General features: G+C 67.7%; 57 protein-coding genes and 1 pseudogene (1 of these 58 cut by a window edge). 44 read left to right on the top strand and 14 right to left on the bottom strand.

Translation table 11 applies throughout. The annotated features are described in order from the left end of the window. The 12 genes from WEB06_14120 to WEB06_14065 form a co-directional block, all read left to right on the top strand. Positions 1 to 271: the final stretch of a hypothetical protein gene (locus tag WEB06_14120; protein ID MEX2556748.1), read on the top strand. Its footprint begins 1649 nt before the window's first position; only the last 271 of its 1920 coding nucleotides appear in the window; its start codon lies off the left edge, out of view; the stop codon is at positions 269 to 271. An 8-nt stretch (positions 272 to 279) separates the two neighbouring features. Next, complete coding sequence (locus WEB06_14115; protein ID MEX2556747.1) at positions 280 to 648, top strand: hypothetical protein; 369 nt, start codon at positions 280 to 282, stop codon at positions 646 to 648. Between the two features lie 93 nt (positions 649 to 741). Continuing rightward, entirely contained in the window at positions 742 to 1887 is a 1146-nt protein-coding gene (locus tag WEB06_14110; protein MEX2556746.1) for an acyl-CoA dehydrogenase family protein, read from the top strand. 31 nt (positions 1888 to 1918) lie between these two features. Then, positions 1919 to 2791: an ABC transporter permease gene (locus WEB06_14105; GenBank protein MEX2556745.1), complete on the top strand. Its 873-nt coding sequence runs from the start codon at positions 1919 to 1921 to the stop codon at positions 2789 to 2791. Further along, complete coding sequence (locus tag WEB06_14100; GenBank protein ID MEX2556744.1) at positions 2781 to 4025, top strand: ABC transporter ATP-binding protein; 1245 nt, start codon at positions 2781 to 2783, stop codon at positions 4023 to 4025. Before WEB06_14105 ends, WEB06_14100 begins: the two co-directional genes overlap by 11 nt. Further along, positions 4022 to 4993 carry a glycosyltransferase gene (locus WEB06_14095; protein ID MEX2556743.1) on the top strand — a complete coding sequence of 324 codons (972 nt, stop codon included), beginning with the start codon at positions 4022 to 4024 and terminating at the stop codon, positions 4991 to 4993. The genes WEB06_14100 and WEB06_14095 overlap by 4 nt, the downstream gene beginning before the upstream one ends. A 51-nt stretch (positions 4994 to 5044) precedes the next feature. Next, positions 5045 to 5944, top strand: a complete 900-nt coding sequence (locus WEB06_14090) for an alpha/beta hydrolase (protein MEX2556742.1) — start codon at positions 5045 to 5047, stop codon at positions 5942 to 5944. Next, positions 5941 to 6870: an alpha/beta hydrolase gene (locus WEB06_14085; protein MEX2556741.1), complete on the top strand. Its 930-nt coding sequence runs from the start codon at positions 5941 to 5943 to the stop codon at positions 6868 to 6870. The genes WEB06_14090 and WEB06_14085 overlap by 4 nt, the downstream gene beginning before the upstream one ends. 19 nt (positions 6871 to 6889) lie before the next feature. Next, positions 6890 to 7771, top strand: a complete 882-nt coding sequence (locus WEB06_14080; protein ID MEX2556740.1) for a sulfotransferase domain-containing protein — start codon at positions 6890 to 6892, stop codon at positions 7769 to 7771. A 5-nt stretch (positions 7772 to 7776) separates the two neighbouring features. Next, positions 7777 to 8838 carry a hypothetical protein gene (locus tag WEB06_14075; protein MEX2556739.1) on the top strand — a complete coding sequence of 354 codons (1062 nt, stop codon included), beginning with the start codon at positions 7777 to 7779 and terminating at the stop codon, positions 8836 to 8838. A gap of 2 nt (positions 8839 to 8840) precedes the next feature. Next, positions 8841 to 10445 (top strand): GMC family oxidoreductase, encoded by a 1605-nt coding sequence (locus tag WEB06_14070; GenBank protein MEX2556738.1) that lies wholly within the window; start codon positions 8841 to 8843, stop codon positions 10443 to 10445. Continuing rightward, positions 10442 to 11449 (top strand): sulfotransferase, encoded by a 1008-nt coding sequence (locus tag WEB06_14065; GenBank protein MEX2556737.1) that lies wholly within the window; start codon positions 10442 to 10444, stop codon positions 11447 to 11449. The genes WEB06_14070 and WEB06_14065 overlap by 4 nt, the downstream gene beginning before the upstream one ends. Positions 11450 to 11457: 8 nt before the next feature. Here the strand turns inward: WEB06_14065 and WEB06_14060 are convergent, their stop codons facing one another. After that, complete coding sequence (locus WEB06_14060) at positions 11458 to 12789, bottom strand: hypothetical protein (GenBank protein ID MEX2556736.1); 1332 nt, start codon at positions 12787 to 12789, stop codon at positions 11458 to 11460. Positions 12790 to 12920: 131 nt separating this feature from the next. On the opposite strand from WEB06_14060, the gene WEB06_14055 reads away from it, so the two are divergent. From WEB06_14055 to WEB06_13985, 15 genes are all read left to right on the top strand, one after another. Then, positions 12921 to 13940 carry a class I SAM-dependent methyltransferase gene (locus WEB06_14055; protein ID MEX2556735.1) on the top strand — a complete coding sequence of 340 codons (1020 nt, stop codon included), beginning with the start codon at positions 12921 to 12923 and terminating at the stop codon, positions 13938 to 13940. Further along, on the top strand, positions 13940 to 14188 hold the full coding sequence (locus tag WEB06_14050; GenBank protein ID MEX2556734.1) for an acyl carrier protein: 249 nt from the start codon (positions 13940 to 13942) through the stop codon (positions 14186 to 14188). The genes WEB06_14055 and WEB06_14050 overlap by 1 nt, the downstream gene beginning before the upstream one ends. Next, positions 14185 to 15393: a glycosyltransferase gene (locus tag WEB06_14045; protein MEX2556733.1), complete on the top strand. Its 1209-nt coding sequence runs from the start codon at positions 14185 to 14187 to the stop codon at positions 15391 to 15393. Before WEB06_14050 ends, WEB06_14045 begins: the two co-directional genes overlap by 4 nt. 126 nt (positions 15394 to 15519) lie before the next feature. Next, the gene (locus WEB06_14040; GenBank protein MEX2556732.1) at positions 15520 to 17499 is read left to right on the top strand and encodes a hypothetical protein; all 1980 of its coding nucleotides are present in this window, start codon (positions 15520 to 15522) and stop codon (positions 17497 to 17499) included. Positions 17500 to 17545: 46 nt separating this feature from the next. Continuing rightward, positions 17546 to 19120, top strand: a complete 1575-nt coding sequence (locus WEB06_14035; protein MEX2556731.1) for an amino acid adenylation domain-containing protein — start codon at positions 17546 to 17548, stop codon at positions 19118 to 19120. A gap of 76 nt (positions 19121 to 19196) precedes the next feature. Continuing rightward, positions 19197 to 20255: a glycosyltransferase gene (locus WEB06_14030; GenBank protein ID MEX2556730.1), complete on the top strand. Its 1059-nt coding sequence runs from the start codon at positions 19197 to 19199 to the stop codon at positions 20253 to 20255. Further along, on the top strand, positions 20252 to 21496 hold the full coding sequence (locus tag WEB06_14025) for a glycosyltransferase family 4 protein (GenBank protein ID MEX2556729.1): 1245 nt from the start codon (positions 20252 to 20254) through the stop codon (positions 21494 to 21496). Before WEB06_14030 ends, WEB06_14025 begins: the two co-directional genes overlap by 4 nt. Beyond that, positions 21493 to 22509: a GNAT family N-acetyltransferase gene (locus tag WEB06_14020; GenBank protein ID MEX2556728.1), complete on the top strand. Its 1017-nt coding sequence runs from the start codon at positions 21493 to 21495 to the stop codon at positions 22507 to 22509. The genes WEB06_14025 and WEB06_14020 overlap by 4 nt, the downstream gene beginning before the upstream one ends. A 1-nt stretch (position 22510) precedes the next feature. Next, complete coding sequence (locus tag WEB06_14015) at positions 22511 to 23926, top strand: hypothetical protein (protein ID MEX2556727.1); 1416 nt, start codon at positions 22511 to 22513, stop codon at positions 23924 to 23926. 1 nt (position 23927) lies between these two features. After that, positions 23928 to 24695 (top strand): polysaccharide deacetylase family protein, encoded by a 768-nt coding sequence (locus WEB06_14010; GenBank protein MEX2556726.1) that lies wholly within the window; start codon positions 23928 to 23930, stop codon positions 24693 to 24695. After that, positions 24692 to 26485, top strand: coding sequence for a glycosyltransferase family 4 protein (locus WEB06_14005; protein MEX2556725.1), 1794 nt, complete (start codon positions 24692 to 24694; stop codon positions 26483 to 26485). The genes WEB06_14010 and WEB06_14005 overlap by 4 nt, the downstream gene beginning before the upstream one ends. Continuing rightward, positions 26473 to 27453: a hypothetical protein gene (locus tag WEB06_14000; protein ID MEX2556724.1), complete on the top strand. Its 981-nt coding sequence runs from the start codon at positions 26473 to 26475 to the stop codon at positions 27451 to 27453. The genes WEB06_14005 and WEB06_14000 overlap by 13 nt, the downstream gene beginning before the upstream one ends. Further along, complete coding sequence (locus tag WEB06_13995; GenBank protein MEX2556723.1) at positions 27450 to 28412, top strand: sulfotransferase; 963 nt, start codon at positions 27450 to 27452, stop codon at positions 28410 to 28412. Before WEB06_14000 ends, WEB06_13995 begins: the two co-directional genes overlap by 4 nt. Positions 28413 to 28423: 11 nt before the next feature. Then, positions 28424 to 29230, top strand: a complete 807-nt coding sequence (locus tag WEB06_13990; GenBank protein ID MEX2556722.1) for a glycosyltransferase family 2 protein — start codon at positions 28424 to 28426, stop codon at positions 29228 to 29230. 36 nt (positions 29231 to 29266) lie between these two features. Then, positions 29267 to 30271 (top strand): NAD-dependent epimerase/dehydratase family protein, encoded by a 1005-nt coding sequence (locus tag WEB06_13985; GenBank protein ID MEX2556721.1) that lies wholly within the window; start codon positions 29267 to 29269, stop codon positions 30269 to 30271. Here the strand turns inward: WEB06_13985 and WEB06_13980 are convergent. Next, on the bottom strand, positions 30199 to 31059 hold the full coding sequence (locus WEB06_13980; protein MEX2556720.1) for a hypothetical protein: 861 nt from the start codon (positions 31057 to 31059) through the stop codon (positions 30199 to 30201). The genes WEB06_13985 and WEB06_13980 overlap by 73 nt on opposite strands. Positions 31060 to 31207: 148 nt before the next feature. Further along, positions 31208 to 31915, bottom strand: coding sequence for a choice-of-anchor P family protein (locus WEB06_13975; protein MEX2556719.1), 708 nt, complete (start codon positions 31913 to 31915; stop codon positions 31208 to 31210). Between the two features lie 217 nt (positions 31916 to 32132). Here WEB06_13975 and WEB06_13970 point away from each other — a divergent pair, with 217 nt between their 5' ends. Genes WEB06_13970 through WEB06_13940 form a run of 7 tightly spaced genes read left to right on the top strand, consistent with a single transcriptional unit; the run spans position 32133 to position 38364 of the window. Then, the gene (locus WEB06_13970; GenBank protein ID MEX2556718.1) at positions 32133 to 33440 is read left to right on the top strand and encodes a nucleotide sugar dehydrogenase; all 1308 of its coding nucleotides are present in this window, start codon (positions 32133 to 32135) and stop codon (positions 33438 to 33440) included. After that, positions 33437 to 33727: a PqqD family protein gene (locus WEB06_13965; protein MEX2556717.1), complete on the top strand. Its 291-nt coding sequence runs from the start codon at positions 33437 to 33439 to the stop codon at positions 33725 to 33727. Before WEB06_13970 ends, WEB06_13965 begins: the two co-directional genes overlap by 4 nt. Continuing rightward, the gene (locus WEB06_13960; protein MEX2556716.1) at positions 33720 to 34832 is read left to right on the top strand and encodes a nucleotidyltransferase family protein; all 1113 of its coding nucleotides are present in this window, start codon (positions 33720 to 33722) and stop codon (positions 34830 to 34832) included. The genes WEB06_13965 and WEB06_13960 overlap by 8 nt, the downstream gene beginning before the upstream one ends. Next, positions 34811 to 35803: an O-antigen ligase family protein gene (locus tag WEB06_13955; GenBank protein MEX2556715.1), complete on the top strand. Its 993-nt coding sequence runs from the start codon at positions 34811 to 34813 to the stop codon at positions 35801 to 35803. The genes WEB06_13960 and WEB06_13955 overlap by 22 nt, the downstream gene beginning before the upstream one ends. Positions 35804 to 35816: 13 nt before the next feature. After that, positions 35817 to 37106, top strand: coding sequence for a DegT/DnrJ/EryC1/StrS family aminotransferase (locus WEB06_13950; protein MEX2556714.1), 1290 nt, complete (start codon positions 35817 to 35819; stop codon positions 37104 to 37106). Positions 37107 to 37141: 35 nt separating this feature from the next. Further along, positions 37142 to 37510 carry a hypothetical protein gene (locus tag WEB06_13945; GenBank protein ID MEX2556713.1) on the top strand — a complete coding sequence of 123 codons (369 nt, stop codon included), beginning with the start codon at positions 37142 to 37144 and terminating at the stop codon, positions 37508 to 37510. Beyond that, positions 37507 to 38364: a sulfotransferase gene (locus WEB06_13940; GenBank protein ID MEX2556712.1), complete on the top strand. Its 858-nt coding sequence runs from the start codon at positions 37507 to 37509 to the stop codon at positions 38362 to 38364. Before WEB06_13945 ends, WEB06_13940 begins: the two co-directional genes overlap by 4 nt. A gap of 50 nt (positions 38365 to 38414) precedes the next feature. On the opposite strand, the gene WEB06_13935 is transcribed toward WEB06_13940, so the two are convergent. From WEB06_13935 to WEB06_13920, 4 genes are all read right to left on the bottom strand, one after another. Continuing rightward, positions 38415 to 39113: a hypothetical protein gene (locus tag WEB06_13935; GenBank protein MEX2556711.1), complete on the bottom strand. Its 699-nt coding sequence runs from the start codon at positions 39111 to 39113 to the stop codon at positions 38415 to 38417. A gap of 44 nt (positions 39114 to 39157) precedes the next feature. Continuing rightward, on the bottom strand, positions 39158 to 40618 hold the full coding sequence (locus WEB06_13930) for a C39 family peptidase (protein ID MEX2556710.1): 1461 nt from the start codon (positions 40616 to 40618) through the stop codon (positions 39158 to 39160). A 259-nt stretch (positions 40619 to 40877) separates the two neighbouring features. Further along, positions 40878 to 41690, bottom strand: a complete 813-nt coding sequence (locus WEB06_13925) for an ABC transporter permease (GenBank protein ID MEX2556709.1) — start codon at positions 41688 to 41690, stop codon at positions 40878 to 40880. Beyond that, a complete protein-coding gene (locus WEB06_13920; protein MEX2556708.1) occupies positions 41687 to 42697 on the bottom strand; it encodes an ATP-binding cassette domain-containing protein in 1011 nt (336 codons plus the stop codon). The genes WEB06_13925 and WEB06_13920 overlap by 4 nt, the downstream gene beginning before the upstream one ends. A 232-nt stretch (positions 42698 to 42929) precedes the next feature. Here WEB06_13920 and WEB06_13915 point away from each other — a divergent pair, with 232 nt between their 5' ends. Continuing rightward, the gene (locus tag WEB06_13915; GenBank protein ID MEX2556707.1) at positions 42930 to 43187 is read left to right on the top strand and encodes a hypothetical protein; all 258 of its coding nucleotides are present in this window, start codon (positions 42930 to 42932) and stop codon (positions 43185 to 43187) included. Positions 43188 to 43205: 18 nt separating this feature from the next. Here WEB06_13915 and WEB06_13910 read toward each other — a convergent pair whose 3' ends face one another. Beyond that, on the bottom strand, positions 43206 to 44336 hold the full coding sequence (locus WEB06_13910; GenBank protein ID MEX2556706.1) for an RNA polymerase sigma factor: 1131 nt from the start codon (positions 44334 to 44336) through the stop codon (positions 43206 to 43208). A 511-nt stretch (positions 44337 to 44847) separates the two neighbouring features. On the opposite strand from WEB06_13910, the gene WEB06_13905 reads away from it, so the two are divergent. Beyond that, positions 44848 to 45324, top strand: a complete 477-nt coding sequence (locus tag WEB06_13905; GenBank protein ID MEX2556705.1) for a GNAT family N-acetyltransferase — start codon at positions 44848 to 44850, stop codon at positions 45322 to 45324. Between the two features lie 41 nt (positions 45325 to 45365). Here the strand turns inward: WEB06_13905 and WEB06_13900 are convergent. Then, positions 45366 to 45562 (bottom strand): annotated as a pseudogene (locus WEB06_13900) (DUF2461 family protein). Positions 45563 to 45579: 17 nt separating this feature from the next. Here WEB06_13900 and WEB06_13895 point away from each other — a divergent pair. From WEB06_13895 to WEB06_13875, 5 genes are all read left to right on the top strand, one after another. Beyond that, the gene (locus WEB06_13895; protein ID MEX2556704.1) at positions 45580 to 46014 is read left to right on the top strand and encodes an SRPBCC family protein; all 435 of its coding nucleotides are present in this window, start codon (positions 45580 to 45582) and stop codon (positions 46012 to 46014) included. A 289-nt stretch (positions 46015 to 46303) separates the two neighbouring features. Next, positions 46304 to 46948, top strand: coding sequence for a peptide-methionine (S)-S-oxide reductase MsrA (gene msrA, locus WEB06_13890; protein MEX2556703.1), 645 nt, complete (start codon positions 46304 to 46306; stop codon positions 46946 to 46948). 19 nt (positions 46949 to 46967) lie between these two features. Further along, the gene (locus WEB06_13885) at positions 46968 to 47837 is read left to right on the top strand and encodes a HemK/PrmC family methyltransferase (GenBank protein MEX2556702.1); all 870 of its coding nucleotides are present in this window, start codon (positions 46968 to 46970) and stop codon (positions 47835 to 47837) included. Positions 47838 to 47847: 10 nt separating this feature from the next. Further along, on the top strand, positions 47848 to 48792 hold the full coding sequence (locus WEB06_13880) for an FAD-dependent oxidoreductase (protein ID MEX2556701.1): 945 nt from the start codon (positions 47848 to 47850) through the stop codon (positions 48790 to 48792). A gap of 62 nt (positions 48793 to 48854) precedes the next feature. After that, positions 48855 to 49241, top strand: coding sequence for a VOC family protein (locus tag WEB06_13875; GenBank protein ID MEX2556700.1), 387 nt, complete (start codon positions 48855 to 48857; stop codon positions 49239 to 49241). An 18-nt stretch (positions 49242 to 49259) separates the two neighbouring features. Here the strand turns inward: WEB06_13875 and WEB06_13870 are convergent, their stop codons facing one another. The 5 genes from WEB06_13870 to WEB06_13850 all read right to left on the bottom strand — a co-directional run bounded on the left by WEB06_13870 (position 49260) and on the right by WEB06_13850 (position 52322). Beyond that, positions 49260 to 49742, bottom strand: coding sequence for a cupin domain-containing protein (locus WEB06_13870; GenBank protein MEX2556699.1), 483 nt, complete (start codon positions 49740 to 49742; stop codon positions 49260 to 49262). A gap of 50 nt (positions 49743 to 49792) precedes the next feature. After that, a complete protein-coding gene (locus WEB06_13865; GenBank protein ID MEX2556698.1) occupies positions 49793 to 50959 on the bottom strand; it encodes a YncE family protein in 1167 nt (388 codons plus the stop codon). A gap of 270 nt (positions 50960 to 51229) precedes the next feature. After that, positions 51230 to 51625, bottom strand: coding sequence for a pyridoxamine 5'-phosphate oxidase family protein (locus WEB06_13860; protein MEX2556697.1), 396 nt, complete (start codon positions 51623 to 51625; stop codon positions 51230 to 51232). Positions 51626 to 51639: 14 nt separating this feature from the next. Next, the gene (locus WEB06_13855) at positions 51640 to 51804 is read right to left on the bottom strand and encodes a hypothetical protein (protein MEX2556696.1); all 165 of its coding nucleotides are present in this window, start codon (positions 51802 to 51804) and stop codon (positions 51640 to 51642) included. 35 nt (positions 51805 to 51839) lie between these two features. After that, on the bottom strand, positions 51840 to 52322 hold the full coding sequence (locus tag WEB06_13850; protein ID MEX2556695.1) for a YbaK/EbsC family protein: 483 nt from the start codon (positions 52320 to 52322) through the stop codon (positions 51840 to 51842). A gap of 180 nt (positions 52323 to 52502) precedes the next feature. Between WEB06_13850 and WEB06_13845 the strand changes: the two genes are divergently transcribed. The 3 genes from WEB06_13845 to WEB06_13835 are packed head-to-tail and all read left to right on the top strand — an operon-like array spanning position 52503 to position 56286. Then, positions 52503 to 53948, top strand: coding sequence for a PQQ-binding-like beta-propeller repeat protein (locus WEB06_13845; protein MEX2556694.1), 1446 nt, complete (start codon positions 52503 to 52505; stop codon positions 53946 to 53948). 2 nt (positions 53949 to 53950) lie between these two features. Then, a complete protein-coding gene (locus tag WEB06_13840) occupies positions 53951 to 54904 on the top strand; it encodes a ThuA domain-containing protein (GenBank protein MEX2556693.1) in 954 nt (317 codons plus the stop codon). 2 nt (positions 54905 to 54906) lie between these two features. Beyond that, complete coding sequence (locus tag WEB06_13835; protein MEX2556692.1) at positions 54907 to 56286, top strand: twin-arginine translocation signal domain-containing protein; 1380 nt, start codon at positions 54907 to 54909, stop codon at positions 56284 to 56286. Positions 56287 to 56570 lie beyond the last annotated feature (284 nt).

Here is a 56570-nt window from a genome sequence, read left to right as displayed (position 1 = left end):
GCGCGGGTACTACCGGACGTGGAGTCCGCGCAAGGTCATCCTGGGCGCTCCCGTGGCGATCGTGCGGTTCGCGGGCTGGGCGATCAGAAGCGCGATCCGCATCGGCCGCAGAGGCAAGGGATCTGCTCCGGAGGCCGTCGTCGGGATGCCGCCGAAGACGATAACGCTCGATCCGTCCACGCCTGCATCCGCCGCCGGCGTGAAGAGCAGCGCTCAGCCAAACGGGGATAGGGGATTTCCCCGGCTGATGCGTCGCTCCGGGAACCGGTAGAACATAAGATGACCGCTGGTTCTATGCTCGCATCCCCTACCGACGTGATCCGCTGCATGGTCACGTATACGGACTGGTGGCAACCCGCGAGCGCTTCCGTGCTCCTGGTCGGCGGAGCCCGTCGGGGCACGACCATCGGCGACGGACTCCACCCCGGCGTGATCGAGACCCTCGACGAGCGGTCGGAACTCTGCCGGCGCGTCTTCCACCTCGAGGATCGAGACCGCAGGGTCCTGTTCCTTTGGTACGTCGCCCAGCTGGGCGTTTCGGACATCTCCCGCACGATCGGGGTGTCTCAGCGACAATGCCATCGGTTGAGGGCGCGTGCCGTCCAGAAGATCGTAGAACTGGGGCAAGAGGCCGAGGAAGTCGCCTAGGATTCTCCCGCCGGCGGTCCTCGATATGGGGCAGCGCCTCGGGCGCCGCCCCCTTCTTATTCGTCTCGGCCGCGTCGAGGAGTCTTGAAGACGATGGATTTCGAGCTCTCAGAGGAACAGGGAGTCTTCCGCGACGAGGTCATCCGCTTCGCTCAACGCGAGCTGGGTGAGGACCTCATCGACCGCGATACGGACGGCGCGTTCGACGCGAAGGCGTGGCAGCGGTGTGCCGAGTTCGGCATCCAGGGCTTGCCGATCCCGAAGGAATACGGCGGCCAAGGGGCGGACCCGCTCACGGTCATGCTGGCGATGGAAGCGCTCGGCTACGGCTGCTCGGACAACGGGCTGCTCTTCTCGCTCAACGCGCAGATGTGGGCCTGCGAGATCCCCATCTTGAGATTCGGCACCGAGGAACAGAAGCAGCGCTATCTTCCCGCGTTGTGCGACGGGTCGATGATCGCGGCGCACGGCATGAGCGAGCCGGGTTCCGGCTCGGATGCCTTCGCGCTCAGCACCAAGGCGGAGCTGCGCGGCGATCGCTACGTCCTCAACGGATCGAAGACCTTCGTGACCAACGCACCGGTCGCCGGCGTGTTCGTCGTGTTCGCAACCACCGACAAGAGCCTGGGCTTCGCGGGACTGTGCGCGTTCTTGCTGGAGCGCGGCGACCCGGGCCTCGAGGTCGGCGAGCCGATCAAGAAGATGGGCCTGCGTACCTCGCCGATGTCGGAACTGTTCTTCAACGACCTCGAGGTGCCCGAAAGCAGGCTCCTCGGTAAGCGCGGCGGCGGCATGGCTTTGTTCACCTCCGCGATGGAGTGGGAGCGGAGCTGCATCCTCGCGAGCACGGTCGGCTCGATGGAGCGCCAGCTCGAGCGTTCCATCGTCTACGCGCGGGAGCGGAAGCAGTACGGCCAGCCGATCGGAAAGTTCCAAGCGATCTCGCACCGGATCGTCGAGATGAAGTTGCGGCTCGACACGGCGCGTCTGCTGCTCTATCGGCTCGGCTGGTCGATGGGGCGAGGGAAGGCCTCGGCGCTCGATTCCGCTCTGGTCAAGCTCCATCTGAGCGAGTCTTTCCTGGCGTCCTCCATGGACGCGCTCCAGATCCACGGCGGGTACGGCTACATGACCGAGTACGAGCTGGAGCGTGAGGTGCGCGACGCGTTCGGCAGCAGGCTCTACTCGGGGACCTCGGACATCCAACGAAACATCGCGGCCCGGATGCTCGGGCTCTGATGAACCAACGTCTCGATCACAGGAGAAAACGTTGACGACGATCGCACCTCCGGTGCCGGAGGCGCCCCCGAGCGGAGCGCGCTACCGACATTACATCCGCTTCTTCTCCTCACTGAAGGCGCTGGTGAAACGGCGTGAGCTGATCCTTGCTCTCGCCGAGCGAGACCTGCGCGCCCGCTACAAGCAGGCCAACTTCGGCTTCGCGTGGTCGCTGATCACGCCGATCGCGCTGATGGTGGTTTTCTCGCTGTTCCTCAAGCGTGTCGCGAACATCGACACGGGCGTGGATGTGACCGGCCGTTCTATCCCCTACCCGCTCTTCACCTACATCGGCCTCCTCCCGTGGACGCTTTTCTCGGCCTCGGTCTCCAACGGGGGCCAGGCGCTGATCATGAACGTTCCGATCTTGAAGAAGGTGGCTTGCCCGCGGGAGGTGTTCCCGCTCGCGACCGTCGTGGTCGCCACCGTGGACATGATCCTGGCCACCGTCGCGCTGGCCGTGCTCTTCATCATCTACGGGTTCGTGCCTCATGGAACCTCCTACTGGGTTCCCATGATCCTGATGGTGCAATTCGCTTTCACGATCGGAATCGTGCTGATCGTGTCCTCGGCTATGGTCTACGTTCGCGATCTGCGGCACGCGCTTCCTCTTTTCCTGCAGCTCGGCCTCTTCGCGACCCCCGTCGCGTACGGCATGGAGACCGTGCCGCCCTCCATCCGAGAGATCTACGGCTACGTGAACCCGCTGGCGCCGGTCATCGACGGCTACCGGCGAACGGTCCTCTTGGGGCTGCCTCCTGACTGGCAGACGTTCCTTCCCGCCGCAGGAAGTTCGATCGCGGTGCTGGTGCTCGGATACCTCCTGTTCAAGAAGCTCGAGACGGGGATCGCCGATGTTGCCTGAGGGTTCGATCGAGGTTTCGGAGATCTGGAAGCGGTTCCGGGCCGACCGCAAGGGCGCCCTCATGAAGGATCAGATCCGCCGCCTGCGCGCGAAGATGAAAGGGCGCGATCCTGGGTGGACGTGGGCCCTTCGCGACATCAACTTTTCGCTCGCGCCGGGAAAGTCGCTCGGCATCGTGGGCGCGAACGGCTCGGGCAAGACGACGCTGCTGCGCGTGCTCTCCGGCGTGATGTACCCGTACTCGGGCAAGGTCGAGGTCTCGGGACGCGTCGGCGCGCTGATCGAGGTTCGTGCGGGCCTCCACCCCGATCTCACGGGTCGCGAGAACATCTTCGTCTACGGGACGCTGCTCGGCCTCACCCGCAAAGCGGTCGCCAAGCGGTTCGATGAGATCGTCGAGTTCGCCGAGATCGAGGCCGCCGTCGACCGGCAGATGAAGCACTTCTCGAGCGGGATGCAGATGCGGCTCGGGTTCGCGATCGCGGCCTTCCTCGACCCGGATCTGCTGATCGTGGACGAGATCCTCGCCGTCGGCGACGCCGCTTTCCAGCAGCGGTGTCTCGACCGGATGCGGGCCGTGCTGACCCAGGGCGCCACACTCTTGTTCGTCTCCCACGACCTCGCGACCGTCGAGGCGACCTGCGAACGGACCATCTGGCTCCACCGCGGCGCGATGCAGGCGGACGGCCCGACGCCGGAAGTGTTGGGAGCCTATCGCCGTCAGGTCGAGGAGTTCGCGGAGTTCACCTCTCCCCGAGGCGGCGACTTCCAGATCATCGAAGCCGGCGTCCGTACCGAGCAAGGCGGCTGGCCGCGGACGCAGGAGCCGATGGAGATCCGTGTCGTCGTGGGGAAGAACGTGTCCGGCGGCGACGGCCAGGCGCAGGTGGTCGTCGGCGTCACCGAGGGCACGGCGAACCCTATCTTCGCCCTCCGTCACGGCGTCGACCTCAGCTCCGGCACCGCAGAGGTACGCTGCCGCATCCCGAGGATCCCTTTGCCGCGCGGCCGCTACTTCGTCTGGGCCGCGGTGTGGCGTACGGGCCGCGATGTGCTCCCCTGGCATCCCGTCGCGAAATTCGAAGTCGAGGGCCAGGAGCTCGATCCGGTCTTCCATTCGATCGTCCGGCTCTCTCCCGTGCACGTCGACGCGGAATGGATCGTGGCGCCGATGAACGGGCACCGCGGCGATGCCGTCCGGCCGGTCGACACGGTTGATAGGAGCGGGGGTTGAACCAACCGCTCCTTCTCGGCGTCCTTGTCACCTACCGGCGGCCGAAGGATCTGGAGCGGAGCCTCGGCCTTTTGGCCGCTCAGGAACGGCCGCTCGACCGGCTCATCGTGGTCGACAACGGCCCGACACCCGAGACCGAGGCGATCGTCGCCGCGGCCCGAGGAGCGTCGCGGGAGCCGGCCGACTACCTCCCCATGCCGGAGAACGTCGGCTTCCCCGGCGGTCTCGCGGCAGGGATCGACCGCATGTTCGAAGGAGCGGGCGACGGCGACTGGGTCGTCGTGCTCGACGACGACGACCCTCCCGAAGAGCTCGACATCTTCGGAGATCTGCTCCGCTTCGCCGAGGAGATGGTCGCGCGGGACTCGCGCACGGCCGCCGTCGGGATGCGCGGGGCCCGTTTCGACACCCGTCGCGGACTGCTTGTCCGCGTACCGACCCGCGAGATCGAAGACGTCGTTCGCGTGGACTACATCGCCGGCAACGCGCTTCCGCTCTACCGGGTCGGGGCGCTTCGGGACGCCGGAACGTTCTCACCGCCGCTGTTCTTCAGCCACGAGGAACTCGATATCGGGCTCCGGCTCCAGCGCAAGGGGTACGCGCTCTACGCGCATGGGGCGCGGTGGCGCGCCCGTCGTGGCGCAACCGCGCGCCCGGACGTCATCCAAGAGGAGCACTGGCGCGTCCTAACGCCGAACTGGCGGAGCTATTACAGCCTCCGCAACGCGGTCTACATCATGCGGGCGAACGGGCGAAGGCGTGCCGCGATGCGCATCACGTTCTCGCGCGGGCTGGTCAAGCCGCTCGTGAACCTTCCGCTCGCACCGCGCGCGGCTTCGCGCGCGCTCGCGCTGAACGCGCGCGCCTGCGCCGACGCCTGGCGCGGAAAGCTCGGCCGCAGGGTGGAGCCGGACGTCGCTCAACCGCGGCCGAAGAAGACCACCGCGCGGTCGGCAACCCGGAGCTGAGCGCTCGAGCGAGACGTTGTGCCACGAGATCGTCGCAAGGAGGAACCAACGATGAGTGACGAGCAGGCCGTTGCACCTCCCCGGACCTCCCGGGTCGATGCGAAGGCCGGCGTCCGTGAGGACATCGAGTTCGTCGGGTCGGGCCCGGAACGGATCTTTTCGACGTTGCACGCCCCGACCGGTCAAGCGAAGGGGGCGGTTCTGCTCTGTTCCTCGATCCTCGCCGAGCTGCTTTCCGGCTACCAGGAGGAGGTCTGGCTCTGTCGGCTGCTCGCGGCGGAGGGTTTCGCGGTTCGCCGGTTCCATTACCGGGGGACGGGTCACAGCGACGGTGAAGCCGAGGACATCACCTACGAGGGCCTGGTCGACGACGCTCGGATGGTCGCCGACCATCTCCGAACGGAGACCGGCTTCGAACGGATCGGCGTGATCGGCACCCGCGTTGGCGCGGTGGTGGGCGCCTCGATCGTGTCGGGGCAGCCGGGGATGCCGCTCTCGGTCATCCAACCCGTGCTGGATCTCGAGAAGCTCTTCAAGGAGATGGGCCGGGCCCGGAAGATCAGTTTGATGAACGAGGAAGGCCGCTCGGCCGAGGATGGCCCCCCTGAGGACATGTTCGTCGTGCTCGAGCGGGAGCGTTCGGTGGACGTCCTTGGCTACACGCTCACCGAGCCGATCTACCAGAACCTGAGGACGCGCAAGCTGACCGATGAGCTCGGGCCCGCCCCGCGGCCCGTCCAGCTCGTCGAGGTCGCGAAGCGCAAGACGATCAGCCCCGAGTATCAGCGCTTCCTCGACGGACTCGCGGCCGTGGGCTGCGAGACCGACGGGAAGCTCGTTTCGGATGAGATCGCCTGGTGGTTCCACGACACCCGCCGCCACCTCATCCCCGAGATCGGCGATGCGATCGTTCCGTGGATATCCGAACGCTTGGCGCAGGAGGGGAGATGACGACGCAAGCCACGACCTACGACGAGATCCCCGTCTTCATCCCCGCCGAAGGAAACAGCATCTTCGGAATCATGACCCGCCCGAGCGTGAAGCCCAACGGGGTCTGTGTTGTCCTGCTGCTCGGCGGCGTCTTCAGCCTCTCGATCACGCGGAACCGTTTGTCTGTGAAGCTCGCGCGGCGGCTCGCGGCCCAGGGCTATCACGTGTTCCGCATGGACTTCCACGGCGTCGGAGAGAGCACCGGCGACTTCGAAGAGAGCAAGCTGGGCCGGCCCTGGGTGCAGGATCTCCGCGCGGCGATGGGCTGGCTTCGCGAGCAGGGACAAGACAAGTTCGTCCTGCTCGGGCACTGCTTCGGCGGCCGCACCTGCCTGGCTACGACCCCGGAGATCCCCGAACTCCTGGGCCTCGGGCTCATGGTGGTTCCGGTGATGGACTACAACCACTTCGAGCTCGCGGTAAAGAACCGCTCGGAGCTGACGGCGGGGAAGTTCGTGAAGCGCGCCGCACGGAAGACGGTCCTGCGGGGGATCTTCATCCCTCGGCACCGTCGGCGCTATCTGCACATCATCCGCGCCAAGCTCAAGCGCAAGACCGCCGGCGAAGCGGACCTGCCGTGGGGCCAGGCGAGCCCGTCCTACATGAAGTTCCTCTCGGGCGTCATCGATCGCCGCATCCCGATCTTGATCGCGTTCGGGACCGAGTGTCTCGCCAGTGACTTCGACCGAGCGCGCGCCGGGAAGCTCGGGAAGCTGCTGAAGCGTGGGGAGGAACAGATCCAACTCCATCGTTACGAGCGGATGGCGCACGGCTTCCCCAACATCCAGACGCAAGAAGAGACCATGGATCTCATCGAGAAGTGGCTCGACCGCGTCGTGGTCCCGGCATCGCCGAAGCTGGCCGCGGTTCAGCCGGCGACGGAGTAAGGGATCGGCGGGAGGCGTGATGGCAAGCGGGTCGGCGTCGAATTCGGGGCGGCTGCCCGACTTCGTCATCATCGGCGCGATGCGGGCCGGCTCCACGACGCTTGCGCGTGCCGTCGGCGCCCACCCCGGCGTGTTCATGCCCGCGAAGAAGGAGCTGCATTTCTTCGATTGGAAATTCGATCGTGGCACGGACTGGTACCGCGAGCAGTTCCGAAGTGCCGAACCCGGCGCGGTCTTGGGTGAGGCGACACCGATCTACATCGTCTACCGGGATGCGATGGAGCGACTCGCGGCAACCGTTCCCGGGACGAGGCTGATCGCCGTGCTGCGGGATCCCGCCTCTCGTGCGTACTCGCACTACTGGTACAACCGGATGCTCGGCTTCGAGCCGCTGCCGTTCCGCGAAGCGCTCGCCGCCGAGGCCGGCCGTCCTGCGAACACGCCCGACCGGCGGACATTCGACTACGTGGAGCGCGGACGCTACCTGTCGCAGCTGCTCCGGGTATGCGAGCTGTTCCCGCGCGACGCCTTGCACGTCCTGCTCCTCGAGGACCTGAACCGGACGCCGGCCGAGACGTATCGATCGCTCTTCCGCTTCCTCGGTATCGACGAGACGTTCGTGCCCACGAACGCGGAGCACGCGCTCAACAGCCACGCCGAGTATCGCTCGAAGGCTCTCGCGAAGGTTTCCCGCGCGCTGCCCGATCCGCTCCGCCGCGTGGCGCGCCGCTTCAATCGCAAGGACGTCCGTTATCCGCCCATGGATGAGGACGTCCGCCGCGAGCTCGACGAGCGGTTCGCCGAGGACAACCGCGCTCTGGCCGCCTGGCTTGGGCGTGAGCTCATCGGCTGGGGCCGCACCGGGACATCGCGCGCGGCGCGTCAAGCCGGGGCGGAGTGACCGTCGTGGGATCGCAGGCGGATCCTCGCCGTGTGCTGGTCGTCGGCGCCGGGAAGCGGGTCGAGGAAACGATCGTTCCGGCATTGCTCGGTCTCGGCGACTCCGCCGAGATCGCCGGGGTCTGGGCGCGCTCGAGCCGGAAGATCTCGTTCTACGGCGGGGAGTTCACCGTTCAGACCGAGACCGGGCCGGACGCCTACGATCTCTCTTCGATCGACACGGTGATGGTCGCCGTCACGCGCGCGTCGGTACCCTCGGTGCTCCGGAAACTCTCCCGCTTCGACACCGGCCACATGGCGCTGATGCTCGATACGCCGGTGCTCGACCCAGGCGATCTGGGTGCGACGCGGTGGTTCGAGCGCTTCCGCCGCGTGGTGTGTACGGAAGACTCGATCGCGCTTCCGCCGATCGCCGCCGCGAAGCGGCTGATCGACGAAGGGGCCGTCGGCAAGGTGCGGTCGGTGCAGCTGTTCCACAGCGGATGGCGCAACCACGCGCTGGCATCGATGCGATATCTCACCGGGATGCGGAAGCCGTCCCGGATCACGATGAGCCGCTGGAACCCGAGATGGAGCGAGACCCGCTTCCGCTTCGCCGGCGGGGTGCGGGCGAGCGTGGTGCAGCCCCACATCCACGGGAACGGCCGGGTGTTGGTGGTTGGGGAGCGAGGCGCGATCGTGGACTACCGGACCGAGCGTTCCGACGCCATCGAGATCGGCTATCTGGTGGAGGATGGGATCTATCGAGGTCTCACGGTGCGGGGAGAGCAGGTCGGCTCCGAGCTCGATCAGCGCTTCTTCGATAACGTTCCTCGAACGGGGATCCCCGAACCGACGCTCGACAACCAGTTCAAGATCCGCGCGGTCATGGAGCTTCTCGCGGGCGTGCACGACGAGCGCTCGGGAGTCTCCTACGATCCGTGGGACGCGATCTACGATCACCAGTGCATGCGGCTGGCGGAGCGACTTCCGGCGTTCTTCGACATCAGGCTTCCCGGGCGGCGCTCGCTGTTCGGCGGGGCTCTCCGCGCCGCCGCTCGGGTCCGCCGTCGCCGCGGGAGCGCGTAGCCGTGTTCCGCGACGCGCGCACGGTCGAGGACGGGGCGGTCCTCGAAACCGATGTCTGCATCGTCGGAACCGGAGCGGCCGGCGTGACCTGCGCGGCCGAGCTAAGAAGCACGGGCCGCCGAGTGCTCGTCGTCGAGGCGGGCGGGCTCAAGCCGGAGCCGGCCACCGAGGCGCTGAACGAGTTCGAGTCCACCGACATGGCGGTACCCGTCACATCTCGCGAGCGGCGCTTCGGCGGAACGACCAACTCGTGGTGGGGGAAGGTCGCGCTCCTCGACGAATCGGACTTCGTCGCCCGCGATTGGCTCCCGGGGTCCGGGTGGCCGGTGAGCCGCTCCGACCTGCTTCCCTTTTACCGACGCGCGTGCGATCTGCTGAGGATCCCGGATCTGACTCGGTTCGATGCCGCGACCGCGTTCGGCGGCAGGCGTCCGAGGCTCGTCGGCGACGGCCTCGAGCACAAGGCGTTCTTCTGGACGCGGGACGCGCTGAACTTCGGCGCGCACTATCGTCGCTCCATCGCCGGTGCGTCCAACGTCTCGACCTTGCTGCACGCGAACATCACCGAGGTTTGCCTGGACGAGAACGGTCGCGTGGACCGGCTCGCCGTGGCGACCGTGAACGGCCGGAGATTCTCGATCCGTCCGGCGATCGTGATCCTCGCGTGCGGTGGGATCGAGAACGCCCGGCTGCTCCTCGCCTCGAGGTCGCGAACCCCGGCGGGTGTCGGGAACGACGGGGGCCTCGTCGGCCGCTACTACATGGATCATCCCCGCGGCCCCTCGGGGATCGTCGAGGCGTCGCCGGCCCTGTCGGCTCTGTCGCCCGCGTACTGGTCCGGCAAGCGATCGGGCGCCGTCCGGTTCCGACTGGGCGTCGGCTTCTCGCCGGCGGAGCAGGCCGAGAGGCAGGTGCTGAACTCGTACGTGAACCTGAACCCGATCTACGGCGGGGCAGCGGTCGCGGCGATACGGAACCTCTACCGGCGGCGCGCTGCGGCGCTGCGCGACCGGTCGCTCCTTCGTTCGCTCGTCACCGGCGTCCCGGACGTGGCGCGTTACTTCGCGTTCAAGCGCTACGGGCGCGGCAGCGTCCAGACGCTCGCGATCGAGAACTTCATGGAGCAGGAGCCGCGCTACACGAACGCGGTGACCCTGTCGGAGCGACGAGACCAGTTCGGGAACCCCCTCGCCCGCGTTGCCTGGACGCTCTCGGAGCGCGACCGCCGGAGCCTTCGGGTCCTGCACGAGACGCTCGACGGGGCGCTTCGCCGGCGCGGCATGGGCCGCCTCCGCACGCCGCTGCTTTCCGATGCCGAGGACGGGTGGCCGGTGGCCAACGACGCGGCGCACCACATCGGCACGACGCGGATGGGGACGAACACCAAGACGTCGGTGGTGGACGGGTCGTGCCGCGTTCACGGCATCGAGAATCTGTACGTCGCCGGAAGCTCGGTCTTCCCAACCGGCGGCTCGGCGAACCCGACGCTGACGATCATGGCCCTCGCTTCACGTCTTTCGGATCACGTGCGCTCGAAGCTCGGCAGCACGATCACGGCGCGACCGGTGGACGGCGCGGTCGGCGCCTCACAGGAGAAAACGGCATGACCACCACCAGCCCATCCGTCGCCTCCGGCTCGGGGGTCGCGTTGCCGCCGTTCCCGTTCTTCGTCGGCTGCGGCCGGTCGGGCACGTCGTTGCTGCGCGCGATCTTCGATTCCCACCACGAGATGAACGTCCCCTACGACACGCACTTCATCCTGTACCTCGCCGACCGGCGACCCCGCTACGAGCAGCGGGATGGGTTCGCCGTCGACGCTTTCGTCGACGACCTGGCGAGCCAGTACGACTTCAAGCGCTGGGTGATCGGCATCGAGGACATCCGGAACGATCTGCGCGCCAGGCCCCCGGCGGACTATGCGGAAGCCATCCGTCGGATCTTCCAACTGAGCGCCACCCGCGAGGGGAAACCTCGCTACGGCAACAAGTCGCCGGTTCACGTCCGCGAGATCGGGACCCTCGGCAAACTATTCCCCGACGCGCGCTTCGTGCACATCCTTCGCGACGGGCGCGACGTCGCGCTCTCCTACCTGAACGTGACGTTCGGTCCGTCCACGGTCGAGGCCGCCGCATTGCGCTGGAAGCGTCACGTGCGCAGCGGAAGGGTCGAGGGCGCCCGTTTGGGACCGAGCCGGTACCGCGAGGTTCACTACGAGAGGCTGCTCGAGGACCCCGAGACCGTCACGCGGGATCTCTGTACGTTCCTCGAGGTGCCGTTCGAAGAGTCGATGCTCCGCTACTACGAGCGCACCGCCGAGCTCCACGCCGGCAAGGACACGCCGAACCATCATCGAAACCTCGCGCTGCCGCCGACGAAGGGGCTGCGCGACTGGCGACAGGAGATGGCACCCGGCGACGTGCGGATCTTCGAGACGATCGGGGGAGAGCTTCTCACCGAGCTCGGTTACGAGCGAGCCTTCCCCGAGATCACGCTCGACGCGAAGCTTCGAACCGGCGCGCGGATCGCGTCTGAGGGTTTCCGGCGCGGGTGGCGCATGGCTCGCGGCCGGAACCGGCTGACCGGACGAAAGCGCGTGAAGGGTCCTCGCTGAGCGAAGGCCTATGCGGGCTCGCCGGGATCCGGCGGCTGCCGGGTCCGACGTCGCAACAGCCAGTATGTGAGTCCGGCCGCGGCGGCTCCGCCGGCGACGGCGATCAGCCACGGAAACACCTCGGGCTGATCCGAGGGCGGGAGCGCAAGGCCCGAATCCGTCGGGCTGGCGGACGTGGTCGGGCTCGAGGTCACCGAGGGGATCGGGGTCGGGGTGGGCGTGGACGTGGAGCTCCCGCCGCGTCCCGGACGCCGGCCGCCACCGGAGCCGGTGGATCCCTGCGGCAGTGAGGGGACGGTTCCGGGGATGTTCGACTGTCCCATGATCGCAGCCTTCACCGCCGCGACCCCGACGGGCGCATCCCAGGCGGAGTGCGGCATGCCGTCGATGATGTTGACCTTGACGTTCGGCGTCCCGGAGTTCTCGAGCTTGTCGGCGTAGTCGAGGCCGTGTCTCGGAGCCGCGGTTCCGTCGGCGGTCCCCAACAGGAAGGTGACCCGCGTGGACGGATAGGAGTAGTCCGAGCCGCCCGTGTCCACGCCGTCGGCGGTCCACTTGCCGACGTAGCTCGCGTCGTGCTGCTCGCAGGGGCCACCTCCGCCGAAGTAGCCATAGGAGTTGTCCATGGTCTTGGCCGTGTGAGACGGCCAGGTGTACTCCCGGAACTCATCTGTGCACCCCTTCACCAACGCGGCGTGGGGCGGACCGGAAACCGGGATCGCGGCATCGATGATCCCGGACAGCCCGTAGTGCGACAGCGAGTACGAGATCTGCGAGGCGCCCCCGCTCTCGCCGGTGACGCAGAAGCCACAGTTGCCCGTCGGCTGCGACGAGCCGTTGTACAGATGGCCGTGCACCCACTTGATAACCGTGGCCGAGCGACAGGCGAGCTTCGCCGGTCCCGCCGCCGTCTCGCCGGGAGCGGCGTCGAGCCAGGCTTCGTCCCACTTGACCTGGACGATCTCGAACCCCGCGCTGCGCAGATCATCGAGGGCGGAATCGGCGGACGCTTTGACGGTGGTCCACGACGTTCCGCCGGTGACGGTGAAGAACATGACGAGCCCGCGCGGCGTGCCCGATGCCGCTCGCGTCGCCAGGCGTCCCTCGGCCGCCTGCTTGGTCTGCGAGCACGTGACCCGGAACGTGGTGCAGTTGTAACCGTCGGGGCAGCCGCCCCCACCCGTCGAAAGGATCGTGAAGGTTCCGGTTCCGTACGACGCAGCGCTTCCCGGTGAGGGGACGGAAGCCCATACGACGAGCGATGCGAGCAACGCAAGCACAAGGCGCAGGCGACGCCGGCGAGGCGCCGGACCCGGACCGCTCAGGTGGTTCGCGCGCAAAGCATCCCCTTCGTGTCTGGAACCGACGGACCGGGGTCCCGGCCGCTCGGAGCTCATATTGTAGGTCGCCAAGTCGCCGGCCGCCCGGGACGATGACCCCGCCGAAGATCAGGCTTTTTGAAGGAGGAACCGTGAGTAATCCACACTTCGTCGAGCGAAAGAGCTGCCCCGTGTGCGGCTCCGTCGACCATCGCGAGCTGTTCCACGGCAGCTACACCGAGCCTCCGATCAGGTCGTGGCTCGAGAAGCGTCAGGCGCCTCGCGGGATGGTCGAATTCGATCTGCTCGAGGGCGCCGAGTATGTCCTGCTCGAATGCCGATCGTGCGCCCTGATCTTCCAGCGCGACATCCCCGACGAGTACCTATCGGAGATCGCGTACGAGCGCTGGGTGGATCCGGACAAGGCTTGGGACCGTCGCTCGAAGGGCATCATCCGGGCCCGCGGCCGCTACGCGCTCGAGATCATGGGCGTGCTCGACTTCATGAAGCGCGAGCCCGAGAGCTTGCGCTTCCTCGACTACGGGATGGGCTGGGGATTCTGGGTCGAGATGGCTCGCGCCTTCGCGGTCGACGTGTACGGCCTGGAGCCCGCAGCCTCGCGGAACACCCGCGCATCGGAGCAAGGTCTACAGGTGATCGACGTCGAAAAGATGAATGAGCTCTCATTCGACTTCATCAACACCGAGCAGGTGTTCGAGCATCTCCCCGAGCCGTACGAAACCGCGGTGCAGCTCTCGCAGGTGCTTGCTCCGGGCGGGATCCTCAAGATCAGCGTGCCGAACTCGATGCGGGTCAAGCGTCACCTGAAGCGGGGGGACTGGCTCAAGAAGGGCAACCCGCTGAACGACGTGTTCCCGTTGCAGCACATCAACGCGTTCACGCACCGCTCGATCATCAAGCTCGGTGAGCGGGTCGGGCTCGAGCACGTGCCGATCCCGGCCCGTCTCCGCTACCGCTACATGCCGACCTGGGAGCGTCCGAGCCGCCTGCTCAAGCGGACGGTCGGGGCACACTACCGTACGCTACGCGATCAGACGACCGTGATCTGGTTCCGGCGCGGGGGCGCTCTGGCAACAGCGCCCACCGAGTCGGGACGCGTCCGGCGGCAGCATGCCGAGCCGGCCGCGAAGTCCTCAAGAAGGAGAGGTTGATGGACATCGAAGGGCAGTTGCGCACCTACCTCGTCGACGAGCTCCAGGCTCCGGCGGACGCCGTCGGAACTGATGCACCACTCATCTCGACGCATGTGATCGATTCGCTCGGGATGCTGTCGATCGTCACGTTCATCGAGAGCGAATTCGGTGTCGAGATCGTCGACGACGAGATCGTCCCGGACAATTTCGAGACGCTCTCGTCGATCGTGAAGCTCGTCGAGTCGAAGATGGCGCAATCGACATGACCCGTACGCATCCTGCCGGCGGGGGCGGTGAGCCCCTCCCTGCCGAGACGGACACTCGGGAGAGCGGAGGCTCGCGCATCCGAGTTCTCTGGCTCATCAAGGGGCTCGGGCGCGGCGGGGCCGAGATGCTGCTCTACCAAGCCGCGCGTCTCCGCGACCGTGATGCGTTCGAATGCGAGGTCGGGTTCCTCCTCGGATCGCGAGACTGGCTCGCGGACGACCTCCGAGCGGAAGGCGTACCCGTCCATCTCTTCTCGTCGGAGAAGCATGCCGACTTCCGCTGGGCCTTGAAGCTGCGCCGCTATCTGATCGCGAATCCGGTGGACGTGGTGCACGTCCACTCGCCGCTGGTCGCTGCCGCGGCGCGTTTGGTTGTTCGTTCGCTCCCGCGCCGCGTCCGGCCGCGGACGGTCTCGACCGAGCACTTGCCCTGGTCGGGACACAACCGGTTGACGCGCATGGCCAACGCCGCGACGTTCCGGCTCGACGCTGCGCACCTTGCGGTCTCGGATGCGGTGGCCGAGTCGATCCCTCGTCGCTCGCGCAGGCACGTGGAGGTGCTTGTTCACGGGATACCGGTGTCCCACGTGCGGGCAGAGCGCCGGTGGCGCGAAACGGTGCGCGAGGAGCTGGGGGTCGGCCCCGAGGAGATCCTCGTCGGCACGGTCGCCAACGTGACCGCACAGAAGGCGTACCCCGATCTGATCGAGGCCGCCAAGCAAGTTGCCTCCCGGATGGAGAACGTACGGTTCACCGTTGCGGGACGCGGGACGCTGGACGACGAGATGCTTGCTCTGGCGAAGAGCGCCGGTCTCGGGGGGCGTCTGGTCCTGCTCGGCGCCGTCGAGGACGCACCGCGCTTCATGTCGGCCTGCGATATCTTCGCGCTGGCCTCGCATTGGGAAGGCCTCCCGCTCGTCATCATGGAGGCCATGGCGCTCGGGCTCCCCGTCGTGGCCACCGAGGTCGGTGGGATCCCCGCACTCATCCGGAACGGCGACGAGGGCACCCTCGTTCCGAAGTCGAGGCCCGACCTCTTCGCACGGGCGCTCGAGGAGCTGGCCGCCGACCCGGAGCGACGGAAGCGAATGGGGCAGGCGGCGACCGAGGATGCGATCCGCTTTGACAACGAAGGGGCCGTTCGGACGATCGAGGCGCTCTATCGTGACGTGGTCGAGCGTGGACGCGGGAGACTCGGGCGATAAACGCAGATGGTCCGGGTCGTCTGGGTCGTATGCTCGTTGAAGGGGTCGAGGGCAGACCACGATCGAGCGACGGGTTCGCCCGAATTCAAGTAGCAAGGGATGCGCGACGATTCACGGAGTGTGGGGATGAACGAACCAGGGGGCACAAGCGATGACGGCGGCCTGAGCCGCCGGCGACTCCTTCTGCTCGGCGGTGCGAGCGCGGTCGGTGTCGTATTCGCACGTTTGCTTGATCCGGTCGTCTCCGACGAGTCTGCGGCGCCGGGGCCGGCCCACAGCCCGACCGCGGGCCACGACGGGCACTCTCCCTCGCCGGAACCCGTAGACACGACCGATGCGGTCGTTCAGGGCACGACGCTCGTTCGATGGAGCGACCCCGCGACCTGGAAGGGCAAGATCCCCGGGGCGGGAGACGTCGCGAAGATCGACGTGCCGGTGCTGTTGGACGTGAATCCAACCGTGGCCGGCGTCGTGATCGGCCCCGCCGGCTCGCTGGTTTTCGATCCGGCGAAGACCCGCACGCTGACGAGCAAAGGAAACGTGATCGTGCGCGGACGTCTCACGATGCGCCCGGCCGGGTCGTCGGTCGTCCACCGGATCGCGATAACCGGTGCGAAGGAATCGTCGTTCAGGGGCGGCGGAGCGCTCCCGCTGGACACCGATGTCGGTGTCTGGGTCGTGTCCAACGGTGTCCTCGACGCGGTCGGCAGCGCGAGGCGAGGCTGGGTACGCGCCTCGGGCAGCATCGCAAAAGGGGCCAGGAAGATCATCCTCGCCGACGTCCCCACGGGCTGGCGCGCCGGCGATGAAGTGGTGATCACCCCGACGAGATCGCCCGCGGTGAGTAGCAAGCAGTACGCGGAGTACGACACCGCGACGATCAGCTCGGTCAGCGGCAAGACCATCACGCTGTCCCGCTCGACCGCGTACGCGCACCCGAAGGTCGACGTCGGGTCCGGCAAGGCGTTCACCGCGGAGGTCCTGAACCTCACGCGGAACGTCCGTATCGAGGGGAAGCCCGGCGCGCGCATCCACGTGTTCATGAACTCGGGCAAGAAGCAGTCGATCCGATTCGTCAGCGTCCGGCACGTCGGGCCGCGCCAAGGGACGAATGGGGTCCTTGGCCGCTACGGCATCCATTTCCACATGGCCGGCAACGCCTCGCGGGGATCGATCGTCGAGGGCTGCGTCGTCCGGGAAGCGGGACACCACGCCTTCGTTCCGCACGCGAGCCACGGTGTCACGTTCCGAGACTGTGTCGCGCACGACACGATGTCGTCGGCGTACTGGTGGGATCCCGGCGCGGGGAACGCGACCCGCGATGCCGTATTCGATCGATGCGTCGCTTCGTACGTACACACCGACGGTCCGGCGTTCCGCCTCTCGGCGTTCTGGCTGGGTCACGGCGAAGGGAACGTGACGCGCGGATGCGTGGCGGTCGGCGTCCTCGGAGCCAAGACTGCCTCGGGATTCCAATGGCCGGAGGATCCGGGGCCGCGCGAAGACGGAACGGTCTGGGAGTTCAAAGATTGCGTCGCGCACAACAACAAGGTCAACGGGATCTTTACCTGGCAGAACAACCTCGGCAAGTCGGTCATCGATCGCTTCGTCGCCTACCACAACGGCAAGGCGGGCATCGAGCACGGCGCGTACAAGAACGTGTACCAGTACAAGAACTCCACGCTGTATGGGAACGGCATCGCCGGGGCGTTCGTTCACGCGGTTTCGGGCGACGTCGTTCCGCTCAGCTTCGTGAACGTGGTCTTCGACGGCGTCGGCAAGAACCAGTACGCGATCCTCTTCGAGCGCCACACCGCGGCGCCGAACCGGCCTACCAAGGTCACCGGATGCACGTTCAAGGGCTATAGCAAAGCCGCATTCGGTTTCGTCGACGACAAGACCAAGAGCGAAGACACCGTCGACGTCGTGGGGTGCTCCTTCGCGGCGAACGAGTTCTGGCTCTCCGATCAGATCAACGCGGCCTCGCTCATCCGGGTCCAGGACGCGAAGCTCGGCACGATCGCGCTGCGGCGCTTCGATCAGCTGCCGGGGACGTACAACGCGAAGTGGAACGCCCGCGTCACCCCGATCGGCAAGTTCGCTTAGCGAGCGCAGCCTTGCGCTGCTCTTCGCCTGCTGTTAAGGACCTGGCATGGACTACCTTCTCCATCATCTCCTTCGCTCGTCGGCCGAACGCTATCCCGACCGGATCGCGGTCGAGGATCGCGATCGATCGATCACGTATCGCGACCTCGCGGCTCGGTCGAATCAGCTCGCGAACCTGCTGATCGCACGCGGCGTTCGCCGTGGGGACCGCGTCGGGTTCTATCTCGACAAGTCGATGGAATCGGTGATCGCGATCTACGGGATCATGTCGACGGGAGCCGCGTACGTTCCGTTCGATCCACGCGCCCCGATCTCGCGGCTCGCCTACATCGCTCGGAACGCCGGCATGACCCACCTGGTGTCCGGGGTGGAGAAGGCCGGCCAGTGGGAAGCGCTGGTCGCGGAGGGCGCGCCGATCGAGCATCTGGTGGTGCTCAACGCGGATACCGTGCCCGAGGGGGCGCCGTCGTCGGTCGCCTCGTGGGCGGGATCCGACGTCGACGGGTTCCCGACCGTTGTGCCCGACGTCGCTCAGGTACATCACGACCTGGCGTACATCCTCTACACCTCCGGATCAACGGGGGATCCTAAGGGTGTGATGCTTTCCCACCTGAACGCGCTCACCTTCGTGGATTGGACGGTCGACGAGTTCGGCGTCACGACCGAGGACCGGCTTTCCGGCCACGCGCCCCTGCATTTCGATCTCTCCGTCTTCGACCTGTACGCCGCGGCCGCGGTCGGGGCGACCGTCGTGCTCGTCCCGCCGGAAACCTCGGTCTTCCCGCGTGAGGTCGTGCGCTTCATCGAATCCAAACGCATCAGCGTCTGGTACTCGGTGCCCTCGATCCTCAGCATGCTCACGATGCGCGGCGGCCTCAAGCCCGGCGATCTGCCGACGCTGCGCACCCTTCTCTTCGCCGGCGAGGTGTTCCCGACGAAGTACCTGCGCCAGCTGATGGGCCTGCTTCCTCGCGTGCGCTTCGCGAACCTGTACGGTCCGACGGAGACAAACGTGTGCACGTGGTACGAGGTTCCCCAACTCGAACCCGAACGTGACGAGCCGATCCCTATCGGTAAGGGGATCCCCAACGTCGAGTGCTACGTCGTCGGTGAGGACGGCACGCTCGTCCGGCCCGGCGAGGTCGGCGAGCTCTGGGTTCGCGGCTCGACCGTCATGCAAGGCTACTGGGGAGACGCGGAACGGACGGCGAAGGGTCTGATCGCCAACCCGTTCGGCGGCCCGCTCACGGACCGGATCTACAAGACGGGAGACCTCGTCCAAGAGGACGCCGACGGCAACTACCGGTTCCTCGGCCGGCGCGACAACCAGATCAAGAGCCGCGGGTACCGGATCGAGCTCGGCGACGTGGAGACGGCGATCTACGCGCACCCCGACGTCGTCGAGTGCGCCGTCGTCGCCGTCCCCGACGAGCTCGTGACGAACCGCCTCAAGGCGTTCGTCGTCGTTCGCAACGGTTTGAGCCGGTCCGACCTGATCCATTTCCTCGGCGAGCGGATCCCTCCCTATATGGTGCCGGACATGGTCGAGTTTCGTGACGCGCTCCCGAAGACCTCGACCGGCAAGATCGAGCGGCGGGCTCTGAGCGCGCTATCGGGGTAGCGCGGTCGTGGCGATGGCATCGGCCGAACGCTCGCGCGGAAGCAGGTCCTCGAGATCCACTTTCACCAGCACCGGCGTGTTGCATGTCATCACCGGAACGGCGCGACGCGGAGCCGAGACCTTCGCCGTCGACCTGGCAGAAGCACTTGCGGAACGAGGGAGGTCGGGACGGACGGTCGCGCTGACGGGCGACTCCGCGCCGGGCGGCCTTCCCGTCGACGTGCTGGGCGACCGGCCGCTCGGAACGCGGACGCTTCGCGCGCTTCGAAAGGAAGCGAGCCGCGCGAACGTAGTGGTCGCCCACGGCTCGAGTGCGGTCGTCGCCTGCGCGATCGCGACGCTGGGAACCCGGACGTCATTCGTGTACCGCAACATCGGGGACCCATCGTTCTGGCTGGACACGCCCCGCCGGCGGCGCCAGATGCGTTGGATCCTGTCACGCGCGTCTGCCACCGTCGCGCTTTGGGACTCCTCGGCGACGCAGCTCCGCGCGCTCGGCGGTCGCGCGATCGAGATCATCCCGACCGGAGTGCCGTCGCGTCTCTTCCCGCCCATCGAGCCCGAGGAGCGATGGCTGGCTCGTGAGCATCTCGGACTCGACCCGTCGGCTCCGGTTGCGGTCTACGTCGGGAGCCTCAGTGGAGAAAAGAACGTGGGTGTTGCGGTGTCGGCGATCGCGTCGATCGACGGCGCAACGCTTCTGCTGGTCGGCGATGGGCCCGACCGAGCTTCACTCGAGGAACTCGCGGCTCGAGCGGCACCCGGCCGGATCCGGTTCATCGGCACCCGCGGGCGGCCTCGCGAGGAGCTCGCCGCCGCAGACGTTCTGGTCCTCCCGAGCAAGACCGAAGGGATCCCCGCCGTGCTGATCGAAGCGGCCTTCTCGGAGCTGCCCGTCGTCGCGTCGGACGTCGGCGGTATCCCGCAGATCGTCGCCCACGGACGCACCGGCTATCTGGTTCCGCCGGGAGACTCGCCGGCGCTCGCCGGCGCCGTCCGGGAAGCGATGGCCGCCGGCCGTGCCATGGGTCGCGTCGCGCGCGAGCACTGCACCGAGCGGTTCGAGATCGCGCCGGTCGCCGATGCGTGGGAGTCGCTGCTGGCCGGGCTCGGCGCGTGGAGTGAGAGGCGATGACCGCCGGCGCGTCTGATCCGAGACGGATCAAGGTGCTCCTCCTTATCGACAGCTTGCAGGGGGGCGGTGCCGAGCGCTCGCTCGCCGAGATGCTTCCCGGCTTGCGGCGACGCGGCGTCGATCCGATCGTCGTCTGTTTGAGGCGCAGCGCTGAAGGCGTCGAGGATCAGGTTCGGGGCCGTTTCGATCTGCGGTACCTCGCGGCCGGACGCTTCCCCGGAAGAGTTCGAGCGGTGCGCCGGATCATCCGCACCGAACGACCGGACCTGGTCCACACGACGCTGCTTCAGAGCGACCTCGTCGGAAGGCTCGCGGCGATCGGTACGCCCGTCACGGTTCTGACCAGCCTCGTCAACACGTCATACGACCCGGTCCGTTTCGCCGATCCGCGGATCCGGCCGTGGGTGTTTCGCATCGTTCAGCGGATCGATGGCCTGACGGCGAGACGGCTGACCGCGCACTTCCACGCGATCACCGGCGCGGTCAAGGACCACAACGTCGAGGCGCTTCGCCTCCGAGCGGATCGCGTCACGGTCATCGAGCGGGGCCGGGACGACGCGCGGCTCGGTCGAGGCTCCGACGACCGCCGCAGGGCATCGCGCCGGGCGCTCGACCTCGCCGACGACGCCGAGGTCGTCGTCACGCTCGGGCGCCAGGAATACCAGAAGGGTCAGCGCTTCCTGCTCGAGGCGGTCGAACGGCTTGCACAGCAGCGGCCGCGGCTCGTCCTGCTCATGCTCGGGCGACGCGGCGCCGCCTCACCGGAACTGGACGGGCTTCTTCGCCGGCCGCTCCTCGCCGAGCGCGTCAAGGTGCTCGGTCACCGCGACGATGCGCCCGACGTGCTGGCCGCAGCCGACCTTTTCGCGTTCCCGTCCTTGTTCGAGGGGCTCGGTGGATCGCTGATCGAGGCGATGGCGCTCGGGCTGCCGATCGTCGCGTCCGACCTGCCGGCCATCCGTGAGGTGCTCGAGCGGGGGAACGACGGCAACGCTACGCTCGTCCCGCCGGGCACGTCGGAGCCGCTCGCCGCAGCGATCGACGATCTGCTGTCCGATCGCGGCAAGGCCGGGCGGTTCGGAGCTCGGAGCCGGCGGATCTTCGAGGAACGCTTCACGCTCGACCGGAGCATCGACCGGATGGCCGGCCTCTACCGTGCGCTGGTCGCCGACCGGGCGGGCGCGCGCTCCGTCGTGATGGCAGGCCGCACCCAAGGCACTCGAGAGGAATCCACGAGATGATGGCGCTCGATCTCGACCTTCGCTCCTATCGACCCGAGGACGAGCCGCGCGTGCTTGAGCTGCTGGGCGCGTCGCTCGGCGGCGGTCCGGCCGGCGAGCGTCCTCCCGAGTTCTTCCGGTGGAAGCACTTCGCCAATCCGTTCGGCAGCTCCTACATGCTCCTCGCCGAGTCCGACGGCCGCATCGCGGGCTTGCGAGCGTTCATGCGCTGGCGCTGGACCGCAGGCGATCGCACGTTCAGCGCGGTGCGTGCCGTGGACACGGCAACGCATCCGGATTTCCAAGGCAAGGGCATCTTCTCGAAGCTCACCCTGCGGGCCCTCGACGACCTGCGCGCCGAAGGTGTCGACTTCGTGTTCAACACTCCCAATCCCGCCAGCCTCGCCGGCTATCTCAAGATGGGATGGAGCATCGTGGGACAGGCGCCGATCCGGATCCGGGTCCGGCGGCCGATCCGGTTCGCCACCCGCTTCCGTGGAGTCGACAAGGAGCCGGGAACGCCGCCGGTCGTACACGCGGGCGCGTCTTCGGAGGTGCTCGGCCAGGTTCGGGGGCTCCCCGAGTTGCTCGCCGACGCGGCACCGCCGGACGCGCGCCTGCGGACGCCGCGCGACGCGACCTACCTCGGTTGGCGCTACGGCGACGCCCCGCTCCTCGACTATCGTGCGGTCGCCGAGACCGAGGGCGGAACCCTTCGAGGGCTCGCGATCTTCCGGGTTCGTCCCCGGGGTGGATTGTGGGAGACGACGCTTTCCGAGCTGATCGTCCGGCCGGGTGACCGATCCACGGCCCGCCGGCTGCTCCGGCGGGTCCGTCGCTCGGCTGCGGTGGATCACCTGGCCTGCCATTTCGCCCCGGGCACCGCCGCCGACGCAGCCGTGCGAGGCTCCGGTTACATGAAGGCGCCCCGCGGGATGACGTTCGTCGTTAACCCTTTGCAAGACGCGCTCGTCCCCGATCCGCACGACCTGGGGTCCTGGGCGCTGTCGATCGGCGATCTGGAGGTGTTCTAGGGTGCGTACGACGGAAGAGGTTCGCACCTCCGACACGATCCTGCAGGAACGCGAGACCCCTCCCACCGGGGGGGTTCTCCAGGCGTCGCTCGGTGCTGTGGGGCTCGCGGGATTCTTCTTCCTCCTCTCGTCGCTCTTCGGCGACGGTCCGGTTTGGCACGCGCTCGGCGCCGTCGTCGTGGCTCCTGCTCTCTTCGCCTTCACGCTCCCGATGCTCGCTCGTCAGGCCAAACGCGAAGGCGATCGTACGCTCTTCTACATTCTGGTCCTGGCGCTCGTCTTGAAGCTCGTCGGCGCGCTCGTCCGCTACTTCCTCGGGACCAACGTGTATGGGGGCGGCGTAGACGCGAGGGCGTATGACATCGCTGGAGCAGATCTGGCTGCGGACTTCAAGAACGGGGACTTCTCCGGGATCGAGCAAGCCACCGGTACCCACTTCATCGACGTTCTTACTGGGATCGTGTACACGGTCATCGGCAGAACGATGATCGGCGGTTTCGTCTTCTTCTCGTGGCTGGCCTTCATCGGACTGTTCCTCTTCTACCGAGCCTTCACCATCGCGGTCCCGGAGGGCCGGAACCGGACCTACGCGCGTTTCGTCTTCTTCCTGCCCTCCCTTTTGGTGTGGCCGTCGAGCATCGGCAAGGAATCATGGATGATGTTCTGTCTGGGCATCATCGCCTTCGGCGCCGCGAACATGCTCACCGGGAAGATGCTCAAGGGGATCGGCATCGCGGCGATCGGCCTGTGGTGGGCGGCGCTTCCGCGTGCGCACATCGCCGGGCTCGCGGGGGTGGCGATCGGCCTCGGGATCGTGCTGCGCCGCACTCGTCCAGAGCTCCGTCAGCTCGGGCCGATCATCAAGATCGCATCGCTGGCGCTCGTTGCCGTAGCGGCCATCTTCTTCGTCGGGCGTGCGAGCGAGTTCGTTCAGGAAGCCGGGATCAACACCGAAGGAGGACTCGCCAGCACGCTTGAGGAAGTGGCGGATCAGACGGGCGGAGGGAAATCGAACTTCGACGCACCCGTGATCACTTCGCCGGGACGGGCTCCGCTTGCGATCTTCACCGTGTTGTTCCGCCCGACCCTCGTCGATGCGCGGTCCCCCACGGCGCTCATCGCCGCTGCAGAGGGAACCTTCCTCGTCATCTTGACCCTCCTCCGGTTCCGATGGCTGTTCGCTGCTGCGCGACTCGCGCGCCGGCGCCCCTACGTGACATTCGCCATCGCGATGGTCGGGGCGCTCATCGTCGCGTTCTCCGCCGTCAGCAACCTCGGCATCCTCGCACGCGAGCGCGTGCAGCTCCTCCCCTTCTTCTTCGTGCTGTTGTCGATCCCCTCGAAGAAGTGGCTCGCGAAGCGTGAGGAACGCCACCGTCTCCGGCAGCCTGTTGCGTTCACCCAAGCCGGAGCCTGACGTGCTCGCCACTCTTGTTCGTCGTTCCGCGAAGGCGGCCGTCCTGCCGGCAGGATTGTTCACGCGCCGCCGGCCCGGCGATGTCGTCGTGTTGCTGTATCACCGACTGGGCGACGATGGGTCCGAGATCGAGCTGTCCGTCGCGGCTTTCGAGCGGCATCTGGCGAGGCTGACGGAGCGGGACCGTCCGCGTTCGCTCGAGCAGGCGCTCGGCGGCGACGGCGGGGTCGTCGTGACCTTCGACGACGGAACGCTCGACTTCCATTCCCACGCCCTGCCGCTCCTCGTGCGTTACAAGGTGCCGGCGCTGCTGTACCTCGCGACCGGAGGAGTGAACACGGCGGCGGCGGATTCGCTCACGTGGGAGCATCTCGCCGAAGCGGTCGCGACCGGTCTGGTGACCATCGGATCTCACACGCACGGTCACACCGATCTGTCGGTCGCCACCGAGGAGGTGGCGGACGACGAGATGCGGCGTTCGCAAGGGCTGATCGAGGACCGGCTGGGCGTCGGATGCCGCCACTTCGCGTACCCCTGGGGCATCGGATCTCCGGAAGCCGACCGTGCCGCTCGCCGCCTGTTCACGACCGCCGCTCTCGACGGCTGGCGCGTCAACCGTGCCGGCGCCGTCGATCCGTACCGGCTGGCGAGGATCCCGATCCTGCGGAGCGACGGCCAGATGTTCTTCCGGGCGAAGGTTCGCGGTCGGCTCAACGGCGAGGCGTTCCTCTATCGGGCTGCGCGTCGCGGTCCGTGGCGGCCGAAATGAAGCGCCGGCGCCGCTCCGGTGAGCGCCTGCGCGTCGTCCACATCACCACCATCGACCTGACCCTGTGGTACATGCTCCGCCCGCAGTTGCGCCGGCTGGCCGCGGAGGGGTACGAGGTGAGCGCGATCAGCGCACCCGGCGCCTGCGTTCCGTTGCTGGAAGCCGAGGGGATCCGCCACATCCCCTGGCACGCGGCGACCCGGGGGTGGAGCCTCGGCGCAGACCTGCGCGCCTTCTTCGAGCTCTACCGGATCCTGCGCCGAGAGCGCTTCGACATCGTGCACACGCACAACCCGAAGCCCGGGGTCCTCGGCCGGGTCGCGGCGCGCCTCGCCGGCGTGCCGTGCGTGGTCAACACACAGCATGGGCTCTACGCGATGCCGGAGGACCGGCCGGCGCGCAAAGGCGCCGTGCTCGGTATCGAGTGGATCGCGGCGCGCTTCTCCGATTCGGAGTTGTTCCAGAGCGCGGAGGACCGCGCGTGGGCGGCCCGCCTGCGGATCGCACGGCCGCCGAAGGGAAGGCTGCTCGGCAACGGGATCGATCTGACGCTCTTCGATCCGGAGGCGGTGCCCACGGAGCGGATCGAGCGGCTGCGGGAGGAGCTCGGCATCCCGGCGGGAAAGGTCGTCGTCGGTGCCGTCGGCCGGATGGTGGCCGAGAAGGGCTATCGGGAGCTGTTCGAGGCGGCGGCGGCGGTTCGGGCGGATCATCCGGAAGCGGTGTTCCTGGTCGTGGGCGGATCCGATCCCGAGAAGTGGGACTCGATACCGCCCGACGAGATGACGCGGGCGCGCGAGCACACCATCTTCGCCGGCCATCGTGATGACGTCCGGGACCTAATGGCGCTCATGGACGTCTTCGTGCTGGCGTCGTGGCGCGAGGGTCTGCCCCGGTCGGCGATCGAGGCCGCTGCAATGGCGAGGCCTCTCGTTCTCACCGACATACGAGGCTGCCGGGAGGTCGTGCGCGACGGGATCGAAGGGTTCCTGGTCCCGCCACGGAACGCGAAGCACCTCGCCGCAGCGATCGAGAAGCTGGTCGCCGACGAGGGGCTCCGAGCCAAGCTCGGTTCCGCCGCCCGCACCCGCGCCGTCGAATGGTTCGACGAGCGAAGAGTTGAGGAGATCATCGTGCGTGAGTACCGACGAGTGCTTTCCGAGAAAGGCATGGCCTCGGTTCCGCTCGAAGGGGGTTTCACCGTCCGCTTGGCCCGCCGGTCCGACATCCCGACGCTCGCTCGTCTCCACCGCGAAACGGTTCCGTCCGCCTTCCTCCCGAAGCTGGGGGACCGTTTCATGCGCCAGCTGTACCGGGCGCTCCTGAGCGACCCCAACGCCAGCGTTGCGGTCGTCGAGGACGAGGGAGGGCGCGTCGTCGCGATGGCCTCGGGAGCGGACTCCGTTCCGGCCTTCTACAAGCGGTTCTTCCGGCGGTACGGGATCCCGGCCGCGATCACGGCGGCTCCGAAGCTGATCCGGCCGGTGGCCCTCAAGCGCGCACTGGAGACGGCGCGCTTCCCGAAGAGCGCCCAGAAGTTCCCCGATGCCGAGATATTCGTCTGGGGCGTCGATCGGACCGTCCGGGCTCGTGGTTTGGGTGTGGCGGTGCTGGACGAGGCCACCCGCGACATGGGCCGCCGTGGCGTCCCCGAGGCGCGCGGGATCGTCTACGCCGAGAACGAACGCGCCCGTAAGGTGCTCGAGGACTCCGGCTGGCGCATCGTCGGCGAAATCAGCGTGCACGCCGGCCGGACGAGCGTGGTGGTTGTGCGGCCATGTCCTTCGTAGTCGCGCTCGGGATCGCCGTCGTCCTCGTCCCCGTCGCGCGGCGGGTGGGGCTCGCCACGGATCTCGTCGACCGGCCGAGCGACCCGGCGCTCGCCATCCATGCGCGGCCCGTGTCGGTCCTCGGTGGCGCTGCCGTGGTCGCGGCCACGCTGGTCGCTTCCGCGCTCGTCGGCGATGGGCTTCCCGGAAGCATCGTCGCCGCCACGACGATCGCGTTCGCCGCCGGGCTCGCAGACGACATCCGGCAGCTGACGCCGCTGGTCCGTCTCATCTTGTTGACGGGGGCGGGCGTGGTGCTCGCCGCCGGCGGTGTCGAGGTCGAGCCGCTCGGCGCGCTCGCCGGCGTCGCAACCGTTGCGCTGACGCTCGCCTGCGCGAACGCGACCAACTTGCTCGACGGACAGAACGGCCTGGCCGGCGGGCTGGCAGCGATCGGTGGAGCGGCGCTCGCCACGACCGCTCCCGGCGGTTCGGGTATCCGCTCGCTCGGGTTCGCGCTCGCCGGCGCCGGAGTGGGCTTCTTGATCTGGAACCTTCCGGGGAGGATCTTCCTCGGGAACGGGGGCGCGTACGCGGTCGGAACGCTCCTGGCCGCGCTCACCGCGAGTGTCTCGACCGTGAACGGTTGGCTCGGCCTGCTCGCCGCGGGAGCCTGCCTGGGCGTGCTCGCGTTCGAGATGCTGTTCACCGTCGCGCGGCGGCTCGGGTCGGGCGCCTCGCTCACGTCCGGGGACCGGCTGCACTCGTACGACATCGTGGCAACGCGAACGGGTTCCCGGCTCCGTTCGACCGGCATCCTTTGCGGAGCCGGCGCGATCGCCGGGGCGCTGGGCTACGCCGCGTCCCGGGTGTCGTTCACGAAGGCGGCCGTCCTCGCGGGCGTGCTTGCGCTCGGCGGCCTCGTAGCCGGCGTGCAGCTCTGGCCGGGGCGCGCCCGCGCGGACACGTTCGGAGGCGATCCGCGATGACGGGCTCTCCGGTGTTCGTGGTGGGATGCGCGCGGTCGGGGACGACCATGCTCCGCGCGATGCTCGACGCGCACCCGATGCTCGCCATCCCGCCTGAGTCGCATTTCATCACGTCGATGTGGGCGGTTCGCCGTCGGTACGGACGGGCGGGCGCGGTCGATGCGGAGCGCATGGCGGCCGACGTGATCCGCACGTACCGCTTCGGCGAATGGGGGATCGACGCCGAGACGGTTCTGCGCGGTGTGCGCGCCCTCGACCGGCCGTCCTTCGCTGCGGTGATCGACGCGGTTTTCATGGCGTACGCCGCCGAGAAGGGCAAGGAGCGCTGGGGGGACAAGACCCCGAACTACGCGCTCGACGTGGGGTTGCTGGCGGAGATCTTCCCGGGCGGACGGTTCGTGCACCTCGTGCGGGACGGCCGGGACGTCGCGCTCTCCTTGCTGCAGATGCCGTGGTGGCCGAATACGCTCGCCGAGGCGGCGCAGGTGTGGTCTCACTGGACGCTGGCCGCGCGGCGCGCCGGCCGCACGCTCGGGCCCGAGCGGTACCTCGAGGTCCACTACGAGGACCTGGTCGACGAGCCCGAGCGCGAGCTCCGGCGGATCTGCGACCTGGCAGGACTGCTCTACGCGCCGGAGATGCTCTCGTACCCGGATCGGGCTTCGGGCAACGGCGTTCCCGCCTACCATCGCAACGCGCAGGGGGCGCCGGTGAAAGGGCTTCGCGACTGGACGCGCGACATGACGAAGGAGGACGTCGCGCTGTTCGAAGCGCTCGCAGGCGCGCAGATCCGCGCGATGGGATACGAGCCCGCCTTCGAGCGGGTTCCGCGAGGCGCCCGGCTCCGCGCCGGCACGGCACGCGTGATCACCGCCGTCTCCCGTGAGATGCGCGAGGCCCGCGTTCGGACCGCGCTCGCGGTTCGCCGCGACGTGCTGCCTCCGCCGCGGAGATGGTGAGGACGCCTTCGATGGACCCGCTGTTCAGCGTCGTCATCACGACCTACAACCGGCAGGCGCTGCTCGACGAGGCGATCGCCTCCGTGCTCGCGCAGACCGTCGAGGACTTCGAGTGCATCGTCGTCGACGACGCGAGCCCGGTTCCAGCGACGGGGCCGGATGATCCGCGCGTGCGGGTCGTCCGGCGCCCGACCAACGGCGGCGAGCCGGCCGCACGGAACACCGGCCTCGACGCGGCGCGGGGCCGGTACGTTGCGTTCCTCGACGACGACGACCTGTACGTCCCCGAGCGGCTCGCGATGGGGCGCGAGGGCATGGAGCGGGCACCGGTGTCGGTCTGCTTCCGGCAAGGGAGCGACGGTTCGGCCGGCGACGATCGGCTCCTCGAGGGCAATGTGTACGACTCGATCCTGGACGCGATGACGCCCCAGCTCGGCCAGGTCACGGTGTCCCGCGATGCCGCCCCGCGCTTCGACGAGCGGTTCGCCGGATCGGTGGACATCGAATGGTGGCTGCGCGTTGCGCGCGATGCGATCGTCTCGACGGTTCCGCGCGTCGGGGTGATCTACCGGCTCCACGACGGACCGCGGAACCTCAACGGGACGGCGGAGCGTGTACGGTGCCAGAAGTTGCTGCTCGAGATGTACGAGGACTACTTCGAGACGCATCCCCGGGCGGCGGCATTCCGGTGGAAGCGGATCGGTCTTATGTCGGCAAGCATGGGCGAGACCGCGGAGGCGCGGGTCGCGTTCCGCCGGTCGCTTCGCCTGCGGCCGGAGCTCCGCACGGCCGTGCATCTGGTCCGCTCGTTCCGCTGATCGTTCGAGCGATAAGAGTTGGATAGGAAGGAACCGATGAAGAACGCACTGGTGACCGGAGGAGCCGGGTTCATCGGCTCGGCCATTTCTCGCGCGCTGCTCGCCGACGGATGGCGTGTCCGCGTACTCGACAACCTGCTCACCGGATTCGAGGAGAACATCCCCGACGGTGCAACCTTCGTGCGCGCCGACCTCAGGGACCCCGAGGGGCTCGCACCGTCCTGCGCGGGAGTCGACGTGATCTTCCATCAAGCCGCCCTGCGAAGCGTTCCGCGCTCGGTCGACGATCCGGTACTGAGCGAGTCTTGCAACATCACCGGGACGCTCAACCTGCTGGTCGCCGCGGAGGAGGCCGGCGTCCGTCGCGTGGTGTACGCCTCGAGCTCGAGCGTGTACGGCGACGTCGCCGAAGGACGCCAGCACGAGGCGATGACGCCGTCGCCCCTGTCGCCCTACGCCGTCAGCAAGCTCTCCGCCGAGCAGTACTGCCGGGTGTGGACGCACCTCAAGGGTCTCTCCACGGTTTCGCTCCGGTATTTCAACGTGTTCGGTCCCGGCCAGCGGCCCGAGTCGAAGTACGCAGCGGTCTTCCCCGCGTTCGTCGCGGCGCTCGTTGAAGGAAAGGCCCCGGAGGTTCACTGGGACGGCGAGCAGTCCCGCGACTTCTCCTATATCGACGACGTGGTACGAGCGAACATCGCCGCGGCGACTGCCGGACCGGAGGCCAACGGCGCCGTGATCAACGTGGCCGGGGGAGACCCGAAGACGATCAACGAGGTTCTGCGAGAGGTTTCGAACGCGGTCGGGCGCTGGGTGGATCCGATCCGCACGCCGAAGCGCGCCGGCGACATCCGTCGGACGCACGCCGACATCTCGGCCGCCAAGCGACTGCTCGGCTTCGAGCCGAAGGCGGTGTGGGAAGAGTCGGTTGCGCGAACGGTCGCCTGGTTCGAGGAGCGCCGCGCGGCTCAGGCAGGCGCGGCCGCCGCCTCGGACACGGCCGCGACGGCCTCGTCCAGCCGGCCGACGGCGAGCCGGTAGCACGACGCCGGGCGGACGACCTCGGCCAGGAGCTCGATCCCGGCCGCACCGCCGAACATCTCGAGGTTGAAGGCCTGGCCGGCCAGGTCGGACAAGCCGGCGGCGCGCGACACGCGCTCGATCCGGGTCTCGGAGCCCGGGCGGTAGGTGGGCGCGATGACCGTCCGGACCGGGGCGGGACCGCCGAGAGAGCCGGGACGTAGATCGTCCGGCGTCACCGGCCAGGTTCCGTCGAGGAGGAGGCGAGCCGCCTCTGAGACGTCGGGCGGCTGCACGCCGAGCGCCTCGAACGTGCCCGGTTTCATGAACAGTGAGCGCGGCACGGGGAGAACGCGCAGGGATACGGGATCGATCGCCATCATCTCGTCGGAGAGGAAGTCGAACCCGGCGCGGACGAGCCCGGCGGTGAGGGTGGTCTTGCCCCCGCCCGAGGTTGCCGGAAGCACGACGGCATTCCCGTCGGGAGCGACGACGACTCCGGCGTGAACCACGAGCACGTGTCGTGCCTCGGCGACGGCGTTGTTCATGATGTGCCAGACGAGTCGCGCGAAGGCGTTCCCGCGCTTCGCGTTCTTGAGGAGCAGCGCGTCGTCCAGGGTCAGGCGCGAGAGCTCGCCGCCGTCCTCGAGATGAAACGTGGGCGCGTCGTCGGGGACATCGGGGCTGCGGCAGGAGCCGACGGCCTGAAGCACGAGCTCGGCGCACGTAGGAGAGGTCGTCCGGATGCGGAACGCATACGCGAGCACACGGAAGCCTTCGTCGAGTGCCCACGCCTCGGATGGGTTCACGGCTGCGCTCCTTCCCGTTGTTCAGGGTAGGGGCGTGTGCGCGGTGATGCCACCCGCCGGGCCCGGCGGCCGTTTCACGCCGGATGTGGCAACGCCCGCCCGGCCGGCGCCTTCGGCGCCGTCCGGACGGGCGTCCGCCTGGATCGAGCTACGCGCAGGCCACGCAGGGACAGTCGCTGCCCCCGGCCGCACCGTCGCCTGCTCCGGCCACGGCGTGCGACACGATGACCTCGATGATGCCGGGCACCGTGATGTGGATCGCGTTGACGGTGAGGTTGCCCTCCGCGTCGCAGCTCTGCTGGTTGATCACGACGAGCCCGAGGTTCAGGACGTCGTTGTTGCAGGCGCTGGTCGCGTTGACGGTGATCCCGTTGACCACCAGGTTCGCGATGGACGATTGGCCGCTCGTCGCGCAGGGCGGGCACGAGGCCGACGCATCCGCCGTGATGATGGATGCGGCGACCGTCAGGATCGGCGCGAGCGCGGGTCCCACCTGCAAGTCGAGCGTCGCGACGGAAGCCCGGCCGAAGCAGGCGCCGTTGACGCTGCTGCCGTCGAGGCCGGTCACCGCCGTCGCGGCGACGCTGCCGCCCACGACGGGGATCGCGATCGGGGACACGTTGACGAGGCTACCGTCGACGCCGAGCGTCTGATCGAGCCCCAGGGCCGGGATGATCAGCCGGAGCCCGTACGCGTCGCCGTTACACGAGCACTCCCCGTACGTCTGCGCCCAGGCGCGGCCGCCCGGCAGCGAGGTTACCGCCGGAGCGCCCCAAACGACGGCGCCTGCAACGATCGACTTCTTGAGGAAATCTCTTCGGCCGGAATCGACCTTCTCGAGATCCTGGTCGCTCATGCGCTTCCCCCTTCAATTCGGCCCAGACCCAACCAGCACGCCGCGACTCGCGGCGGCTCCTAGCACGGTTGATGGTATTGGCCAGTCGTAACGGAGCCATCCGACGAATGTTGTAAAAAACCTGCGGCCTCTCGGTACTTCGTGCTGAGCTCGGCCGCCCAGGTACGTCGAACGGAGTAGAGAACCTACGTTACTCACCGATCGAGGAGTTCACCTCATGAAGAGCACCGCTCAGCTTCGGCGCAGGATCCTCTCCCGTCGCGCAACGATCGCGGTTGTCGGCCAGGGGTACGTCGGTCTTTCCGTGGCGTGCGCCGCCGCGGAGGTTGGATTCGCGGTCGCCGGTATCGACACCGACGCCGCACGGATCGAGGAGCTCCAGTCCGGCGTCCTGGCCGTTCCCGGCGTCAACGAGGAAGCGTTCCGCAAAGGCATAGACACGGGGCAATTGACGTTCACGACCGAAGCCGACGCGGTCGAAGCGAGCGACATCATCCTCATCTGCGTTCCGACGCCCGTGCGCGAAAACACGCCGGACCTGTCCCTCGTGGAGGGCGCGAGCAAGGACGTGGCTCGTCACTTGCGTGCCGGGAGCCTCGTCGTTCTCGAATCGACGACATATCCGGGGACGACGGAGGAGATCGTCGCTCCGTTGCTCGAGACGTCGGGTCTTCTTGCCGGACGCGACTTCCTGCTCGCGTACTCACCCGAGCGCATCGATCCCGGCAACGGCGAATTCGTCCTCCGTAACACGCCGCGCGTCGTCGGGGCGCTTACGCCAGAGTCGGCCGGCGTCACCGCGCTGTTCTATGCGCAGCTCGTGGATGAGGTGCGCGTCGTGTCCTCGTGCCGCGCGGCCGAGCTCGCGAAGCTGCTCGAGAACACGTTTCGCCACGTGAACATCGGCTTGGTCAACGAGATGGCGATGATCTGCCATGAGATGGGGATCGACGTTTGGGAGGTCGTGGACGCGGCTGCGAGCAAGCCGTTCGGATTCATGCCTTTCTATCCGGGTCCCGGCGTCGGCGGCCACTGCATCCCGGTCGATCCGGCGTACCTGGCCTGGCAGGTGCGACGAGACGCGGGCCGTCAGTTCCGCATCCTCGAAGGGGCTCAAGACGTCAACGCGCAGATGCCCGCGTACGTCGCCTCGCGGATCTCCGACGCGTTGAACGATCGCGGCGCAGCGGTGAAGGGCGCGAACATCCTTGTGCTCGGCGTCGCGTACAAACCCGATGTAGCCGACGTGCGGGAGTCGCCGGCGTTCCGCGTGCTGAGCGCGTTGGAGAAACGCGGCGCCAAGGTCTCGTTCCACGATCCGTACGTCGACGCCATCACGTACAACGGTACATCGCTCAAGCGATCGGAGCTCACCAGCCGAGCGCTGGCGCAGACCGACTGCGTCGCGCTCATCACGCCACATCGCGCCTACGACATCGATTGGATCGCTTCGCACGCCGGGCTGGTCTTCGATGTGCGTAACGCGTACGGGTCGAAGCGCCCGCCGAACGTGGTGCGGCTGTGATCGTCGAACGGGTCCGGTTCCGTCGAGCGATCGGCGTCCCTTCTCGAGCGCTTGACGACCGAGTGATCCTCGCGCGACCCGGACGGGAGGACTTCGACGCACTCACGGGTCCGGCGGTGGCGATCTGGAACCTTCTCCAAGAGCCCCGTACGTTGATCGAGCTCGTCGATACGCTCGCCTGGGCGTACAAAGCGCCACGCGCCGAGATCGAGCGGGACATCCGTACGCTCGTCGGCGATCTCCTGGAGCGCGGCATCGTCGTGGAGAGTCAGGATCCCGATGCCTGAGCTCGCCCGGGCTCGCGCGCTCGCGCTGCGTATCGCGGCGTACGGGCTCGACAGCGACGAGGAACCGATCGACGTCGGCGACAATGCATGGCGCCAGTTGATCGGGTACATCTCGACCCAGCGGCTCAGCGGCATCGCCTCGGCCGCGGCCGGCGCCGGGGTCCTGCAGCTCAACGACACGCAGGCAGAGGATCTGCGCGAGATCCACACCGCGGACATGATGTGGACCTTGGCGCTCGAGCGGTCTCTGCTGAGCATCGCGCGCGCTGCCGGTGAGGAAGGGGTCGACCTCATCGTCCTGAAGGGTCCCGCGCTCGCGCACGACTTCTACCCGGATGCGTCGTGGCGAGCCTTCGCCGACATGGATCTCCTGGTGCGTACGAGCGACTGGCGCCGGGCATGTGCGGTGCTCGACCGGCTGGGCTTCCACCGGCAACGCCCCGAGCCGCGAGCGGGGTTCGACGAGCGGTTCGGCAAGGCGGCGGTGCATGTCGATCACCAAGGATTGAACGTCGATCTCCATCGGACGCTGGTGCTCGGGTCCTTCGGGCTTTGGATGCATCCCGAGGAGCTCTTCGAGCGCACGATCAGGTTCACCCTCGCGGGCGTGCCGCTTCGCCGCCTGGACGACACCGCGATGCTGCTGCACGCCTGCGTGCACGCGGCGCTCGGCTTCCAGGAGCCTCTGCTCATGCCGCTACGCGACCTCGCGCAGGTCGCGAGGTTGGGGAAGCCGGATTGGGACGAGCTCGGGCGATGGGCCGCTCGCTGGAAGCTCAGCGGCGTCATCGGTCATGCCTTCGACGAAGCCGAGCGGTTGATCGGCTTCGAGCAACCTTCGGAGGTTGCCGGGGTGCGCGCGATCCCCGTCGGCCGGCGCGAGCGGCGAGCGTTGGACGCCTACACGACCGGATTGCGGGCGCGAGGCGGAACGGTGCGCTCGTCGGTGTGGGCGGTACCGGGCATCCGTCAGAAGGCCGAGCTCATCCGTGCGATGTTCTTCCCCGATCCGGCCTTCCTGGCGGCTCGGACCGAGGAGGGTGCGCGACCTTCATACGTGCGCCGGTGGACCGTGCCCATCCGATGGCTCCTCCGGCGACGCTGAACCGTTTCCGGGACGCCGGAACGGCCGCGGCCATCCTTGCGGGGGCTTGTGTCTGGACATTCGTCTCGGGGGCGGCGTCGGGGGGCGATCCGATACCCGTTGTCGCCGTCGTGTCGGCGGGAGCCGCGGCCCTCGTTGTGGCGGCCCTGGTCTCGCGCGGCCGCCCCTGGGTCGTCCCGGCGCTCGTCGTGGGCGGGGCCGCGATCGTGGCTGTAGCAGGCCGTGCGGAGATCCTCACGTCCCGTCCCGAACAAGGCCCGTTCGGCTACGCCAACGCAACGGGTGCCTTCTACCTTCAGGCGACGATCGCCGGACTGATGCTGGCCGTCTCCGCCCCCCGAGCGGAGGGGCGCTGGATCGGATGGCTCGGGGCGGCGGCGTTCGCCGGGATCACGCTCGCGACCGGTTCGGCGGCGGCCGCCGGTCTGCTTGCTCTGCCGGCGGCGGGCTTCGTTTTGTCGGTGTCGCGCCGCGGGCGGCCGGTGATGGTCGGGATGGCGGCATTGTTCGCTGTGGCCCTGTTCGGGACAATCGTCGTGGGTTCCTTAGCCGGGGAACCCGGGAACGGCACCCTTGGGGGACGTATCTTCGACGAACGGCGTGAGACGCTTTGGCACCAGGCCGTAACCACGATCGGTGAGCACCCGTTGACAGGCGTGGGACCTGGGGCGTTCGTGGAGGACGGCCCCCTCGTGCGGATCGACGCCGACGCGCGATGGGCTCACCATGGGTTCCTGCAGTTCGGCGCGGAAACGGGGATACCGGGGATGGGCTTGGTGACGCTGGCGTTCGTCTGGCTGCTCGTGTCCCTCGCCGGTCGCTCCGATCCGGCGGTCTTTACCGTACTCGGCTCGGCTGCGCTCGCGGTGTTCGGCATCGGAGCGTGCGTGGACTACTTGTTCCATTTTCCTGCCATAACCGTGACGGCGGCGGCACTCGCCGGCGCGGCGTCGACCCACAACGAAGCGTAGGAAGGAGAAAAGGATGGCGACCAACGTTCCTGTAACCCCGCTGTCGGGACCGCCTGCCGCGTTCGGAGGGACGCCCGCGTTCCCGGAGGGGCTCGCGTTCGTCCGTCCCACCGTGCCCGACGCCGAGGCCGTGGTCGATGACCTCCGGAAGATCCTCGGGAGCGGGATGCTCACGAACGCCTCCTACGTACGGGAGCTCGAGCGACGCTGCGCCGAGTACCTCGGCGTGCGGCACTGCGTGGCGGTCTCCTCCTGCACCTCCGGCTTGATGCTGGTGCTGAAGGCCTCCGAGCTGTCGGGCGACGTGGTGATGCCGTCGTTCACGTTCGTCGCGACCGCCCACGCCGCCGCCTGGAACGGGCTCCGTCCGGTCTTCGCCGACATCGACCCCCAGACGCTCACGCTCTCGGCCGCGCAGACGCTCCTCGGGATCGGCGTGCGCACGTCGGCCATCCTCGCGACGCACACGTACGGCACTCCGTGCGACATCGAGGGGCTCATGAAGGTGGCGCGCCGCGACGGGATCCGGCTGTTCTTCGACGCGGCTCATGCGTTCGGCTCGCGCTACCAGGGCACGCCGATCGGTGGTTTCGGCGATGCCGAGGTCTTCAGCCTCTCGCCGACCAAGGTGCTCGTCGCCGGCGAGGGCGGGATCATCGCCACGAACGACGACATCCTTGCGCAGCGGTGCCGGATCGGACGGGACTACGCGAACCCAGGCGACTACAACGCGCGCTTCGTCGGGCTGAACGCCCGCATGTCGGAGATCCACGCCGCGATCGCGCTCGCGTCCCTCGAGGGGCTCGAGGAGAGGATCGCACGACGGAACGAGATCGCGGCGCTGTACCGCGGCTCGCTCTCGGACGTGCCCGGCGTTTCGTTCCCACTGGTGCCGGCGGGCGATCGCAGCACGTACAAGGACCTGACGATCATCGTCGACGAGGACCGGTTCGGTTGCGACGCGGCGCAGCTTGCCCGCGCGCTCGCCGACGACGGGATCGACACCCGTCGCTACTACGCGCCCCCCGTCCACGAGATGCGACCGTACCGGCGGATGAAGGCCTCGAACGGATTCCTCGAGGCGACCATCCAGGCCGCCGGGAGCGTCCTCACGCTGCCGCTCTGGATCGAGATGAGCGACGCCACCGTCATGCGGGTGTCGGACAGCGTCCGGCGCATCCAGAGATGGCTGGAGTCGAGGAAGGCGGGTCGGGCGCATCGCGACTCGACGATCAACATCGACGAGCCGGCCGAAGCGAATGCCCGGGGCACCGCCGACCCAACGGAGCGCGCGCAGGGCTGAAACGGCTCTCCATCGATGCTTCACGAGGTACGAACATGAGCGAACAACGTCCGAACGCCGGGGCCACGCCCGACGCCGTGATCGACCGCGACCTCTTCGATCTCGGAGAGGTCGTTTCGCTGTCGGAATCTTTGGTGGTCTCGCCGTCGCAAGGGCGGTTCCATCGCGAATCGCTGGTCGAGGGCGCGGTCGTTCTCGCCGGCACGCTGATCGGCGTCGTCGCTTTCAACGGCGGCAAGGCGCTCCGCGTCACTGCTCCGGCCGACGGCGTGTTCCTCGGTTGGATGGCGTGGGAAGGTGAGAGCCTCCAGCGCGGAACGCCCCTCGCCCGCATCGGCGAGCCGGCGAATGGATCGACCGGGAACGGGCACATGCCGACCCACAACGGGAACGGCTCTCGATGAAGACGACCGAGGCTCCTCCTTCGACTCAGAAGAAAGGTCGGCGACGCGGGCCGCTGCCGAACTTCTTCATCATCGGAGCGATGCGCTCCGGGACGACCTCGCTTGCCCGCTACGTCGGCGCGCACCCCGGCGTCTTCATGGCGCCGGAGAAGGAGGTTCACTTCTTCGACCGCCATCACGACCGAGGGCTGGACTGGTATCGCTCGCGCTTCGCCGGGCACGCCGGCCAGCCGGCCGTCGGCGAGGCCACGCAGACCTACCTGTTCTTGCCGGACGTTCCCGCAAAGATCGCAGCGGTGGTCCCCGACGCGAAGCTGATCGCGATCCTGCGCAACCCGGTCGATCGCGCCTACTCGCACTTCTGGATGAACCGCAGCCTTCGGACCGAGTCGCGTGAAGCCGCGGCGGCGCTCACGGCAGATCCCGCGAAGGCGGGAGGCGGGCCGTCTTTCCCGTACCTTGACCGGGGCCGGTATCTGCCGCAGCTGCAACGGGTCTGCGAGCACTTCTCGCGTGACGCGCTGCAGGTCCTGCTGTTCGAAGACCTGCTCGCGCGTCCGGAGGAGACGTTCGGAGCCGTTTGCACGTTCCTCGGCGTCGACCCCGCAGTGCGACCGGACAACCTCGGCCGGCAGATCAACAAGAACGTTGCGTTCCGCTCCATCCGGGTCCGGGACTTCGCCAGGAAACTTCCGGCCCCGGTCGCAACGGTGATCGGTCGGCTCAACCGGAAGCCGTTCTCGTATCCGAGGATCGATCCGGCACTGCGCCGCGAGCTCTCGGCGCGGTTCACGGAAGACAACGCGCGGCTGGCCGCGTGGCTCGGGCGCGACCTATCGATCTGGGACCGATGAGCTAGCGACCGCACCGACAACTTCCATAGCAAGACCCACGGGCCTCGGGTTCATCCCGGGGCCCGTTTCGCTTTGTTCGGCGACGGCGACGAGCGATCTTCGATCTCCCAGGCGTGATCGAGCGCGTGCCACGCCGAGCGTCGCACCGCGTAGCGCGGCGTCCAGAACGGCTTCTTCTTCCGCGGGCCCGGCGTGGGCTCCTCGCCACCAGCCCGCGCAGCGACCGTCTCGAGGAACTGCTTCCTCAAAGCCTTGGTCTCGGCAGAGCCGGGCTTCCCGCCCATCGCCCGCAAGTACGCGCCGTCGGCGTCGTCGACGTGCTGCGTGATCGCGTCGAGCTTCCGGCCACCGCCTCGCGGCCCGACCGACAGCGTCTCCCTATTCGCTGCCGTCGCCGCCCGATCCACCGCCGCCCACGAAGCCTCGAGCAGTTCCTGCTGCCGCGATAGCTCCTTCCTGCCGAGGGCTCGCGAGTCCGCTTTCGGCGCGATGCCCGGCGCACCGAAATCGGTCGTCGCGTCGCCCTTCAACTTCTCGACGATCTTGAACGCGTCGATCGACTTCGGCGCGGTGAACGGGCCCCCGGCCTTGCCGACCGCGTTCGCGTATCGAGGTGCGCATTCGAGCAGCGCCTCGAGCGCATCCTCCGCCGTCTTGCCGCTCCGGCACCAGCCCGGCCACTCGATCGCGCCGGCGAATACGCGCTTCGCCCCGACCTCGAGGTAGACGTCGATCAGCTTCGCGGCCACGGCAGAGTTCTACCGCGCCCAGCGGGAACGAGCCGAACCGACCGTCAGCCGCGGACGACCACGGCGCGCTTGAAGTACTTGGTGAACGCGTCGTAGGCCTTCAGCGACACCTTCCGGTATCCGCCGCCGGAGGGGTCGTGGATGATGAACGACTGCGGCTTCCCGGCCTTGCCATGGAACCCCACGACCACCCACACGTGCTCGACCGAGTACGCGGTGATCCACTCGCCGTCCCACGCCTTCCACCGCTTCTTGTAGATCCCGGTCGCGCCGCGGTGTGCGCCCCACACGATCACAGGGAACCCCATCGCGACGTACTTCGAGATCGTCGAGCGTGACGGCTTCTTCAAGATCAACGCGGGCCGGCACGGATTGAACTTCGTCGCCGCGTACGCGATCGGCGCCCAGTGCACGCCGTAGCCGGTCGACATCATCTTGCCCTTGGGATTCCCGACGAAGTCCTTGTTCGGGTTGCCCCAACGGTTCCCCTTCTTCTTGCGCTTGTCGACGCCGGTGTGCTTGAGCACGTCCCAGTCGCTGTCGATGTGGCCCGCCTTGAAGTAGTTGTGCGCCATCCGAAGCGTCGCCGCCTCGCACGACAGGCGCATCTGCTGGCGATAGTAGGGGACCTTCAGCCGCACGCCGCCGTCCGTGTAGCGCTTCCACTTCGGCGTGACGTGCGCGACGTACAAGGTCCGCTCGGCGCCGAGACGCGTCGGCGTCTCCGCCAGTGTTGCGGTCATCCGGAACGAGCCGCTCGCGCCGGCCGTGAGCGCGAGCGTCGCGACCCCGGCGCTCAGCGGCCGGTTGTACGCGGCGTGGTCGACCCAGGAGCTCCCGGACTTGCGCTCCACCAGGAAGTGGATGTTCCCGGTCGAGGCCGACGGCGTCGCCGCGGTCATCGTGAAGACCTTGCCCACCACGACCTGCTTGTAGCCGGTGCAGACATCGGTCAGCCGGTGGCCGTGGATATTCGGAACCAGGCTCACCGGCAGCTTCACGCTCGCGTTGAAGGAGAACGCGGCGATCTCCTCGTCGGAGCCTTGCTCGGGCGGGACGGCCCACAGCACGATGTCGTACGTCTTGCCCGCTTCGAGCCAGAGGTCGATCGAGCAGGTGGACGCGGTCGCGCATCCGTCGGAGGTGTCGAGCGGCTCGCCGGTGAGGTCCGGCGACGATCCCTCGGCGGCGTGGATCCCGAGCGCGCACAGCGACAGCGTCCCGTCGAGGTCATCGGTCGCGGTCAGCCGGAGCAAGCTCGTTTGCTCGGCGACCGTGCGGTAGACGGCGGCGTGCTCGTAGCCGCCGGGGTGCGATTCCGAGGCGCACGGGCCGCCGACGCCCACCGGGTGGGTCACGCCGTTCACCCCGACGATCTCGCCGAGCGTCGCACCGCCGGACAGGAGGCTCGCGGGTGTGGCGGCGCCGGCGATCGTGGGCGCGGACAGCACGAAGACGCTCCCGACGAGCGAGGCAACCAAGCTTCGAATGACCCACCGGCGCATCCGGTCTCCCTCCTCGGTCGCAGAGCTGCGGCAGCTCGATCCCCCCGAGGATCGGACCCCGCCACCGAGATATCGGCGCCGATCGCCGATCCTTTGAATAGCGGGACATTTCGCGTTCCGGCCCGGGCTGTCGTCCTTTGCGACGTGTCGTCGCCTCTCTATCTCTGTGGGCGATTCCGTCCGACGGAATTACCCGGATCACCGCGACCGGAATCCTGTATCGGCTGTGAGATCCGACGGCGTTGAATGGGTCAACCGATCAGCGCGCGGCCGCCCGCTTGTACTGCCGCACCGACAGCGGAACGAAGATCGCCAGGATGACCCCGACCGAGAGCAGCACGTATACAACCGGATTCTGCATCGACCATGCGTTGGAGACCGACGTCTCCGGGATCGTATTCCCGAACGCGTTGCGCGCCGCCTGGGCTACCGCCGAGACGGGGTTCCATTCGGCGATCGTTCGGAGTCCGGTCGGGAGGTTCTGGCTCGGGACGAAGGTGTTGGCGATGAAAGTCATCGGGAAGATGACCATGAACGATGCGTTGTTCACCACCTCGACGCTCCGCACCAGCAGCCCCACATAGGACATAACCCACGAGATCGCATACGCGAAGAGCAGGATCAGCAAGAAGCCGCCGATCGCTTCCGGGATCGATGTGCGGATCCGCCACCCGACGAGCAACCCGGTCATCGACATCACCACGAGCGAGATCGAGTTGTTGACGATGTCGCTGGCGGTCCTGCCGATCAGCACGCCCGCTCGAGCCATGGGGAGCGAGCGGAAGCGGTCGATGATCCCCTTCTGCATGTCGTCGGCGATGCTGGCTCCTGAGAAGGTGGCTCCGAAAACCACCGTCTGCGCGAAGATCCCGGCGAGGAGGAACTCGCGATAATTGAAGTTACTGCTGCCCGCGATGTCGATCGACCCGCCGAATACATACGCGAACAGCAGTACGAACATGATCGGCGACATGGTGGTGAACACGAGCACGTCGGGCAGGCGCTTGAGCTTGATGACGTTGCGCTTCGCGATGATGGCGCCGTCGGCGAGTGCGTACGCGATACTTGTCATCGCACCGGCTCCTTCTCTCGTGCCTTGCTCGTCTCTGTTCTCTTTCCGTCTTCGCTCGGAGCTTCTTCGACCTCCGCGACGTGGCCGGTAAGCGTCAAGAAGACGTCGTCGAGCGTCGGTCGGCGCAGCCCGGCCTCCAGGATCGTCACGCCGTTCTTCCTGAGCTCACTCAGAACCTTCTCGAGTGAACCCGCCCCGCTCGACACGGCTGCAGTGAGGGTGCGGCTCTCCTCGTCGACCCCCACGTCCGAGCAGAGGCCGGCCATAACTGACCGCGCCTTCGCGAGGTCGTCTCGGGTCGCGACAACGACTTCCACTCGCTCGCCGCCGATCTTCATCTTGAGCTCGTCGGCCGTACCGTGCGCGATCATGCGCCCGTGGTCGATCACCACGATGTCGTCGGCGAGCCGGTCGGCCTCTTCCATGTACTGGGTGGTGAGCAGGAGCGTGCTCCCGCCGCGCACGAGCTCGCGGATGGTGTCCCACATGCTGATCCGGCTCCGCGGGTCGAGCCCGGTCGTCGGCTCGTCGAGGAACAGCACCTCCGGCGACGCAACAAGCGCCGCGGCGAGGTCGAGCCGACGCCGCATCCCGCCCGAGTACGTCTTCGCGGTCCGGTCGGCCGCATCGTTCAGGTCGAACCGCTCCAGCAACTCATGGGCGCGTGCCTGCGACTTCTTCTTGCCGAGGTGATAGAGGCGGCCGACCATCTCGAGGTTCTCGTAACCGGTGAGATGCTCGTCCACGGCGGCGTTCTGGCCGGACAGGCCGATGCGTTCGCGAACCTTGTGGGGTTCCCTGAGCAGGTCGATGCCCGCTACCTCGGCCGATCCGGCGTCCGGCTCGAGCAGCGTCGCGAGGATCCGCACGGCCGTGGTCTTGCCGGCGCCGTTCGGCCCGAGCAGTCCGAGCACGGTTCCCTTCGGCACCGCGAGGTCGAGCCCATCGAGCGCGGTGACGCTGCCGTAGCGCTTGACCAGCCCCGACGTTCGAATCATGTCGGTCATCAGAGCCCCCTAGTCGTGGGTGGGTCCTCGGTTCGGCTTCGAAGCATAAGACGGCACTCTGACAGAGAACTCATCGGTCCCCCAAGGTCTTCCCGGCGAGGTGGATCCGAGATGACCATTCACCTTGGCCGTCTCCTCCCGCGCGTCCGCGTTCCGGAGATCGGGCTGAGACACTTCGCCCCATCTGACGTACCTCGCCCCACTCGTTCCGCGACTTCTGAGTGGGGTGGACATGGAGCGCCTGGTCCTGCGCCTGCATCTGGGGGCGATGCTGCTCTTCGCACTTCTGTTCGTGACGCCGGCGAACGCCGATCCGTCGTGCGTGAGCTATTCGGTGACGGCGCCGGTGGTGGGGACGCTGCAGGACACCCGCTGTGTCCCGCTGCCCGGCCCGTTCAACGTCCCGTTCTCGGTGAGCAATTGCAGAGGTGTACCGCCGCTTGGAACAACGGTCTGTATCGGTGTCGATCTGAACCTTTGGCTCCCGTAGTAACCTGGAGCCCGAGCTCTAGCAGTAGGCCTGTATCGGGCTTGCAGGCGGGACGGGCGCGCTTTCCGCGCCGTCTCCGCACGTGATCGTCGTTTCTTCCCAGTAGAGAACCTTGCCGTCCGGTCCGTGAGCCTCGATCCGGTAGGCGGTGGCAGCGGGGACGGCCGCCTTGTCACGTGATCCGGTTGCGACCGTGGTGTCCACGGGACCCAGTCCGGTCTTGGTGAGCTTTGCCGCTTCAACCGCCTCGGGTTGCGCCGCGATCGGCGGCGTCCCAAGGCCATCGTTCAGGGACGCCTCGAGCGCCAACGGCCTCCGGTCGGGCCGTTGAGACGTTTGGCTTGAAGGGTCGTGAAGGAATGCGACCGAGAGAACGGTCAAGCCGACCAGCAGAGAAGTCCCCCGGTCGACGAGGATCCCGAAAGCGAAGCCGTAGTCATCGCCCACGCGAGAACGCCAGCGGTCACGCAGCCGGCGCCACCGGGAGGCCATGAAGGCCAGTGGGATCGCGACGCGCGAGCGAAGATCGCGCAATGTGTCGCCGAGGAGGACTCGGAGACGGTTCCGTGCTCGCCAGGCTGAGTTCCGGACGGAGTGAACCGTCGTGCCGTTCGCGCGAGCGATCTGCTCCCAGCTCTGCTCCTCGACGGCGCGGAACCAGAGCATCCGGCGATCGCGGTCGCTCACCCGTTCAAGTGCCGACGTCAGCACCGCCCGGATGTGCTCTCCGGTGTGTTGCGCGAGCGCCTCGTCCGCGGTCGCGTCCGTCGGCGTGTCCCGGGCCGGCGCCTCGGAAGGATCCGCGGCGGTTCCCTCTCTGGCCCTGCCGCGCTGGCGGAGCTCGTCGATGCAGAGATGCCGCGCGATGGTCGAGAGCCACGGCCAGAAGGGGTGCCCGGATCGGAACGAGCCGATGGACTCGTACGCCTTGAGGAAGGTCTCCTGAGCGAGGTCCTCGGCGCGGAAGGGATCGCTGATCCGGCGCGCGCAGAAGTCGCGGATGTCCCCTAAGAGCAGTCGGTAAAGCTCGCCGAACGCCGCCTCGTCCCCCAAGCGCGCGGCCTCGACAAGTTCCGTCCGCTCGAAGACTGTTGTTTCGCTGCTCGTCGCCAGACACCCTTTCCAAGGCCCGGTCTTGAGAGGGTACACCCCTCGTCCTATGCGAAGCCGTCTGAGACGGGATCGCGACCCGCGCGTACCTGGTGGTTGAGCCGATCAGGGGGCGGGCAACGTGAAGCGCGGAACCGGCACCAGTCGATTCGAGATCTACAATGACTACTCCGGCCGGTACCGCTGGCGCCTTCGAGGAAGGGAACGCCGGATCTCGGCGGACTCACCTCGAAGCTATTCGACCCACGAATCCGCTCGCGAGGCTGCACGCCAAGCCAAGACCGAGGCCCGCCGGGCGGACGTGGGCGGTCGCTCACCTAACGGCGGCGAGCGATGAGCGCGAGACAGCAACGATCGGAGATACGGCGCGGGACCATCTTCGACTCCGCGGAAGCGCTCTTCAATCGCGTGGGCTTCATAACGCGACGATCGCCCAGATAACGACGGCGGCCGGCGTGGCGCTCACGTCTCGGGCGAGCTTACCGTTACCATGCGCTTCTCGACCTGCGTGGATCGGGGCAACGTTCGAGCGAGCGATGGAGGCATCCGGATGACCGACGGCGTCTCATTGAGAGCGGTGATCGACGACGATCTTCCGATCTTCTTCGAGCAGCAGCAGGATCCGGTCGCGCGGCACATGGCGGGCTTCACATCGAAGGACGCCTCAGACCGTGACGCGTTCGACGCGCATTGGGCGAAGATCCGAATCGACGACACCGTCACTGCGATGACCATCGTTCTGGACGGTCGGGTTGCCGGGAACATCGGCAGCTTCGCGCTTGGTGGCAAGCCACACGTGACCTACTGGATCGGAAGGGAACACTGGGGCAAGGGCCTTGCAACGAAGGCCTTGTCGATGTTTCTCGGGATCATCACAGCCCGCCCGCTGCACGCGAGCGCCGCGGGAGACAACATCGCTTCCATCCGAGTGTTAGAGAGATGTGGGTTCGCGATCACCGGATCCGAGAAGGCCTTCGCCAACGCGCGCGGCGAGGAGATCGAAGAAGTGATGCTCACGCTGGAGTGAGGCTTTCCAGCGCGCGCCGACGGCCGACGCGAGGAACTTCATCAGGGGCGCTTTGGATCGGGCATCCACATGCCGCCGGCGACGAAGCACCGGCCGGGTTCCAGATGCAGGTAGTAGCCGGCCCGTGCGCGCCGCCCTTCCCGCCGAGCCGGAAATGAGCGCCGGCGTGAGTCTTGTACGGGCTCTTGTCCTTCGAGAAGCGCCCTCGGTCCCGTTGGCTGGAACTCTCACCCGCCACGTGAGAGACTCGCGTTTATGCGTGAAGTCGTCCGTGAGCAGGTCACCGTCGACCGGCCTGCCACGGTGGCCTGGAATCATCTCGCGGAGCTGGAACGGTGGCCCACGTGGGCGGGCCATATCCAGCGCATGGATCCGACGCCACCCGGCGCTTTGACGGCCTCGACGAGTGTCGTCCTCTCCATGCGCAAAGGTCCTCGGACCACCATGACGGTAACGGAGTACGAGCCGCCGCGGCGCTGGGTCTGGGAGGGTCGTTCACTCGGGACGGTGACTCGGTTCGAGCACAGGTTCGAATCGCTGGGAGACGCCAGTACCCGCATCTGGTTCCTGGCATGGATGGGAGGACCGTTGGCCCGGCCCGGGGGATGGTGGTTCGGCAGAATGATGCGGCGATACCTTTCACGCGCTTTGCCCAAGCTGAAGGCCGAGATCGAGGAAAGCACCGGCTGACGACGGCCTCGATGCCGCGACGGCGGCAGGGCGTTCCGGGTTCGGGACCAGCAGGTCAGTATGTCGCGTCCGGAGGAATGTCCTTCGAGAAGCGCACGTCGCGATAGCCGTTGAGGAAAGTGAACAGATCCTCGTCGAAGTAGCCCATCGCCGCCAACCGGCTCGCTGCAGGTGCCGTCTCCGAACGCCAGGATCACCCTCGGCGAAATAGATGGTCAAGGCGGCGGCGTTCTGATCGACGCAAGGGCGGCTAGGATTCGCCCGGACGACGCGACGCGAGGAGTGCTCGATGTTCCATCGCAAACCGACCACCATGCCGGAGCCCGACGAGGCGCTGCCCGGACGCGCCGACGCCATGCCCGTTCCCGCGACCCACGACGTGCTGGGGACCTCACTTCAGCCGCCTTTCCCGGAGGGCACCGAGCGAGCCATGTTCGGGATGGGATGCTTCTGGGGCGCCGAGCGGATCTTCTGGCGACTGCCCGGCGTCTACACGACGTTCGTCGGGTACGCCGGCGGGTTCACGCCGAACGCGAGCTACGAGGAGGTTTGCAGCGGCCGCACCGGCCACAACGAGGTGGCCGTCGTGGTCTTCGATCCGGCACAGATCACGTACGAGCGCCTTCTCAAGGAGTTCTGGGAGAACCACGACCCGACCCAAGGGATGCGGCAAGGCAACGACGTCGGAACGCAGTACCGCTCCGGGATCTACACGTTCTCCGACGAGCAGCGAGCCGTCGCCGAACGCTCGCGCGACGCCTATCAGCGGGCGCTCTCGGATAAGGGATACGGCACGATCACGACCGAGATAGAGCCCGCCGGCGGGTTCTTCTACGCCGAGCCCTATCACCAGCAGTATCTGTCGAAGAACCCGAGCGGCTACTGCAACCACGGCTTCTGTCAGGTCGAGTACGCCGAGCAGCCGGCCGGCTAGCGGCTTGGGCGACGATCGGGTGGCCTGGACGCAACGCACCACGGCAGACGAGCTGATCGAGGCGGGGCGCAAGCGCCTGCTCGGCGAAGTCGAACGCTTCAGCCGATACGGCGACGAGCGCCTTCAGGCGCGGGAGCTGCTCGAGCACGCCGCCGGCGGCGACATCGACGAGCGCGACGAGATCGACGCGCCGACCCAGCAGAAGTATGCGGTTCTGCTCGAGCGGCGGGCGAAGGGCGAGCCGATCGGCTACATCCGCGGCTTCGAGGAGTTCCGTGGCATCCGTCTCGCCGTCGGGCCCGGCGCGTTCATCCCACGCGACACGACCCAGTTCCTGGCCGAGCAGGCGATCCGGCGGCTCCGTGGGCGCAAGAGGCCGGTCGCCGTCGACATCGCCACCGGGATCGGCGCCGTAGCGCTCGCGATCGCACAAGAGGTGCCGAGCGCAAGCGTGTACGGCACCGACATCTCTCCCGTGGCGTTGGGTCTCGCGCGGATAAACGCCCGTCGGCATCGCCTTTCGAACGCGAGGTTCCTTGCAGGGAGCGGGTTCGATCCGCTCCCACGGAAGCTGCGGGGCTCGATCGACGTGCTCGTGAGCCATCCGCCCTATATCCCGACGCACGAGGTCGGCGAGCTGCCGATCGAGCTGCTCCACTACGAGCCCATCGAGTCGCTCACCGACTCGTCACACGACGGCCTCGGGTTCGTCCGCATGCTCGTCCTCGAGGCTCGGGACTGGCTGAAGCCGGATGGATGGTTGTGCATCGAGATCGAGCCCGAAGTCGCGCGTACCGTCCGTTCGATGCTGGTGCGAGCGGGCTACCGCTCGGTCCGAAGCACCCACGGCCGCTCTCCCTACACTCGCGTTCTGGTCGCGAAGGGCTGAGAGCTGCGGCATGCGCGTCGTGGTGCTGGGCGCCGGCGTGTCGGGGCTCAGTTGCGCGGTGCGGCTTCTCGAAGCCGGTCACGAGGTCGACGTCTGGACCCGCGACGCGCCTTCGGACACCACGTCCGCGGTGGCTGCGGCCGTCTGGTACCCGTACCGCGCGGGGCCGCAGGAAAAGATCGCCGCCTGGGCGCTTTCATCGCTCGAGGCGTTCCGGGGGCTGTCGGAGGCGGGTGCCGGCGGCGTGTTCCTTTCGGAGGTGCTCGAGCTGTTCCGCGAGCCGACGCCCGACCCCTGGTATCGAGAGCTCCTTCCCGGCTTCCGGCGCGCACGTCCCGCGGATCTTCCGCCGCACTGCCGGGACGGGTGGACCGCCTCGAGCGTCCCCGTGATCGAGATGCCTCCGTACCTCGCATGGCTGGTCGCGCGGATCGAGGAGGCCGGCGGGCGTGTCGTGCGACGCGAAGCGCGCTCGATCGAGGAAGCAGCAACGGCGGCCGATGTCGTCGTCAACTGCGCCGGGATGGGTGCCCGCGAGTTGTGCGACGACCGTGCGCTCGTTCCCGTACGCGGTCAGGTCGTGGTGGTGTCGCAGGTCGGACTGGAGCGCGTGGTTCTCGACGAGCACGGACCGGGCGGACTCACGTACATCGTTCCGCGGCGGTCCGACGTCGTGCTCGGAGGGACCGCGGACGAGGGCGATGAGTCGCTCGAGCCCATGGATGCGACGGCGAGGGACATCTTCGAGCGCTGCGCCGCGTTGGAGCCGCGGCTGCGTGCGGCGCGGATCCTCGGCCACAAGGTCGGGCTCCGCCCCGGCCGCCCTGCCGTCCGCTTGGAGGCCGAGCGGGCAGGCGACGCTATCGTCGTGCACAACTACGGGCACGGCGGCTCGGGCGTGACGCTGTCGTGGGGCTGCGCCGACGACGTCGTCGGTCTCGTGTCCTCGGCCTAGCCGGCGCTCCGGAACAGTCGCGCGCCGCTCCCAAGCACGATGGGATACTAGACTCTCTCCTGATGGACATCAGAGTGCAGAACGTGGGCTTCGACTCCAACGACCCGGACGCGACCGGCCGCTTCTGGGAGCAGGCGCTCGGATGGCGTCGCACCTATTCCGATCCGAACGAGGTCGTGATCGAACCGCCGAAGGGAAGCCCGGAAGCTGGCATAGTGCCGGACATCCTGTTCGTGCGCGTCCCCGAAAGGAAGAGCGTCAAGAACCGGTTGCACCTGGACCTGCGTCCCGTGGATCAAGCCGCGGAGGTTGCGCGGCTGGAGGGTCTCGGCGCGAAACGCATCTCAGTGGGGCAAGGCGAGGACGTGACCTGGATCGTGATGGCCGACCCCGAAGGCAACGAGTTCTGCGTCCTCCGCGCGCTTACTCCCGAAGAACTGGAGTCCTGAGGTCACACCTCGATCTGCTCACTCGACGTACAAGTTGTCGTGTGCCATGAAGAAGGCGGTCCGCTCGAAGCTCGACATGTCTTCCAGCCGGTCGAGGCCTTCGAAGTATTCCTCACGCGGTGCCCCCGGCGCGAAATGGATGAGCATGGAGGCTTCGGCCCCGGACTCGTTGCTGAATGCGTGGATCCCGCCGGGAGGGACGTGCATGAAATCCCCGGCCCGGGCATCGCTCCAGGTGGTCCCGTCGAATATCCGAACGGTCCCCGACAGGATGTAGAACGACTCCGCCATCGTGCGGTGGAAATGCGGCTCGGCGCCGCCTTTGCCGGGCCCCATCGACCATCGGTAGAGACCGAACAGTCCGCCGGTCGAGTCGCCGGTCGCCAGATGATGAACCTTCGTGCCGCTGCTTCGCACCAGGTCCGGCTCACCGTCGGCACGTCGAATCCTCGCGCTGACTTCGCCGTCGTCAGCGGAGTAGAGCGCCTTTGGGTACGTCATCTCCACCTCCTAGGCCTGAGTATCTCACCGCGCGATGGAGTTGGCCTCGCTCAGTCGAGCACGGACGCCGGCACGTGGGCGCCGGCGAGGTACTTCGGCCCGGCGTCCGTCGGGATCTCGGCGATCAGGGAGAAACTCTCGTACGAGATGACGGAGACGGTGTTCGCGCGCGTCGATGCGACGTAGCAGCTCGACCCGTCGGGCCCGGTCTCGGCCCAGCCCGGCGCGTCGTCGACCGGGATGATGCTCACGGGCGTCATCGTCTCTACCGAGACGATGGCCACGTAGTCGGAGGCGCGACCGGCGACGCAGAGGAATCGACCGTCGCCCGACATCGCGAGCCCGTGATGCGGTGCTTCGAAGTCGTAATCTTCCGACGTCACGCCCTCCGCGATGGGCAGCTCGAGCGTGCGCAGGGCGCTGCCATCCGCCAGGTCGAACTCGATCAAGCCGTGGAACTCGGAGAGCTGCGCGTACATGCGGGTCTCGTCGGCACTCAGGATTAACGGGCGGATGCCGCGGTTGAAGGTGATAGTTCGGAGGACCTCGAGCGTTTCCGGGTCGGCGACGGTAAGGGCGTACGGCGGAGGCAGGACGGGGGCGATGCTGGGGCGGACGTCGCGGACCTCGGGCGGTACAAGGACGTTGCCGATGCTGCCGTTGTAGATGCGCGAGCCGTCCGATGAGAAGACGCTGTCGTGCGGCCACTCGCCGGTGGGGAACGAACCGACGACGGTGCCGCTCGCGGTATCGAGGACCTGCACGATGTTCTGGGTGAGCGCCGACACGTACAGACGCGAGCCGTCCGGGGAGATCGTCATGTGGTCCGCGCGCAACCCACCGATCGGCGTGCGCCAGATCATCTCTCCGGACGCTATTTCGAAAGCGGCGGCGTCGGCGCGGTGTCCGCGCGAGACGTAGAGCACGGTCCCGTCGGGCGAGACGTCGAGGTCCTGAGCCCAGTTCTCCCCAACGCCCGCGACGACGAGCGGGTACGCGGCCGCGCTCACAGGGTCCTGTTGGAAGGTCGGGGCCGGGCCGTCCGGGATGACGTCGATCGTGCGCAACGTCTGGTGGGTTTCCGCGTCGATGATCGCGACCGTGCCTGCCTCGGCGTTGGCGGCGAACACGACGGCGCGCGTCGTCTCGCCCCGCGCCGGCACGGTGACGAGGGCGAGGAGGAGGAGCACAGATGTTGCCGGGCGTCGTAGCGTCATCCCGCCCTACGTTCGGCGCTCGTGCGCTTTGCTCCTGCCGGTAGACGTCTGGGTCGAACCTCGGCGTAGTCGTCGCCCGGCTTCAGACTCGGTCGAGGGTGGTCATCCTCCACGTGCCGACGAGGCGATCGAGGAACCTGAGTCCGGCGGGGCGCTCACCGCTGCCATTCACCATGACGTCCCTCCGCTACTCGAACCTGAACCGCGTTGCGTTCTCGGTGAAGCTCGTCCACGCCAGGACGCGGCGCGGTCGCAGGAAGGACACGCCGCTCATGTCATCTCGGGGTCCATTCGGCCGTACTGGGGATACTTGGCGAACGAGGCGTCGGAGAGCCGCTGGGCTTTCTCCACGTCGGGCTTCTCGATCTCGACCGCACCCTCCACGATGATCGCTTCTTGCCCGTCGCCGACATGAACGACGATCTCGGGATTGGCCGTGATGTTACGGAAGTGGACGGTCTCCGGGCTGCCGCCGTAGTAGAGGCCTCCTTCGATCCACGTGCCGTCGCGGGGGACGACGTGCGGGCGCCCGTCGGGCCGGGTGCTCGCGATCCAGTAAACGGCCGCGCTCAGGAGCTTGTCTTCGACGTCGTTCCACTCGAGTCGTTGCTTCGGGTCCCCGTACTCCGACGGGAACTCGGGTCTGTCGACGATGGGTCTGGTCATAAGATCCAACCCCTTCAGAACCGATAGCGAGTCGCGCTGCCACGCTCGCCGCGCATGTAGCCGAACCAGTAGACCCCGGCGGCGTCGAGGTGATGACGTGCAGCGTCCCACGGCGTCGGCTTCGCGTTGGGACTCGAGTACGGGGCGCCCAGCTCTACGACGGGTTGCATCTCGTTCATGAGGGCTCCTTCCGCTCGGATCCTTGAACCATCCGTCACTCCTGAGAGCGTTCCCCTTCGGCGAGGTCGACGACCATCGCCCCGGTGGCTTTCAGGAGATCGCCCGGCGCGACGGCGAAGACGACCGAGGGCGTCCCGCCGGCGCACCAGACGACCTCGTGGGCCAGAAGCGACGGGTCTAGGAACGCACGAAGCGGCCGATCGTGGCCGATCGGCGGAGTCCCACCGATCGCGTACCCGGTCGCCTCCCTCGCCTCGTCGGCGGTAGCGCGCCTGGCGTTGCGCACGCCGGCGGCACGCGCGAGCTTTTCGGGATCCAGCCGGTGACGCCCGCTGACGAAGGCTATAACCGGTTCCCCGTCGCAGACGAACACCAGCGACTTCACGATCTGCGCGACATCGCTTCCAACGGCCCGGGCGGCGTCCTCGGCCGTCCGCGTCCCTTCGGGAAACTCGACGGGGTCGATCGACAGCCCCGCATCGGCCGCCGCCGCTAAGACGCGCTCGGTTGCTTTCATCGTTCGTCTCGTACGCCTCATGAAGTCGGAGAGCCGAGGATGTTAGCAACGGTGTCGGGAGGACCACCGATCGAAGCAACTTCGCTCGTTCTCGCCGCTCATGGAGGATTCGCGGCGGTCGCGCGGAAGAGACAAAGCAGTACGAGGGCTCGCCCGCTGACCCCAGGGGGAAACTGGTCGATGTCGTGGACATGGAAACGCGGCCTCGGGGCCGCCGTCGCTTGCGCGGTGCTGGCGTCGTCTGCCCTGGTCGTGCGCGCCGTCGACCCGCCGCCGTGTACCGGGACCATGGCCGGGGGCGAGTGGGCGACCTACGGCGCCGACCTGCACGGCAGTCAGCGCCAGGACCTCGAGGATGTCATCGGGGTCGGCAACGTCGGGACCCTCGAGCGAGCCTGGATGACGGGCGATACCGGCTACCAGTCGCCGGCCCCGATCGTGTCCGGCGGGTGCGTGTTCATCAACACCGGCGGCCACATCGAGGCGTTCGATCTCGAGACCGGGGAGACGGTCTGGAAGTCGACGGGCGCCGACACCAGCGGCACCTTCGCAGTCACGGTCGTCGCCGGCCGCGTCCATGTCGGCCTGCACAACGGCGGGAGGCCGAAGGCGGCCGCGTTCGACGTCACCGACGGACACCTGCTGTGGGAGAGCGAGGAGATCTGGTTCGGCTACACAACCACCCAACAGGCGAGCGCGATCGTCCACGACGGCATCCAGGTGCTGTTCACCACCGGACCGGACTTCGACCCGCAGGCGAGGCAGGGCTATGGGCTGATCGACGCGGCCACCGGGCAGGTCCTCTACAAAGCCACGACCATCCCGGCTGAGGACCTCGAAGCCGGGTACGCGGGAGGAGGCGTTTGGGGCACGCCCACCGTCGATCCCGAGACCGGATATCTGTACGTCGGCACGTCCAACCCCGAATCGAAGACCAAGGAACACGCGCGTGACAACGCGATCATCAAGCTCGACCTCGACCGCAACCGGCCGACCTTCGGCACGATCGTCGATTCGTTCAAAGGCACGCCCGACAGCATCACCGGGTACGACAACCCGGTCTGCCAGAGTATCGGTGAAACGGCGTGGGTCAACCTCGGCACGTACGGCTCGTCGCCCACGTGTGGTCAGCTCGACGTCGACTTCGGAGTCGGGCCGACGTTGTGGCGCAACGCCGAAGGGCGGTTGTTCGGAGCAGCGACGCAGAAGTCCGGATGGCTGCACGTCTTCGACGCCGAGACGATGGAGCCGGCGTGGGCCAAGCAAGTGTTCGTATCGCTGTCGTTCCTCGGGGGAAACATCGCGCGGATCGCGACCGATGGTGAGACGCTCTACGTCGTCGCCAACCCCGGGATCCTCTACGCGCTCGACGCCGACGACGGCACGGAGCGGTGGCGCGTGCTCCTCACCGGGCTCCCGATGAAGGGCGGCAACGTCGCGCTTGCGAACGGCGTCGTGTACTACGTCGATGAGCCGGCGGTGAAGGCCTGGGACGTGCTGACGGGGCGACAGCTCTGGCTGGCCCCGTTCCCGGCAGGGAGCATCGGCAGCGGGGTCGCCGTCGCCGGTCACCACGTCGTCGTCAATCACTACGGCAGGATCGCCGCCTACCGACTCGGGAGCTGATCATGAAGCGCTCGCCCCTCTACCTTCTGCTCGCCGCGGTTCTCCTCGGCGCGGTCGCCTTCTCGCCTGCGGGCGCCGAGGATCCGCCACCGCACTTCCTCGTATTCACGGGCACGTACGGTTTCCGGCACGACGGCATCCAGGAGGCCGTGGCCGTGATCCAGCGCATGGCCGCGGAGACGGAGGCGTTCACCGTCGAGGTGACGGACGACCCCGCCGCCTTCGCCCCTGAGACGTACCAGCGCGTCGACGGCGTCATCCTCGTGAACACCACAGGCCTAGGCGGCGGCTCGTCGCCTTTGACGGCCGATCAGAAGGCCGATTTCCTCGGCTTCTTCGCCTGCGGCGCCGGTCTGGTCGGCATGCACGCGGCGGCCGACTCCGGCGGGGACTGGCCCGAGTTCGACGCGTTGCTCGGGTCGTACGGGTTCGACTTCCATCCGCATCTCTCGCTCGAGGCACGCGACAACCCGCTCGGTCGCGAGGCGTTCAACCCGGCGGTCATCACCGACGTGACCATCCAGGTCGAGGATCCCGACCACCCGACGACGAAGCCGTGGCAGGGGTTCGACTCGTTCCGGCTGACCGACGAGATCTATCGGTACAAGGGCGACCCGCGCGCCGACCCGCTCCTCCACGTCGTGCTCTCTCTCGACGAGGAATCGCACTACTGGCGGCGTGAGATCGGCCTCGGGCCGGCCGCGGGGGGTCTGGCGCCGACGATCCCGAATCCCGTGTCGAACCCGCTCAACATGATCCCGGTGACGGCGTTCCCCGACGACAATCCGATCGCGTGGGTGAAGACCTACGGCGCCAACAACGGTCGGGTCTTCTACACCAACCTCGGCCACAACATGGCGACCTGGGAGCGCGCGGACTACCAAGGGCACATCTTCGCCGGCGTCGCGTGGGTCGCCGGGCAGCGGCCGGACGCGGCATGCGTCGCGGGGTTGTAGCGATGAAGGAGCTGACGCGCCGGCAGTTCGTCAAGACCGCGGGGATGGGAGCGGCGGTGTTGCTGGCCGCTCCGCGGCTGGCTCTCGGCACCATGCGCGGTCCGGCGACCGGCGCCGAGCGCGCCTCGCAGCTCCTGCCCGGCTCCGGTCAGTTCGTCGTGCACACCGACCTGCACAACCATTCGCTGATCTCGGGCGACGCGTTCGGGGATCCCGAAACGGCGTACGCGCAGATGCGCGCACGAGGCATCGACGCCGCGTGCGTCACCGAGCACGCGATCAGCGGGAAGGGCCACGGCGAACTGACGTGCCCCGGCCACGAGCAGGGCGGCTGCCACACGATCGAAGGCATCAATGGGACCGACTGGGAGACGATGCGCGAGCTCGCCGATGCGGCGTACGCCCCCGACGAGTTCGTCTCTTTCCGTGGGTTCGAGTGGTCGACGCCGACCGTCGGGCACCTCAACGTCTGGTTCAGCGAGCAGTTCACCGACGCCCTGCACGAGTTCGCGTTCTTCACCCCGACTGCGATCGCCGAGGTCGACCGGGTCGCGCCGGTCCCATCGAACATCGTGGACCTCGCCGCCAAGCTCCCCGAGCTCGCGACGATGAAGTTCTTCTACAAGTGGCTCGCCTCGTCGCCGGATCGAGAGTTGCTCGGCGGCGGCAACGACGGGATCGCCTGCTTCAACCATCCGAACGAGTTCGGCTCGTTCGAGCACTTCGCGTACCACGCAGGCGCCGCGCCTCGCATCGTGAGCATCGAAGCGCTCAACCAGGAGCGCGACTTCTTCTGGTTCGGGCTGGATCATGATCCGGTCAAGCCGAACCCGCTCAACGCGTGCCTGAACGCGGGCTGGCGCGTCGGGGTCACCGGCGTCAGCGACGAGCACAGCACGGAGTACGGACGCGCCGGCATGGCGCGCGGCGGCCTGTGGGTGAGCGAGCTCACGCGCGACGGGATCCGCGCGGCGCTCGAGGCGAGGCGGAGCTTCGCAACCTTCGAGCCCGGGCTGCGCCTGGACGCGCTGGCGAACGGAGCGCCGATGGGGACCGAGCAGGCGCATACGACCGGCGTCGTCCACGTGACGCTCGACTTCGACGCGGGACCGGAGTGGATCGGCCGCGACATCGTCGTCGAGGTGATCCGGCCGGGCTCCGAGGTTCCGACGCTGGCCGGTGTGCTGGATGTCGCGGTGCCGGGCCCGTCCGATGCGCCGATCTCGTTCGACGTCGAGGCCGACATCGACGACGGAGACTGGATGTTCCTCCGGATCACGGATCCGAGCAAGCCACCGGACGAGCTCGCGACCGAGCCGTTCCGCTCCCACGGCGGCGCGCTCGCTTACGCGAGCCCCTGGTTCTTCACGCCGGGCGCCTAGCCCTCCGGCGACCTGCTCGCCGCGATAGCATCGTCGTGCCCGCGATCGTCTCCGTCCAAAGCCGGTGCCGCCTCATGAGGAAGCTCATCGCAACGGAGTTCGTGACGATGGACGGCATCGCCGAAGCGAGAGCGACATGCGGCATCTCCGCCTGGTCGATTCCCGAACGTTCAACTCGGGAGTCGTCCTGTTGACGCTCGAGCACGCGAGCGAGGAGCCGACCAGCGCGTACGTGGAAACGTACGCGTGGTCGCGGGAGGTCATGCAGTCGTATCAAGCCGTGC

This window comes from Actinomycetota bacterium (assembly GCA_040905475.1).
Lineage (GTDB): Bacteria > Actinomycetota > AC-67 > AC-67 > AC-67 > DATFGK01.
Note: the sequence above shows the minus strand (reverse complement) of the source record. Positions and strands in the feature narration are given on the sequence as shown.

What these genes read in the sequence shown, in the direction of transcription:
- WEB06_14020 (MEX2556728.1), top strand. Translation starts at nt 21,493, where the DNA reads ATGATGGCGCTCGATCTCGACCTTCGCTCCTATCGACCCGAGGACGAG.
- WEB06_14050 (MEX2556734.1), top strand. Translation starts at nt 13,940, where the DNA reads ATGGACATCGAAGGGCAGTTGCGCACCTACCTCGTCGACGAGCTCCAG.
- WEB06_14025 (MEX2556729.1), top strand. Translation starts at nt 20,252, where the DNA reads ATGACCGCCGGCGCGTCTGATCCGAGACGGATCAAGGTGCTCCTCCTT.
- WEB06_14085 (MEX2556741.1), top strand. Translation starts at nt 5,941, where the DNA reads ATGACGACGCAAGCCACGACCTACGACGAGATCCCCGTCTTCATCCCC.
- WEB06_14035 (MEX2556731.1), top strand. Translation starts at nt 17,546, where the DNA reads ATGGACTACCTTCTCCATCATCTCCTTCGCTCGTCGGCCGAACGCTAT.
- WEB06_13925 (MEX2556709.1), bottom strand. Translation starts at nt 41,690, where the DNA reads ATGACAAGTATCGCGTACGCACTCGCCGACGGCGCCATCATCGCGAAG.
- WEB06_13835 (MEX2556692.1), top strand. Translation starts at nt 54,907, where the DNA reads ATGAAGGAGCTGACGCGCCGGCAGTTCGTCAAGACCGCGGGGATGGGA.
- WEB06_13940 (MEX2556712.1), top strand. Translation starts at nt 37,507, where the DNA reads ATGAAGACGACCGAGGCTCCTCCTTCGACTCAGAAGAAAGGTCGGCGA.
- WEB06_13930 (MEX2556710.1), bottom strand. Translation starts at nt 40,618, where the DNA reads ATGCGCCGGTGGGTCATTCGAAGCTTGGTTGCCTCGCTCGTCGGGAGC.
- WEB06_13970 (MEX2556718.1), top strand. Translation starts at nt 32,133, where the DNA reads ATGAAGAGCACCGCTCAGCTTCGGCGCAGGATCCTCTCCCGTCGCGCA.
- WEB06_14000 (MEX2556724.1), top strand. Translation starts at nt 26,473, where the DNA reads ATGTCCTTCGTAGTCGCGCTCGGGATCGCCGTCGTCCTCGTCCCCGTC.
- WEB06_14065 (MEX2556737.1), top strand. Translation starts at nt 10,442, where the DNA reads ATGACCACCACCAGCCCATCCGTCGCCTCCGGCTCGGGGGTCGCGTTG.
- WEB06_13960 (MEX2556716.1), top strand. Translation starts at nt 33,720, where the DNA reads ATGCCTGAGCTCGCCCGGGCTCGCGCGCTCGCGCTGCGTATCGCGGCG.
- WEB06_13850 (MEX2556695.1), bottom strand. Translation starts at nt 52,322, where the DNA reads ATGAAAGCAACCGAGCGCGTCTTAGCGGCGGCGGCCGATGCGGGGCTG.
- WEB06_14110 (MEX2556746.1), top strand. Translation starts at nt 742, where the DNA reads ATGGATTTCGAGCTCTCAGAGGAACAGGGAGTCTTCCGCGACGAGGTC.
- WEB06_13955 (MEX2556715.1), top strand. Translation starts at nt 34,811, where the DNA reads ATGGCTCCTCCGGCGACGCTGAACCGTTTCCGGGACGCCGGAACGGCC.
- WEB06_13855 (MEX2556696.1), bottom strand. Translation starts at nt 51,804, where the DNA reads ATGAACGAGATGCAACCCGTCGTAGAGCTGGGCGCCCCGTACTCGAGT.
- msrA (MEX2556703.1), top strand. Translation starts at nt 46,304, where the DNA reads ATGTTCCATCGCAAACCGACCACCATGCCGGAGCCCGACGAGGCGCTG.
- WEB06_13860 (MEX2556697.1), bottom strand. Translation starts at nt 51,625, where the DNA reads ATGACCAGACCCATCGTCGACAGACCCGAGTTCCCGTCGGAGTACGGG.
- WEB06_13950 (MEX2556714.1), top strand. Translation starts at nt 35,817, where the DNA reads ATGGCGACCAACGTTCCTGTAACCCCGCTGTCGGGACCGCCTGCCGCG.
- WEB06_14080 (MEX2556740.1), top strand. Translation starts at nt 6,890, where the DNA reads ATGGCAAGCGGGTCGGCGTCGAATTCGGGGCGGCTGCCCGACTTCGTC.
- WEB06_13990 (MEX2556722.1), top strand. Translation starts at nt 28,424, where the DNA reads ATGGACCCGCTGTTCAGCGTCGTCATCACGACCTACAACCGGCAGGCG.
- WEB06_14090 (MEX2556742.1), top strand. Translation starts at nt 5,045, where the DNA reads ATGAGTGACGAGCAGGCCGTTGCACCTCCCCGGACCTCCCGGGTCGAT.
- WEB06_14045 (MEX2556733.1), top strand. Translation starts at nt 14,185, where the DNA reads ATGACCCGTACGCATCCTGCCGGCGGGGGCGGTGAGCCCCTCCCTGCC.
- WEB06_13995 (MEX2556723.1), top strand. Translation starts at nt 27,450, where the DNA reads ATGACGGGCTCTCCGGTGTTCGTGGTGGGATGCGCGCGGTCGGGGACG.
- WEB06_13870 (MEX2556699.1), bottom strand. Translation starts at nt 49,742, where the DNA reads ATGACGTACCCAAAGGCGCTCTACTCCGCTGACGACGGCGAAGTCAGC.
- WEB06_13875 (MEX2556700.1), top strand. Translation starts at nt 48,855, where the DNA reads ATGGACATCAGAGTGCAGAACGTGGGCTTCGACTCCAACGACCCGGAC.
- WEB06_13895 (MEX2556704.1), top strand. Translation starts at nt 45,580, where the DNA reads ATGCGTGAAGTCGTCCGTGAGCAGGTCACCGTCGACCGGCCTGCCACG.
- WEB06_14100 (MEX2556744.1), top strand. Translation starts at nt 2,781, where the DNA reads ATGTTGCCTGAGGGTTCGATCGAGGTTTCGGAGATCTGGAAGCGGTTC.
- WEB06_13840 (MEX2556693.1), top strand. Translation starts at nt 53,951, where the DNA reads ATGAAGCGCTCGCCCCTCTACCTTCTGCTCGCCGCGGTTCTCCTCGGC.
- WEB06_13905 (MEX2556705.1), top strand. Translation starts at nt 44,848, where the DNA reads ATGACCGACGGCGTCTCATTGAGAGCGGTGATCGACGACGATCTTCCG.
- WEB06_13880 (MEX2556701.1), top strand. Translation starts at nt 47,848, where the DNA reads ATGCGCGTCGTGGTGCTGGGCGCCGGCGTGTCGGGGCTCAGTTGCGCG.
- WEB06_13845 (MEX2556694.1), top strand. Translation starts at nt 52,503, where the DNA reads ATGTCGTGGACATGGAAACGCGGCCTCGGGGCCGCCGTCGCTTGCGCG.
- WEB06_13920 (MEX2556708.1), bottom strand. Translation starts at nt 42,697, where the DNA reads ATGACCGACATGATTCGAACGTCGGGGCTGGTCAAGCGCTACGGCAGC.
- WEB06_13975 (MEX2556719.1), bottom strand. Translation starts at nt 31,915, where the DNA reads ATGAGCGACCAGGATCTCGAGAAGGTCGATTCCGGCCGAAGAGATTTC.
- WEB06_14005 (MEX2556725.1), top strand. Translation starts at nt 24,692, where the DNA reads ATGAAGCGCCGGCGCCGCTCCGGTGAGCGCCTGCGCGTCGTCCACATC.
- WEB06_13915 (MEX2556707.1), top strand. Translation starts at nt 42,930, where the DNA reads ATGGAGCGCCTGGTCCTGCGCCTGCATCTGGGGGCGATGCTGCTCTTC.
- WEB06_14115 (MEX2556747.1), top strand. Translation starts at nt 280, where the DNA reads ATGACCGCTGGTTCTATGCTCGCATCCCCTACCGACGTGATCCGCTGC.
- WEB06_13945 (MEX2556713.1), top strand. Translation starts at nt 37,142, where the DNA reads ATGAGCGAACAACGTCCGAACGCCGGGGCCACGCCCGACGCCGTGATC.
- WEB06_13985 (MEX2556721.1), top strand. Translation starts at nt 29,267, where the DNA reads ATGAAGAACGCACTGGTGACCGGAGGAGCCGGGTTCATCGGCTCGGCC.
- WEB06_14040 (MEX2556732.1), top strand. Translation starts at nt 15,520, where the DNA reads ATGAACGAACCAGGGGGCACAAGCGATGACGGCGGCCTGAGCCGCCGG.
- WEB06_13865 (MEX2556698.1), bottom strand. Translation starts at nt 50,959, where the DNA reads ATGACGCTACGACGCCCGGCAACATCTGTGCTCCTCCTCCTCGCCCTC.